The 55,047-nt window shown below is 67.3% G+C and carries 51 protein-coding genes and 8 pseudogenes (1 of these 59 only partly in view); 29 read left to right on the top strand and 30 right to left on the bottom strand.

Going from position 1 to position 55,047, the window contains the following annotated elements:
* The 4 genes from EBE87_RS21275 to EBE87_RS21260 all read left to right on the top strand — a co-directional run.
* Nucleotides 1-1,243, top strand: the 3' portion of a protein-coding gene (locus EBE87_RS21275; RefSeq protein ID WP_120638340.1) for a methanol/ethanol family PQQ-dependent dehydrogenase. It extends 542 nt beyond the left edge of the window; only the last 1,243 of its 1,785 coding nucleotides appear in the window; its start codon lies beyond the left edge, outside the window; it ends in the stop codon at nucleotides 1,241-1,243.
* Between the two features lie 75 nt (nucleotides 1,244-1,318).
* Entirely contained in the window at nucleotides 1,319-1,762 is a 444-nt protein-coding gene (locus EBE87_RS21270) for a c-type cytochrome (protein WP_199707357.1), read from the top strand.
* Nucleotides 1,759-2,589 (top strand): substrate-binding domain-containing protein, encoded by an 831-nt coding sequence (locus EBE87_RS29845; protein WP_147426055.1) that lies wholly within the window; start codon nucleotides 1,759-1,761, stop codon nucleotides 2,587-2,589. Before EBE87_RS21270 ends, EBE87_RS29845 begins: the two co-directional genes overlap by 4 nt.
* Nucleotides 2,586-3,131 carry a rhodanese-like domain-containing protein gene (locus EBE87_RS21260; protein ID WP_233553196.1) on the top strand — a complete coding sequence of 182 codons (546 nt, stop codon included), beginning with the start codon at nucleotides 2,586-2,588 and terminating at the stop codon, nucleotides 3,129-3,131. Before EBE87_RS29845 ends, EBE87_RS21260 begins: the two co-directional genes overlap by 4 nt.
* A 6-nt stretch (nucleotides 3,132-3,137) precedes the next feature.
* Here EBE87_RS21260 and EBE87_RS21255 read toward each other — a convergent pair whose 3' ends face one another.
* From EBE87_RS21255 to EBE87_RS21235, 5 genes are all read right to left on the bottom strand, one after another.
* Complete coding sequence (locus EBE87_RS21255; protein ID WP_147426054.1) at nucleotides 3,138-3,803, bottom strand: hypothetical protein; 666 nt, start codon at nucleotides 3,801-3,803, stop codon at nucleotides 3,138-3,140.
* Nucleotides 3,800-4,621: an ABC transporter permease gene (locus EBE87_RS21250; protein WP_120638335.1), complete on the bottom strand. Its 822-nt coding sequence runs from the start codon at nucleotides 4,619-4,621 to the stop codon at nucleotides 3,800-3,802. The genes EBE87_RS21255 and EBE87_RS21250 overlap by 4 nt, the downstream gene beginning before the upstream one ends.
* Nucleotides 4,618-5,358, bottom strand: coding sequence for an ABC transporter ATP-binding protein (locus EBE87_RS21245; protein WP_120638348.1), 741 nt, complete (start codon nucleotides 5,356-5,358; stop codon nucleotides 4,618-4,620). The genes EBE87_RS21250 and EBE87_RS21245 overlap by 4 nt, the downstream gene beginning before the upstream one ends.
* A gap of 62 nt (nucleotides 5,359-5,420) precedes the next feature.
* Nucleotides 5,421-6,398 carry a PQQ-dependent catabolism-associated beta-propeller protein gene (locus EBE87_RS21240; RefSeq protein WP_120638334.1) on the bottom strand — a complete coding sequence of 326 codons (978 nt, stop codon included), beginning with the start codon at nucleotides 6,396-6,398 and terminating at the stop codon, nucleotides 5,421-5,423.
* Nucleotides 6,383-7,573, bottom strand: coding sequence for an ABC transporter substrate-binding protein (locus EBE87_RS21235; RefSeq protein ID WP_233553195.1), 1,191 nt, complete (start codon nucleotides 7,571-7,573; stop codon nucleotides 6,383-6,385). Before EBE87_RS21235 ends, EBE87_RS21240 begins: the two co-directional genes overlap by 16 nt.
* Nucleotides 7,574-7,706: 133 nt before the next feature.
* On the opposite strand from EBE87_RS21235, the gene EBE87_RS21230 reads away from it, so the two are divergent.
* Nucleotides 7,707-8,186, top strand: a complete 480-nt coding sequence (locus EBE87_RS21230) for a DUF3280 domain-containing protein (protein ID WP_120638332.1) — start codon at nucleotides 7,707-7,709, stop codon at nucleotides 8,184-8,186.
* Nucleotides 8,187-8,201: 15 nt separating this feature from the next.
* Here the strand turns inward: EBE87_RS21230 and EBE87_RS21225 are convergent, their stop codons facing one another.
* The 6 genes and pseudogenes from EBE87_RS21225 to EBE87_RS21200 all read right to left on the bottom strand — a co-directional run bounded on the left by EBE87_RS21225 (nucleotide 8,202) and on the right by EBE87_RS21200 (nucleotide 13,169).
* Nucleotides 8,202-9,020 (bottom strand): quinoprotein dehydrogenase-associated SoxYZ-like carrier, encoded by an 819-nt coding sequence (locus tag EBE87_RS21225; protein WP_158600875.1) that lies wholly within the window; start codon nucleotides 9,018-9,020, stop codon nucleotides 8,202-8,204.
* A 5-nt stretch (nucleotides 9,021-9,025) separates the two neighbouring features.
* Entirely contained in the window at nucleotides 9,026-9,940 is a 915-nt protein-coding gene (locus EBE87_RS21220) for a quinoprotein relay system zinc metallohydrolase 2 (protein WP_158600874.1), read from the bottom strand.
* A 27-nt stretch (nucleotides 9,941-9,967) separates the two neighbouring features.
* A complete protein-coding gene (pqqE, locus tag EBE87_RS21215) occupies nucleotides 9,968-11,074 on the bottom strand; it encodes a pyrroloquinoline quinone biosynthesis protein PqqE (RefSeq protein ID WP_199707351.1) in 1,107 nt (368 codons plus the stop codon).
* Between the two features lie 106 nt (nucleotides 11,075-11,180).
* Nucleotides 11,181-11,258 (bottom strand): pyrroloquinoline quinone precursor peptide PqqA, encoded by a 78-nt coding sequence (gene pqqA / locus EBE87_RS30500; RefSeq protein ID WP_120638347.1) that lies wholly within the window; start codon nucleotides 11,256-11,258, stop codon nucleotides 11,181-11,183.
* A gap of 275 nt (nucleotides 11,259-11,533) precedes the next feature.
* Nucleotides 11,534-12,278: pseudogene (locus EBE87_RS21205) on the bottom strand (IS5 family transposase).
* Nucleotides 12,279-12,464: 186 nt separating this feature from the next.
* Nucleotides 12,465-13,169 carry a CBS domain-containing protein gene (locus EBE87_RS21200; RefSeq protein WP_158600873.1) on the bottom strand — a complete coding sequence of 235 codons (705 nt, stop codon included), beginning with the start codon at nucleotides 13,167-13,169 and terminating at the stop codon, nucleotides 12,465-12,467.
* 477 nt (nucleotides 13,170-13,646) lie between these two features.
* Between EBE87_RS21200 and EBE87_RS21195 the strand changes: the two are divergent.
* Both EBE87_RS21195 and EBE87_RS21190 read left to right on the top strand, forming a co-directional pair.
* Nucleotides 13,647-13,967, top strand: a pseudogene (locus EBE87_RS21195) (transposase); the annotation flags it as partial.
* 116 nt (nucleotides 13,968-14,083) lie between these two features.
* Nucleotides 14,084-15,658, top strand: coding sequence for an alpha-L-arabinofuranosidase (locus EBE87_RS21190; RefSeq protein ID WP_147426053.1), 1,575 nt, complete (start codon nucleotides 14,084-14,086; stop codon nucleotides 15,656-15,658).
* 125 nt (nucleotides 15,659-15,783) lie between these two features.
* Here the strand turns inward: EBE87_RS21190 and EBE87_RS29110 are convergent, their stop codons facing one another.
* Nucleotides 15,784-16,236, bottom strand: coding sequence for a beta-propeller fold lactonase family protein (locus EBE87_RS29110; RefSeq protein ID WP_158600871.1), 453 nt, complete (start codon nucleotides 16,234-16,236; stop codon nucleotides 15,784-15,786).
* Nucleotides 16,237-16,797: 561 nt separating this feature from the next.
* Nucleotides 16,798-17,853 (bottom strand): hypothetical protein, encoded by a 1,056-nt coding sequence (locus tag EBE87_RS21175; protein WP_120638324.1) that lies wholly within the window; start codon nucleotides 17,851-17,853, stop codon nucleotides 16,798-16,800.
* Between the two features lie 644 nt (nucleotides 17,854-18,497).
* On the opposite strand from EBE87_RS21175, the gene EBE87_RS21170 reads away from it, so the two are divergent.
* Nucleotides 18,498-19,298, top strand: coding sequence for an SDR family NAD(P)-dependent oxidoreductase (locus EBE87_RS21170; RefSeq protein WP_120638323.1), 801 nt, complete (start codon nucleotides 18,498-18,500; stop codon nucleotides 19,296-19,298).
* A 223-nt stretch (nucleotides 19,299-19,521) separates the two neighbouring features.
* Here EBE87_RS21170 and EBE87_RS21165 read toward each other — a convergent pair whose 3' ends face one another.
* The 4 genes and pseudogenes from EBE87_RS21165 to EBE87_RS21150 all read right to left on the bottom strand — a co-directional run bounded on the left by EBE87_RS21165 (nucleotide 19,522) and on the right by EBE87_RS21150 (nucleotide 24,851).
* Nucleotides 19,522-20,517 (bottom strand): Bug family tripartite tricarboxylate transporter substrate binding protein, encoded by a 996-nt coding sequence (locus EBE87_RS21165; RefSeq protein WP_120638322.1) that lies wholly within the window; start codon nucleotides 20,515-20,517, stop codon nucleotides 19,522-19,524.
* 281 nt (nucleotides 20,518-20,798) lie between these two features.
* Entirely contained in the window at nucleotides 20,799-21,701 is a 903-nt protein-coding gene (locus tag EBE87_RS21160; RefSeq protein WP_122140113.1) for a hydroxymethylglutaryl-CoA lyase, read from the bottom strand.
* Nucleotides 21,698-22,945: a CaiB/BaiF CoA transferase family protein gene (locus tag EBE87_RS21155; RefSeq protein ID WP_120638294.1), complete on the bottom strand. Its 1,248-nt coding sequence runs from the start codon at nucleotides 22,943-22,945 to the stop codon at nucleotides 21,698-21,700. Before EBE87_RS21155 ends, EBE87_RS21160 begins: the two co-directional genes overlap by 4 nt.
* A gap of 513 nt (nucleotides 22,946-23,458) precedes the next feature.
* Nucleotides 23,459-24,851 (bottom strand): annotated as a pseudogene (locus EBE87_RS21150) (IS1182 family transposase).
* 161 nt (nucleotides 24,852-25,012) lie between these two features.
* On the opposite strand from EBE87_RS21150, the gene EBE87_RS30495 reads away from it, so the two are divergent.
* Nucleotides 25,013-25,441, top strand: a complete 429-nt coding sequence (locus EBE87_RS30495) for a GNAT family N-acetyltransferase (RefSeq protein WP_120638293.1) — start codon at nucleotides 25,013-25,015, stop codon at nucleotides 25,439-25,441.
* Nucleotides 25,442-25,541: 100 nt separating this feature from the next.
* Complete coding sequence (locus EBE87_RS21140) at nucleotides 25,542-26,711, top strand: glycosyltransferase (protein WP_120638292.1); 1,170 nt, start codon at nucleotides 25,542-25,544, stop codon at nucleotides 26,709-26,711.
* A 2-nt stretch (nucleotides 26,712-26,713) separates the two neighbouring features.
* On the opposite strand, the gene asnB is transcribed toward EBE87_RS21140, so the two are convergent.
* Nucleotides 26,714-28,672 (bottom strand): asparagine synthase (glutamine-hydrolyzing), encoded by a 1,959-nt coding sequence (asnB, locus tag EBE87_RS21135; RefSeq protein ID WP_120638291.1) that lies wholly within the window; start codon nucleotides 28,670-28,672, stop codon nucleotides 26,714-26,716.
* Nucleotides 28,673-28,842: 170 nt separating this feature from the next.
* A complete protein-coding gene (locus tag EBE87_RS28740; RefSeq protein WP_147426049.1) occupies nucleotides 28,843-29,178 on the bottom strand; it encodes a hypothetical protein in 336 nt (111 codons plus the stop codon).
* Here EBE87_RS28740 and EBE87_RS21130 point away from each other — a divergent pair.
* Nucleotides 29,147-29,710 (top strand): PEP-CTERM sorting domain-containing protein, encoded by a 564-nt coding sequence (locus EBE87_RS21130; protein WP_147426048.1) that lies wholly within the window; start codon nucleotides 29,147-29,149, stop codon nucleotides 29,708-29,710. The genes EBE87_RS28740 and EBE87_RS21130 overlap by 32 nt on opposite strands.
* A 146-nt stretch (nucleotides 29,711-29,856) precedes the next feature.
* The gene (locus EBE87_RS21125; RefSeq protein WP_120638289.1) at nucleotides 29,857-30,750 is read left to right on the top strand and encodes a type 1 glutamine amidotransferase; all 894 of its coding nucleotides are present in this window, start codon (nucleotides 29,857-29,859) and stop codon (nucleotides 30,748-30,750) included.
* Between the two features lie 105 nt (nucleotides 30,751-30,855).
* Here EBE87_RS21125 and EBE87_RS21120 read toward each other — a convergent pair whose 3' ends face one another.
* Nucleotides 30,856-31,182, bottom strand: a complete 327-nt coding sequence (locus tag EBE87_RS21120) for a GAF domain-containing protein (protein WP_367605172.1) — start codon at nucleotides 31,180-31,182, stop codon at nucleotides 30,856-30,858.
* Between the two features lie 564 nt (nucleotides 31,183-31,746).
* On the opposite strand from EBE87_RS21120, the gene EBE87_RS21115 reads away from it, so the two are divergent.
* The 5 genes from EBE87_RS21115 to EBE87_RS21095 all read left to right on the top strand — a co-directional run bounded on the left by EBE87_RS21115 (nucleotide 31,747) and on the right by EBE87_RS21095 (nucleotide 36,475).
* Nucleotides 31,747-32,538: an SDR family NAD(P)-dependent oxidoreductase gene (locus EBE87_RS21115; RefSeq protein WP_120638297.1), complete on the top strand. Its 792-nt coding sequence runs from the start codon at nucleotides 31,747-31,749 to the stop codon at nucleotides 32,536-32,538.
* A 13-nt stretch (nucleotides 32,539-32,551) separates the two neighbouring features.
* Complete coding sequence (locus tag EBE87_RS21110; protein WP_120638287.1) at nucleotides 32,552-33,445, top strand: polysaccharide deacetylase family protein; 894 nt, start codon at nucleotides 32,552-32,554, stop codon at nucleotides 33,443-33,445.
* 110 nt (nucleotides 33,446-33,555) lie between these two features.
* Nucleotides 33,556-34,752 carry a YncE family protein gene (locus EBE87_RS21105; RefSeq protein ID WP_120638286.1) on the top strand — a complete coding sequence of 399 codons (1,197 nt, stop codon included), beginning with the start codon at nucleotides 33,556-33,558 and terminating at the stop codon, nucleotides 34,750-34,752.
* Between the two features lie 7 nt (nucleotides 34,753-34,759).
* Entirely contained in the window at nucleotides 34,760-35,533 is a 774-nt protein-coding gene (locus EBE87_RS21100) for a polysaccharide deacetylase family protein (protein WP_120638285.1), read from the top strand.
* Between the two features lie 3 nt (nucleotides 35,534-35,536).
* Complete coding sequence (locus EBE87_RS21095; RefSeq protein WP_120638284.1) at nucleotides 35,537-36,475, top strand: sterol desaturase family protein; 939 nt, start codon at nucleotides 35,537-35,539, stop codon at nucleotides 36,473-36,475.
* Nucleotides 36,476-36,577: 102 nt separating this feature from the next.
* On the opposite strand, the gene EBE87_RS21090 is transcribed toward EBE87_RS21095, so the two are convergent.
* The 4 genes from EBE87_RS21090 to EBE87_RS21075 are packed head-to-tail and all read right to left on the bottom strand — an operon-like array spanning nucleotide 36,578 to nucleotide 39,971.
* Nucleotides 36,578-37,465 (bottom strand): glycoside hydrolase 5 family protein, encoded by an 888-nt coding sequence (locus EBE87_RS21090; RefSeq protein ID WP_120638283.1) that lies wholly within the window; start codon nucleotides 37,463-37,465, stop codon nucleotides 36,578-36,580.
* 22 nt (nucleotides 37,466-37,487) lie between these two features.
* Nucleotides 37,488-38,255 (bottom strand): TIGR04290 family methyltransferase, encoded by a 768-nt coding sequence (locus EBE87_RS21085; protein ID WP_120638282.1) that lies wholly within the window; start codon nucleotides 38,253-38,255, stop codon nucleotides 37,488-37,490.
* A complete protein-coding gene (locus EBE87_RS21080; RefSeq protein ID WP_120638281.1) occupies nucleotides 38,252-38,878 on the bottom strand; it encodes a histidine phosphatase family protein in 627 nt (208 codons plus the stop codon). The genes EBE87_RS21085 and EBE87_RS21080 overlap by 4 nt, the downstream gene beginning before the upstream one ends.
* Nucleotides 38,879-38,888: 10 nt before the next feature.
* Nucleotides 38,889-39,971: an inositol-3-phosphate synthase gene (locus EBE87_RS21075; protein ID WP_120638296.1), complete on the bottom strand. Its 1,083-nt coding sequence runs from the start codon at nucleotides 39,969-39,971 to the stop codon at nucleotides 38,889-38,891.
* Nucleotides 39,972-40,361: 390 nt separating this feature from the next.
* On the opposite strand from EBE87_RS21075, the gene EBE87_RS21070 reads away from it, so the two are divergent.
* The 8 genes from EBE87_RS21070 to EBE87_RS21035 are packed head-to-tail and all read left to right on the top strand — an operon-like array spanning nucleotide 40,362 to nucleotide 48,744.
* On the top strand, nucleotides 40,362-41,516 hold the full coding sequence (locus EBE87_RS21070; protein ID WP_233553193.1) for an NAD-dependent epimerase/dehydratase family protein: 1,155 nt from the start codon (nucleotides 40,362-40,364) through the stop codon (nucleotides 41,514-41,516).
* On the top strand, nucleotides 41,513-42,607 hold the full coding sequence (locus EBE87_RS21065) for an SDR family NAD(P)-dependent oxidoreductase (RefSeq protein ID WP_120638280.1): 1,095 nt from the start codon (nucleotides 41,513-41,515) through the stop codon (nucleotides 42,605-42,607). Before EBE87_RS21070 ends, EBE87_RS21065 begins: the two co-directional genes overlap by 4 nt.
* Nucleotides 42,608-42,641: 34 nt before the next feature.
* Complete coding sequence (locus EBE87_RS21060) at nucleotides 42,642-43,763, top strand: glycosyltransferase family 4 protein (protein WP_120638279.1); 1,122 nt, start codon at nucleotides 42,642-42,644, stop codon at nucleotides 43,761-43,763.
* The gene (locus EBE87_RS21055; RefSeq protein WP_120638278.1) at nucleotides 43,760-44,872 is read left to right on the top strand and encodes a CgeB family protein; all 1,113 of its coding nucleotides are present in this window, start codon (nucleotides 43,760-43,762) and stop codon (nucleotides 44,870-44,872) included. Before EBE87_RS21060 ends, EBE87_RS21055 begins: the two co-directional genes overlap by 4 nt.
* The gene (locus EBE87_RS21050) at nucleotides 44,869-45,963 is read left to right on the top strand and encodes a CgeB family protein (protein ID WP_120638277.1); all 1,095 of its coding nucleotides are present in this window, start codon (nucleotides 44,869-44,871) and stop codon (nucleotides 45,961-45,963) included. The genes EBE87_RS21055 and EBE87_RS21050 overlap by 4 nt, the downstream gene beginning before the upstream one ends.
* A complete protein-coding gene (locus EBE87_RS21045) occupies nucleotides 45,960-47,111 on the top strand; it encodes a CgeB family protein (protein ID WP_120638276.1) in 1,152 nt (383 codons plus the stop codon). Before EBE87_RS21050 ends, EBE87_RS21045 begins: the two co-directional genes overlap by 4 nt.
* Complete coding sequence (locus tag EBE87_RS21040) at nucleotides 47,108-48,124, top strand: UDP-glucuronic acid decarboxylase family protein (RefSeq protein ID WP_120638275.1); 1,017 nt, start codon at nucleotides 47,108-47,110, stop codon at nucleotides 48,122-48,124. Before EBE87_RS21045 ends, EBE87_RS21040 begins: the two co-directional genes overlap by 4 nt.
* 56 nt (nucleotides 48,125-48,180) lie before the next feature.
* Complete coding sequence (locus EBE87_RS21035) at nucleotides 48,181-48,744, top strand: NUDIX domain-containing protein (protein WP_120638274.1); 564 nt, start codon at nucleotides 48,181-48,183, stop codon at nucleotides 48,742-48,744.
* On the opposite strand, the pseudogene EBE87_RS21030 reads toward EBE87_RS21035, so the two are convergent.
* Nucleotides 48,741-49,499 (bottom strand): annotated as a pseudogene (locus tag EBE87_RS21030) (IS5 family transposase). The gene EBE87_RS21035 and the pseudogene EBE87_RS21030 sit on opposite strands and share 4 nt — an antisense overlap.
* 131 nt (nucleotides 49,500-49,630) lie before the next feature.
* Here EBE87_RS21030 and EBE87_RS21025 point away from each other — a divergent pair.
* A pseudogene (locus EBE87_RS21025) lies at nucleotides 49,631-50,941 on the top strand (IS701 family transposase).
* A 53-nt stretch (nucleotides 50,942-50,994) separates the two neighbouring features.
* Here EBE87_RS21025 and EBE87_RS21020 read toward each other — a convergent pair.
* A pseudogene (locus tag EBE87_RS21020) lies at nucleotides 50,995-51,738 on the bottom strand (IS5 family transposase).
* A 146-nt stretch (nucleotides 51,739-51,884) separates the two neighbouring features.
* Between EBE87_RS21020 and EBE87_RS28735 the strand changes: the two are divergent.
* The 3 genes and pseudogenes from EBE87_RS28735 (at nucleotide 51,885) to EBE87_RS29440 (ending at nucleotide 52,603) form a co-directional block, all read left to right on the top strand.
* The gene (locus EBE87_RS28735) at nucleotides 51,885-52,085 is read left to right on the top strand and encodes a hypothetical protein (RefSeq protein WP_147426251.1); all 201 of its coding nucleotides are present in this window, start codon (nucleotides 51,885-51,887) and stop codon (nucleotides 52,083-52,085) included.
* 15 nt (nucleotides 52,086-52,100) lie between these two features.
* A pseudogene (locus tag EBE87_RS30490) lies at nucleotides 52,101-52,265 on the top strand (helix-turn-helix domain-containing protein); the annotation flags it as partial.
* A 92-nt stretch (nucleotides 52,266-52,357) separates the two neighbouring features.
* Nucleotides 52,358-52,603 (top strand): hypothetical protein, encoded by a 246-nt coding sequence (locus EBE87_RS29440; RefSeq protein WP_147426252.1) that lies wholly within the window; start codon nucleotides 52,358-52,360, stop codon nucleotides 52,601-52,603.
* Here EBE87_RS29440 and EBE87_RS21010 read toward each other — a convergent pair.
* The 4 genes and pseudogenes from EBE87_RS21010 to EBE87_RS29840 form a co-directional block, all read right to left on the bottom strand.
* A pseudogene (locus EBE87_RS21010) lies at nucleotides 52,507-53,049 on the bottom strand (transposase); the annotation flags it as partial. The gene EBE87_RS29440 and the pseudogene EBE87_RS21010 overlap by 97 nt on opposite strands.
* 125 nt (nucleotides 53,050-53,174) lie before the next feature.
* The gene (locus tag EBE87_RS21005; protein ID WP_120641020.1) at nucleotides 53,175-53,897 is read right to left on the bottom strand and encodes a hypothetical protein; all 723 of its coding nucleotides are present in this window, start codon (nucleotides 53,895-53,897) and stop codon (nucleotides 53,175-53,177) included.
* Entirely contained in the window at nucleotides 53,894-54,559 is a 666-nt protein-coding gene (locus EBE87_RS21000; protein WP_120641022.1) for a ParA family protein, read from the bottom strand. The genes EBE87_RS21005 and EBE87_RS21000 overlap by 4 nt, the downstream gene beginning before the upstream one ends.
* Before the next feature lie 96 nt (nucleotides 54,560-54,655).
* Nucleotides 54,656-54,826, bottom strand: a complete 171-nt coding sequence (locus tag EBE87_RS29840; RefSeq protein WP_408887751.1) for a transposase — start codon at nucleotides 54,824-54,826, stop codon at nucleotides 54,656-54,658.
* Nucleotides 54,827-55,047 lie beyond the last annotated feature (221 nt).

Genomic DNA, 55,047 nt, shown 5'->3' with positions numbered 1-55,047 from the left:
CGACAAGGTCCTGGTGGGGATCAGCGGCGGCGAGTTCGGCGTACGCGGCCACATCACGGCCTACAACCTCCGCGACGGCTCCATGGCCTGGCGCGGCTACTCGGTGGGCCCGGACAATGAAATCCTGGTCGACCCGCAGAAGACCACGCATCTGGGCAAGCCCGTCGGCCCCAACAGCTCGCTGCAAACCTGGGAAGGCGACCAGTGGAAGATCGGCGGCGGCACGACCTGGGGCTGGTTTTCCTATGATCCCGAGCTGAACCTTGTCTACTACGGCACCGGCAACCCCGGCACCTGGAACCCTGTGCAGCGGCCCGGCGACAACCGCTGGTCGATGACCATCTTCGCCCGTGATGCCAATACCGGGCAGGCCCGCTGGGTCTATCAGATGACCCCGCATGACGAATGGGACTATGACGGCGTCAATGAGATGATCCTTGCGGACATCACGGTCCGTGGCCGCCCGGTCAAGGCGCTGGTGCATTTCGACCGCAACGGCTTCGCCTATACCCTGAACCGTGAGAACGGCGAGCTGCTGGTGGCCGAGAAATTCGACCCCGCGGTGAACTGGGCAACCAAGGTCGACATGGAGACGGGCCGGCCGCAGGTGGTGCGGGAATTCTCGACCCGGCAGGGCGGCGAGGATCAGAACACGCAGAACATCTGCCCGGCCGCGCTCGGCACCAAGGACCAGCAGCCTGCGGCCTTCTCGCCGCGCACCAACATGTTCTATGTGCCGACCAATCACGTCTGCATGGATTACGAGCCGTTCCGCGTGTCCTATACCGCGGGCCAGCCCTTCATCGGCGCGACCCTGTCGATGTTCCCGCCGAAGGGCTCGGACAACATGGGCAACTTCATTGCCTGGGACGCCAGCGCCGGCAAGATCGCCTGGTCCAAGCCGGAGCGCTTCTCCGTCTGGTCGGGTGCCCTGGCGACCGCCGGCGATGTCGTCTTCTATGGCACGCTGGACGGCTACCTGAAGGCCGTGGACCCGCGTGACGGGAAGGAGTTGTTCAGCTACCGCACCCCGTCCGGCATCATCGGCAACATCAACACCTATACCCACAATGGCAAGCAATACATCGCCGTGCTGTCCGGGGTCGGTGGCTGGGCCGGCATCGGCATGGCGGCGGGCCTGCAGGGCGATACGGAAGGCCTCGGCGCGGTCGGTGCCTACAAGTCCCTGGCCAACTACACGCAGCTTGGCGGGGTGCTGACAGTCTTCGCGCTGCCGAACTGACACACAGGCCCCCAGGCGCCTGAGAACTGCACGGGCCGGCTGCCCCAGAGCCGGCCCTTTCTGCTCTGGAACCGGATGGAGACGTCACGCATGAGGATCTTACGAGCGGTCGTCGCAGCAGGTTGCTGCGCCGTCAGCCTGTCCGCTGCCGCACAGCAACCCGCCGCAGCGCCTCAGGAGGCGCCCTACAAGATCGAGGGCGGCCGCGTGGATCAAGGCACCTATAATGGCTACCGCCGCTACGGCAATTCCTGCGAACGGTGCCACGGCCAGGACGGCGCCGGCAGCAGCTTCGCACCCAGCCTCGTCGAGTCACTGAAGCACCTGACGCATGAGCAGTTCACTGAAGTGGTCATCAACGGCCGGCAGAACGTGACCACGTCGCAGCAGAACGTCATGCCTCCCTTCGGGCAGGTCGAGGACGTGGTCCTTTATATCGAAGATATCTATGGCTACCTCAAGGCACGCTCCGATGGCGCCCTCGGCCGGGGCCGGCCGCAGCGGGTGGCCAATCAGTGACACGGACTGGCCTCTGGCTCAGCCTGTGCGCGCTGGTCGGCGGGCTCCAGTCCATGGCGGCCCTTGCCCAGACAGGGGAACTCGTGCCGCAGGAGGAACTCCGCGTCTGCGCCGATCCCGCGAACCTGCCCTTCTCCAATGAAAAGGGCGAGGGGTTCGAGAACCGCATCGCCCAGATCATGGGCGATACGCTGGGCCTGCCCGTGCGCACCATCTTCTTTCCGCAGGTGCAGGGTTTCGTCCGCAACACCCTGGGGCTGCGCCGCTGCGACCTTGTGATGGGCACGGTGGCCAGCGACGAGGTGATGCAGAACACCAACCCTTATTACCACACCACCTACGTCGCCGTGTTCCGCAACGACAGCCCTGCCCCGCCGGAGGATTTCGCGGACCCGGCGCAACGTGCCCTGCGCTTCGGGGTCGTTGCGCGCACACCGCCGGTCGACCTCCTGGCGAGGGCCGGGCTGCTGGATCGCACCCGCTCCTATGCCCTGGTTGTCGATACGCGCGTGGAGGCACCGGCGGCGCAGATGCTACGCGACCTGGCCGCGGGCGAGATCGATGTGGCGCTGGTCTGGGGTCCGATCGCCGGCTACCAGATCCACGTGCAGCATCTGCCGCTGACCATGCGGGCCCTGCCCAGCGCCCCGGGCGCCGCGCGTATGGACTACCGCATCACAATGGGGGTGCGTGCGAACGAGCCGCAATGGCGCCGCCGCGTCAATGCCGCCATCCGGGACCGGCAGGCCGAGATCACAGCGGTGTTGCGCGACTTCGGCGTGCCGCTGCTCGATGCCAGCGGGCGCATCAGCACGACCACGCCGTGAGATACACGGCCTGTGCCCTGCTGCTCGCCCTGGCCGTGCCGGCGGCAGCGGCGGCCGAGGTCGTGGTGCCCGATGGCTACCGCATGGGCGATTACCGCGCGCCAACGCCGCCTGCGGCCCCCGGCGCCACTACGCTGGATACCGCGGCGGCGGCGGCCTTGTGGCGCAGCGGCCGGGCGCATTGGTTCGATGTGCTGCCGGCCGCGCGCCGCCCGGAGGGCCTGCCGGCCGGGAGTCTGTGGCGACCGGCGCCGAGGCTCGGCATACCCGGCAGCATCTGGCTGCCAGAGGTGGGCCGGGGCCAGCTCTCGGCGGCGCAGGAAGCCTGGCTACGCGACACGGTCATGGCGGCGACCGGCGGTGACCGAGACAGCCCCCTCGTCTTCTACTGCCTGTCGGAATGCTGGATGAGCTGGAACGCCGCCCGCCGGCTGGCGGCATGGGGCTGGCGCGCCGTGTACTGGTACGCGGAGGGCAGCGATGGCTGGGAGGCCGCGGGCCTGCCCACGCAAGAGCTCCATCCGGCCCCTGGCGCGCCCTGACAGGCGTCAGGGCGGCGCGGGCAAGGCGGCTTCCAGCGCCCGCGCATAGGCGCCGAAGCGTGCCTCCAGCCGCACCGGCACCTCGCACATATAGCGCAGGGTGCGCTCGGCATCCTGGAAGGTCTTGGTGGCGAAGAAGACGCGCTGCTGCAGCTCGGCCTGCCGGGCCTTGGCATCGCCGGCCGTGTCCGGCTTCTCTGCTTCCGGGCCGGAGGCGTCGAGCTGCTCGGTCAGGTGCTGCACCGTGTCCGCCAATCCGCGCTGGCGGCGGGCGAAGGCGCCGATCCGCTCGATGATCTGCCCGCGCACCTGGTTGGTTTCCGCCAGGGTGCCGGACAGGACCAGCGGCAGCAACCGCCGACGCGCCTCGGCATCCAGCGGCGCCGCAAAGTCGCCGATCATCCGCAGGCCGGCCTCCTCCCGCACCGCGCTGGGCGTAATGCGGGTCACCAGGGCGGCGACATCGGGCACCTGCCGCCAGGCATCGCCCGGGGGCGGCACGGGCCCGGACCACACGCCGGCGGCGGTCAGGTTCGGCACCAGCCGCTGCACGCAGGGCCAGTCCGGGTCCGCCGCGTTCGCGGCGCGGGCGCCGGCGGCGGCCGATAGGGCCATGCCCAGCGCCAGCAGGGCCGGCAGGACGGTGGATCTCAGGCCAGGGAAGGTCATCATGCCACTGCCGGCGCGCCGCGGCGCGCAATGGCGCCATGCGCCGGGTCATAGGCCAGAACCGCCAGGCTCCCGAACAGCAGCAGCGCCCCGCCGACAACCGCAGCCGCGGTGACATCGAGGCGGCCATAGAGGGCGAAGCGGATCAGCTCCACCGCATGCGTGAAGGGATTGGCCTGGCAGATATACCAGAGGGTCAGGTTGGCTTCCTTGACGCGCCACAGCGGGTACAGCGCGGAAGAAGCGAAGAACATCGGAAAGATCACGAAGTTCATCACCCCGGCGAAGTTCTCCAGCTGCCGGATGCGCGCCGAGAGCAGCAGCCCCAGCGCGCCCAGCATCATACCGGACAGGATGAGCGCCGGCAGCACGGAGAGATAGCCCAGCGGCGGCGGCCGCACTTCCCAGAACCAGGCGATGGCGAGGAAGACATAGACTTGCAGCACGCCGACCAGCACGGCGGCCAGCAACCTGCAGCCCAGCAGCCACCAGCGCGGCAGCGGGCTGGTCAGCAGCATGCGCATGCTGCCCATCTCGCGGTCATAGACCATGGAGAGGCTGCTCTGCATGGACTGGAACAGCAGCACCATGGCGCAGAGCCCGGGCACCACATATTCCTCGTACATGACATAGGTCTCGTAGGGCGGGACGATCGAGACACCGAGCACGAAGCGGAAGCCCGAGGCAAAGATCATCAGCCAGACCAGCGGCCGCACCAGCGCCGAGAAGAAACGGCCGCGCTGCTGCACGAAGCGCAGGGCCTCGCGCCGCACGATGCCTTCCAGGCAGCGCAGGTAGCGCAGCATGCCGTGGCGGGTCATGGCCCGGCCTCCCTGGTCTCGCCGGTCAGGCGGGCAAAGGCCTCGCGCAATGTCCCGGCGCCGCCCGCCGCCAGGATCTCCGCCACCGTTCCGGCGGCACGCACGTGACCCTGATGCAGCACGACCACCCGCGCCGCCGCATCCACCTCGTCGATCAGATGCGTGGCCCAGAGCACCGCCAGTCCCTCCTCCTGGCATAATCGCCTGACATGGTCGAGCACGAAGGCGCGGCTGGCGGCATCCAGGCCCACGGTCGGCTCGTCCAGCAGCAGCAGGCGCGGCCGGGGCAGCAGGGCGCGGGCGATCTCCACCCGGCGCCGCTGCCCGCCCGAGAGGCCGCGTACCACCTCTTCCGCGCGGTGTGCGAGCTCGACCCGCGCCAGTTCCTCGCTGGTCCGCGCCCTGGCCTCCGCGCGGCCGAGGCCATGCAGCGCCGCACTATAGGCGAGGTTCTGGCGCAGGCTGAGGTCGGGGTCGAGCGTCGGCTGCTGGAACACCACGCCCAGTTGCGCGAGCGCGAGGCCCGGCTGGCGCCGCAGCTCAGCCCCGAAAATGCGGATGCTGCCCTGACGCGCGTCGAAAAGCCGCGTCAGCAGCGCGAAGAGCGTGCTCTTGCCGGCACCATTCGGGCCGAGCAGGACCGTGAACTCGCCCGGCATGACGCGCAGCGACACCTCATGCAGCACGCGCCGGGCGCCATAAGCATGCGACAGGCCGGAGACTTCCAGCGCCGGCATGGCCAGGGCGCTGCTGGAACTGGCATCCGGCTCCGGCCGGGTGGGCGGAGGCGTGGCGATGGTCATCGCCGCGCCACGATGCCCCAGGGCGAGCGGCCCACCGGCACCGAGCGCACCACCCGGCTGGAGGCGACATCGATCACCGAGATGTCGTTGCTGACGCCGTTGGTGGTGTAGATCCGCGAGCCGTCGGGGGAGAGGGCCAGGTTCCAGACCCGCTGCCCGACCAGCAGGTAGCGCTGCACCTGCAGGCTGCGCGCATCGACCATGGCGACGCGGTTGGCGGGGCCCAAGGCGACGTAAAGGGTGGCGCCATCCGCCGAGAAGACCATGCCCACCGGCTGCACCGCTTCCCGCGGCACGCCCGGCACCTGGAATTCCACCGTGCCGGCGATGGCATGGTTCGCCGCGTCGATCACGCTGATGGTGCCGCCGATCTCGGCCGAGACCCAGACCCGCTTCCCATCCGCCTGCCAGACCGCCGCGCGCGGGCGCGAGCCCACCATGACATTGGCGATGATCTCCAGGCTCTCGGTATCGATGAAATGCGCCATGTTGGTGGTTTCGGAGGTATTGACCAGGAAGCGGCCATCGGGGCTCAGCCCCATTCCCTCCGGCTCGACGCCCACCGGGATCTCGGTCAGCACGGCGCGCTGCTCCACATCGACCACGGTGACGAGGTTGTCGTCCTCATTGGCGACATACAGGCGGCGGCCATCGGGATGCACCGCCAGCAGCTCCGGGTCGGAACCGCTCGGCAGATGCTGCACCACGCGCCAGGAGTTCAGGTCGAGCACATCGATGCGGTCACTGTCGCCGACACAGACAAACAGGTAGCGGCCATCGGTCGAGAGGGCGATGCCGCGCGGCCTTTCGCCCACTGCTACCGTCCGCGTCACCTCCAACGTGGCGCCATCCAGCACCGTGATGCTGTTGTCCTTCTCGTTGGAGACCAGGATGGTTTCGGCGTGCAGGGGGAAGGCTAGCAGCAGCGGCAGGGCCAGGATGGCGCTGCGCCAGGAGGTCAGCGGAATCGGCATTTCGTCTCCGGCCTGTCTGTTCCGAGGGTGTCCAGTTCCGAGAACTGGTGCTGGAAGCCTGGCTGGGGCGAGACCGTAACCAGCGCATGCTCCTGCGCCAGCAGCACCGGCTGGCGCAGCTGTCCGTCCCAGTCCCGGAAGGACAGCGGCACGCCCTTGAAGCCGGCCAGCTCGAAGCCCGGCTCGCGGATGCGCGCCATCACGGCCTCCGGATCGGTGGAGCGGCTGCGCGTGGCGGCCTCACCAATGGTGCGCAGCGCCAGCCAGGAGGCATAGTCGTCCGGCAGCATCCAGCGCTGCGCGCGGGCGCGGAAGCGGCGCTGCAACTGCGTCGCGCCCCATTGCTCATGCGGGCGTGCCCAGCTCGTCGGCACCAGGCCCTGCGTCCCGGCCACCGGCCGGGGCTCCGTGGTGCGGTAGGCGATCTCGTCACCCCAGTCGCCGGCCTCGTCCGCCACCACGACCATGTCATGCGCGGGCATGCCCTGGGTGAAGCGCGCGACCTCGGCGGCGGCGCCGTAATGGCCGGTATCGACACGCCGCGCGCCGGGGTCAAAGGTCCAGGGCTTGTCGGCCACGATCCGCAGCTGGAACTTGCGCGCCGCGTTGCGGATGGCCTCGGCATAAAGCTTGTCATCCTCGGAAGGGCCGACCACCAGCACGATGTTGCGCCAGCGACGCGCTACCAGGAACTGCGCCAGCGCATCGGCCAGCATGGCGCGCGACGGCAGCATGTGCAGCACGCCGCGTCGGCAGCTTTCATTGCGCAGGGCGTCATCTGGCGCCCGCGTGTTGAACAGGGTCATGCCGCGCGCTTCCGGCATGTCGGCGACTTCCAGCAACTGTGCCGCCGGCAGATCGGCGACAACGAGCCGGATGCCGGCAGCCGCCAGCTCGCGCAGCGCCGGGGCAACGGCCTCCGGGTCGTTGACGCGCTTCTCCTGCAACTCGAAACGCTGCCCGGTGAAGCGGCCGGTGGTGGCGTTGTCGGCGATGCCGAGCCGCGCCCCCTGCACGCCCTCATCATCGGGCGGCGGGTCCAGGAAGCTATTGGGCATCTGATGCTTGATGGAGAGGCCAAGATAGCCGATCTGCAACGTGGCTTCCGCACCTGCCGCCGGCTGGGCGGCAAGCAGGGAGAGAAGCACCGCCGCGAGGGCGCGGACTGCCGGCAAGCCAGATCCTCCCCGTCCTTTGACCGTATGCCGCGTTCTGCGGCCCGGCTTCTTGCAATCGATCTTGCGCGCCTCGTTCCGAATCATCAATGCTTCCTTGATGGGAGGACGCACGATGTGGCGAAGAACCACGATGCTGCTGCTGGCCGGACTGGCGGCCGCGCAGCCGGCATGGGCGGCCGATCCGCCAAGCCTGGCTGTCTTCGACCTCGAACTCTACGACACCTCGGGCGAACCGGCGCAGCCGGAGCAGGATGCACGGCTGCAGAAGGTGACGGCGGAATTGCGCGACCGCATCTCGGCTTCCGGCCGCTACAAGGTGGTCTCCCTGCCCGCGCCGGCCAGCGCCGAGCTGCAGCGTTGCGACGATTGCGCCATCACCAAGGCGACGCAAAGCGGCGCCGATCTGGCCTTGGTCGGGCTCGTGCACAAGGTCAGCACCTTGATCCTGAAGATGACGCTGATCCTGCGCGAGGTACCGTCGGGCGCGGTGCGCGGCACCTGGACCGCGGATTTCCGTGGCAATACCGATGAAAGCTGGCAAAGGGCCGCGCGCTGGCTGCTGCGCAACCGGGTGCTGGCCACACCCAGCCAGGACGCGGCACCCGGATGAGGCAGGCCGCCGGCATCAGCCGGCGGATTGCAGCTTCCAGCGGCCGGAGAAATGGCGGTCGCGGTTGTCCTCGGCCTCCAGCAGCAATTCGCCATTCGGGTCGCCAGCCAGCATGAAGCCGAAGGTCGGGTTCTCCGCGATGGAGATATCGCTCTCAATATCCAGGGCGACGGCGCCGCCATAGCTGATGCGCAGATGCCTGACGAACTCGGCCGGGATCGAGAGGCGGCTGACCTGGTCGATCTGCAGCCCGGAGGTATTCGGATGGCTGAGCGCCACCTGCACCGGCACGGGCCGGCCTTCCGCCGGCGGCCCTTCCGGCAGGGTCAGGCGGGCACGGCCCATCCGCTCGCGCGCAGCCCGGAGGTCGCTGCTCATGGGTGCCGAGCAGCCGCCGGCGGCCTTGATGAACTGCTGCGCCAGGAGCAGCCGGCCGTCCGTGGTTTCCGCCACCGCATGGAGGAAGGTATAGGCGTCGACCCGGATGCGCGTGCTGATCAGCCGCAGATCGGCCGCCGGCCCGGCACGGAACACCGCCGCCAGCGGCGACGGATTGTCGTCAATGATCAGGCTGACGCTGCGGACCAGCGGCGCCAGGGGAGGTGCCAGGGCGATGGAGACCGGCACCGCGCCGGCATCGAGCGCGCGGTAAGGCGCCGTCAGCGTGACGGCCTCGCCCGCCTCCTCCAGCAACCGGTCGCCGAAGAGCAGGCCGCGCAGATCCGCCCAGCGTTCGGCGCGCCGGGGCTCGCCCTGTGCCCAGGCGGGCCCGGCGCCCGACAGCGCGACTGCGGCCCCAAGGGCCAGCACGGGGCGGCGGGATAGCGATGACATCGACTTCACTCCCATTCCAGTTGGCGATAGGCGGCGATGACATTGCGGCCATGGTACTGCTCGGCGAGGCGCCACTGCGCCGCGGCCTCCACGGCGACGCGGGCCGGCGCCTCGGCCAGCCCGATGCCGGCGGCGATGGCGGCGCGGATGCCATCGCGCAGCGCGGCCAGATAGCCCACGAGAGGCTCGGCAGCCTGTGGCCAGGGCACCACGGGCGGGCCATGGCCGGGCACGGCCCCTGGCGCAGTTTCCCGCCGCAGCCCGTCGAGAAGGCGCAGCCAGCCCAGCAGGTCGCCATCCAGCGCCGGCATGCGGTCCACGAACAGGAGATCAGATAGCCAGAGCATGCCGCTGGCACTGTCCCGCAGGCTGAGGTCGTGGTCGGTATGGGCCGGCGGATGGGCCTGCAGCTCCAGCCGGCGCCCGCCCAGGTCGATCTCGGCATGGTCCTCGACCAGCCTGGTCGGCACCAGGGCGTGGCTGCCGGCCGCGGCGCTGCCCATCTCCCGCTCCAGCACCGCGGCATAATAGGCGCTCCGCTGCGCCAGGGCTTCGGGGAGGCGGGCATGGCCGATCACCTCCGGCGCGAGATCCGCGAAGGCCGCGGCCCCCATGCTGTGGTCAGGATGCACATGGGTCAGAACCAGATAGCGCACCGGCGGCGCGCCACAGGCCTCGATGGCCCGGCGGAGCAGCCGCCCATGCGCCAGGCTGCCGCCGGGGTCGATCACCGCCGTTGCCTCCGCGCCGCAGATAAAGCCGATATTGGCAATGGCATCCAGATTGGCGGGGGTGGCCTCTTCCATCCGGCCCGGCATCACCCACAGGCCCGGCGCCACCTCCAGGGGAGTAGAGGCCGTGTCAGGCACCCCGCCCGCCGGCCGGCATGGCAGCAGCGGGCTTGCCAGACCGAGGAGCATGGCCCGTCGGTCCCGCCGCATGGCGCGCTACCCGGCAGCAGCTGGCTGCCGGCGCATCTCGCGGTACTGGAATGCGCCGTCGCTGGCCGCGGCTTCCTCCAGCGCGGATTGCAGCAGCGCGTGATGGGGCGACAGGGCACAGGCCGGGTCGGTGGCCGCGGCATCGCCGGTCAGCGCGAAGGCCTGGCAGCGGCAGCCGCCCCAGTCTTTCTCCCGCCGTTCGCAGCCGCGGCAGGGTTCCGGCATCCAGCTGGTGCCGCGGAAGCGGTTGAAGGCGTCGGAATGCTGCCAGATCTCGCGCAGCGAAGTGGTGCGCACATCGGGAAAGTCGAAGCCAGGAAGGCCGGCGGCGGCATGGCAGGGCAGAACCTTCCCTGACGGCGTCACCACGAGAATAGAACTTCCCCAGCCGCCCATGCAGGCCTTCGGGCGCTGTGCGTGATAGTCGGGCGCCACGTCATCGATCACCAGCCGGCCCCGCAGCGCCGGCCGTGCCGCCGCGATGGTGGTTGTGGCGGCGTCCAACTGGGCCCGGCTTGGCAGCAGCGCCGCGCGGTTCCGATAGGCCCAGCCATGGTATTGCACATGCGCGAGTTCCAGCCGGCCGGCGCCAAGCGCCAGCGCAAGCTCGATCATCTCCGGCAAGGCATCCAGATTCTGCCGGTGCAGCACGGCGTTGACCGTCAGCGGCAGGCCGGCTTCCCGCACGAGCTGTGCGAAGGCCAGCTTGCGGTTGTGCCCGCCGGGCATGCCGCCGATACGGTCGCCAGTGGCGGCATCGGCGGCCTGTATCGAGAGCTGCACGTGATCCAGGCCAGCCTCCGCAAGGGCCGCCAGCCGGCGCGCATCGAGCGACACGCCGGATGTGATCAGGTTGGTATAGAGCCCAGCTTCACTGGCATGGGCGATGATGGCTTCCAGATCGCGCCGGGCCGCCGGCTCGCCACCCGACACATGCAGTTGCAGCACGCCAAGCGCGGCGGCTTCTCGGAAAACACGGCCCCACTCTGCCGTGGAAAGCTCCTGCGCGGCCTGCTCAAGCTCGGTCGGGTTGGAACAATAGGGGCAGCGCAGTGGGCAGCGGTGCGTCAGCTCCGCCAAAAGCCCGAGCGGAGGATTGGCCGCCGAGGTCATGGCCATTCACCTTCACCGGTCACCCGGACAGCAGTGTGCGGCCGCTCAGCCCGTGTCGCCCCGGATCACAGCGGAGCAGCACGGGCCGTCGCCGCGGCAAGAGGCTTCAGACTTCGGCGCTCTCGTAGCAGTTGATTTCCATTCCCAGGCAAACTTCAACAATGCGAGGCTTGTTCCAGGCCATTTCATGTCCTCCTTGCTTGCCAAGTTCGTTTTCCTGGCATGATGAATTTCGGCTCGGTTCCAGCGGAAGTCAACGACATCCTATGGCATCTCTCTGGCCGAGATGGCTGAGGCTGGGCATCGGTCCATGGAACAGCTTTTTGTGGCCATCATTGGAAATGGCGGGGCCAGAAGATCATTGCGAAGAAGCATTGCTATCAAAGCTCTGTGAACTTGGCGCAAGCGACCAACCGCTTACGGCCGGCCATGCATGCCATGCCTAGGTAGCGGCCTCGTTCAGATCCAGTCTGTGACGGCGGCGATCAGCGCGAGTGCGGCAAGATAGTTCTGGGCGAGCGGTCGTAGCGGGTGGCGAGGCGCCGCCAGTTCTTCAGGCGGCAGAACAGGCGCTCGATCTGGTTGCGGCCCCGATAGGCCTGGCGGTGGAGTGGGGAGGGCTTGGTGCGGGTCGCTGTGGAAGGGATGACGGCTTTGATGCGGCGCTCTTTGAGCCAGCGGCGCAGGCTCTGCGCGTCGTAGGCCTGGTCGGCGATGAGGCGCTTCGGTGCGGTGACGGCCCGGAGCCGCGGCAGGGCCATGCTGATGTCGGCGATGTTGCCTGGCGTCAGCGCGCAGGCGACTGGTCGGCCGTGCTCATCGGCCAGGCAATGGATCTTTGCGGTACGGCCGCCGCGCGAGCGCCCGACCGCCTGCATCCACGCCCTCCTTTTCCGCCTGCAGCCGAGCGATGCGCCGTCACATGCAAGCTGTCGAGGCTGAGTTCCCGTGGGACATCGCCGGAGGCCGCCATCCTGGCGAACCGCCGCTGCCAGAGACCGCCTCCGGACCATCTGTTGAAGTGGTGGCGATGGTGGTCGGCGGGCCATGGGCTGCTGGCACATCGCGCCAGCGACAGCCGGTCTTGAGCACGTGCAGGATGCCGCTGATGACCCGCCGGTCATCCGCCCGCGGCTTGCCCGCTCTGCCGCGCGGCAGGTGCGGCTTGATGGCGGCCCCAAGCCTCATCCGACAGCCAGAACAACCCACGCCATGAGAGCCTCCTGAACCGTTCAAACCCGTTCGGGAGGCATAAACCCCAAGCAACAATATGTTGCATGGGTCCCCTATCCAGAGTCAGGACCTGTAAATGTGATTGCGGTACGGGGGTCGGGTCACAACCCCGTCGCAGCGCGAGATCGCCGCGGATCCGACGCCTGCCGCGGCGGCCTTAGATCGTCCCGCGCAGTAGGAGCGGCATGGGATCCAAACGGTCCTCCACTCGCCTCACGCCAGGAATCTCCTGGGCCATGACCTTAAGGCCCTCGCGCACGAGGTCGGAGCGCGTGAACCCGTAGAACGTCACGACCCCGTCCCGGACGCTGGGATAGATCCAGAACGTGTCCGCCCATGCTTGCCTGTGCATGGCCGCACGGACCGCTTGCAGGATGGCGTCGTCATTTGCCACATCGGCTGACCGCTCCGGTCCCTGCGGGCGCAAGACTGCCCGCAGCAGGTCCGCTCGGCTCACGATGCCGACAATCTTGCCGTCCCGAAGGACCGGCACTCGCTTGATCCTGCGCTTCTCCATGAGTCGGGCAATCTGTTCGACCGGAGTGTCCTCGTTCACCGAGGCAATCTCAGTGGTCATCACGTCTCGTGCTGTTGCGCCATGCGCCTTGAGAAAGCGGCCGGCGAGCCTGCCCGTGTTCTGAAACTGCTCCAGGAACCAGACCAGCGGGCCAGGCTCCTCATCGGCAAGGCGGCGGATAAGATCGCCTTCGGTGATGATCCCAAGAGGCGCTCCGCTTTCATCGACCACCGGCACGCCTGAGATGCCGTAGGACGAGAGCAACTCCGCAACTGCGGTCACCGGCATGTCCGGAGGCACGACCCGAAGCGTAGTGGACATCAAATCCTTGGCCAGCATGGCCATGGCGCCCTCCTCTGGATTTTCCTGCGACTCTGCTGCGCTCGTCGGCAGCCAAGCATTAGCCGCATATTGTAACATATACGCAATTATTTGGGCAGAATCCGCGCTTTGCCAAGGTCGGAGCCGGCTTTGTCGCCAGCTTCACTGACACGCCGGTGCCATTGAGGGTGCCGCCGATGAGCTTGGGCGGGGGGCGCTTTTCACCCAAGAAGGAGCCATGCCAGCGCTCGAACTTCCTGCAACAGGAACGTCAGGTGACGGAGGACAGACCTGCTGTGATCCATTGCCCGAGGCAGAGTCTCGCCTGTTAAGTTACGTCCAGTGCCAGGAAGTTACCGCATTGGAGAATCAGCAGCTATGGGCGCAGAGCGGCCGACCAAGGAAACTCCCGGACAGCCAGCCAGCGGGCACACTGACCAGGCATTATTCTGCTGACTTGACGTCGCGATGACGAAGCCTGGACGGTGCCGTTGAAGGCGAGGCCAAGCCAATGAACTGCCGTTCGCACTGGGCCTGTTGAACAGCCTGCCGGATGTGCCAGGTTGGATCATCGGCGACCGCGGCTATGCTTCTGATGCCTTCCGCGAGCGGATCTGCAACATGGGCGCACGCCTTGCCATCCCACCCAAGCGCACGGATGCGCCGGTCGCCTGTCCTTCCTGGATCTACAACAACCGCTCGCGGGTGGAGAACCTCTGGGCGCGCCTGAAAGAATGGCGCGCCATGGCCACCCGTTACGAGAAGACCGCCAGATCCTTCCTCGGCATCCTCTGCCTGGCAGCAGCCGCTGACTGGATAAGATTTAACAGGCCCTGGGCCCCTCAGCTATCCTGGCATTCTGACGGTATCGTTCTCGCCAGGATAAGCAGCTTACGGCAGCAACATGCTTCCGGCTTAGTCATGAAAGGGGAAGGCGGATGAAGCTCACACGCCGACAGCTTCCAGCAACCTTTTCAAGAATGGCCGGCAGCTCCAGCTTGGCGGCTGGCATGGCACCGCCTGCTGCCCTGACGCAGTCCATGCCTGGCCTTGTCCGCATCGATCCTACCCCACTCTTCCCCATCTCGCCCTATCTCCACATGCAGTTCATGGAACCGCTCGGGGTGACGGACGGCTCGGTCGAAGCATGCTGGGATTACGATGCCGGCAATTGGCGAAGCGACTTCATCGAGGCTGTTCAGGACTTGGCACCGGGTGCGATCCGCTGGGGCGGGCTCCTGAGCCGTTACTATCGTTGGCGAGAGGCCGTAGGGCCAGTGGCGGGGCGGCGGCCGATGCGGAACTACGCATGGGGCGGCTGGGAAACCAATCGTGTGGGCACGGCCGAGTTCGTGGAACTCTGCCGCCGCACGAATGCCGCACCCATTCTCTGTGTCAATTTCCTGAGCGACGGCCACCGGTATTTCGCGCGGACCCGCGAAGGCAATCGCACGGGCGATGCACGCGAAGCAGCCGACTGGGTATCCTATTGCAACGACCCCGATGATACGGCCCGCCGCCGGGATGGCGCGACGGCGCCCTATGGCGTCAAGCTCTGGCAGATCGGCAACGAGACATCATACGGCGATGCCGGCTTCACGAGAAGTGAGGCCATTGCCCATACCATTGCCTTCGCCCGGGAGATGCGCGGCCGCGACCCGTCTATCCGGCTGATTGGCTGGGGCGACCGCGGCCGCAGCGACGATCCCGCGATATGGGCGGCAGACATGCTGCGCCAGGCCGGGGAGTACCTCGACTATATTGCCATCCACATGATGCAGCAGATCCCCCAGCGTCAGGACACGGTGCTCCGCGGGCGGGCCTACCAGGACGACCCGGCGCGGGCCTGGGCGGAACTGCTTGAAATGTCCCATGGGATCGAGGCCAGGCTTCTGGAACTTGAGGAGGTTGTCGCGGCGCAGGGCTCGCAGGCCGGAATCGCCGTGACTGAAGGGCACCTGAGCCTTGCCCCGCATAATGCCAATCCGATCCTCGAGGAATGGCTGACCGGCGCCTATCATGCCCGGGCGCTGAACACCTACCAGCGGCATGGCGCCCGGGTCAGGATAGCCACCGCAGCCGATTTCAACTGCACCCGCTGGACTGTTGCGGCGGTGCGGATGCAGGTGCCGCGCGGGGTGAGCTATCTGACGCCTGCCGGCTCCGTCATGCGGCTCTTTGGGCGGCACAACGGGGAGCATGCGGTTGCGGTGACCGGCGGCCCCTCAGACCTCGACATGGCAGCCAGCCGGAGGGGCAACAGGATCTTCCTGCATGTCGCCAACCTCAGCTACGACGTAGCGGCCGAAGCGCGTTTCGCGATTGACGGATGCGCCATCACTGGCGGCCGTGTTCTTGAAATCGCGCCGGAGCGCCCGCGCCAGGTGGTAACCCAGGACCAACCGAACGTCTTTGCACCCAGGGAAAAGCCCATAGGGCCGGGCCAGGCGGTCACATGGCGTTTTCCGCCCACGGCCGTCAGCGTTGTTGAACTGGACTTCAAGCAGAGCTGAGTCTCTGCCCGCATACATCCCCTTCAGCCGCATGTCCTCCATCCAGCCCAGGAGTGGCCGGACGGCGCCGGCTTCGTGCTCCTTGAAGGCGGCGCCGGCTTGGGGCGGGTAGTCCTTCTTTCTCCTTACTCGTCCGTCAGCACCGTATGCGGCGTGCGGCCGAGCTTGGCGCTGCGCAACACCCGGCCCGTCGCGGCATCCAGCGCCAGCACGGCATCGTCCTGCGCATCGGTGACGTAGAGGGTGCCGCCCGCCGAAACCACATCCATGGGCCGCCGCCCCGCTGGCCAGTATCCCGCCACCCGGCGCGCGGCGGTGTCCACCACCGCCACCACGCCCGCGCGGCTGAGCGCCACGAAGGCACAGCTTCCGTCACGCGAAAGGATGATGCCGACGGGGCGTATATCCTCACGGCGGACATTCGGCGGCGTGAAGCGCACCTCGTCCGTCACGGCGCCCTTAATCGGGTCCAGCAACTGCACCGAACCGGCCGCCTCGGCGGTCAGCCATACCGCGCTGCCATCGGTGGAGATGGCGAAGCGGCGCGGCTTCAGCCCCACCGGAGCCTGCGTGACCACGCGGTTGCTGGCGGCATCCAGGATGGCAACGGCATTGGCCCCTCGCAGGCGATGTAGGCGCGGGCGCCATCGGGGCTCACCGCGGCACCTTCCGGCTCGGCACAGGTCCGCACCTGGGCGCGGATGCCGCCTCTGGCCAGGTCAGTAACGGATACCGCCGCATTCTCCTCATTCGCCGCACGGGCCATGCGACCGGAAGGATGCACCGCCGCCATCTCCGGATACTCGCCCGCCAGCGCCGTGCCCTAACCTTCAGCGAGGCGACATCGATGACATCCAGCCGGTCATTACATCCGGAGGTGACGTACAGGCGTGTCCGGTCGGGGCTGAAGGCCATGCCCTGCGGCCGCTTGCTGGGTCGGAATCACTTTCACCGGCGCGAAGCTCCCCGCCTCCAGCACCGTGACCACATCGGCACGTTCACTGCTGACGAAGAGGTAACCGGCCCCGCGCGCCCCCGCCTCACCAGGAATGGCGGCCGCGCAGGCCAGGACCCAGGCGGCACCGGCCAGGCGCCGCCGCATTGCTCGTCCCATCACTGCCTTCTCCCCGCGAGGCTGATCAGAAGTTCTTCTGCAGCCCGAACAGTACGCGGACATCCGTTTCGCTATCCCCGACCCCGATGCCGACGCCGCCAGCGAGGATGAAGTCGGCCGGCAGAAGCTGCCGCACCCCGAGTTCGATGAACTGGTCGGCGCGCCGGTGCTCGGAATCCTGCTCCCGCGAATATCCGACGAACAGGCCCGTACGGCGCGCGACCGGCACGGCCAGCGCGACGGAAGCGGCATAGCGATCGCTCCGCTCCCCTTCGCCGCGATCCAGTGCATGGAACCAGAGGATGTTCGCATACAGCACCGGCGCGTTCGCCCCGGGTGACAGCGGCTGGCTGGCCAGGAGGCCCAGCAGCGTCTCCGATGACTCGTGACGCGGGCCAAAGGGAGCCGAGATGCCGCCGATCACCGTCAGTGCCGGACGAAGCCCCTGCGCCGGCAGAAGATTCCATTTGAGCGTGAACTCGGCCTCGCCGGTCTTGGCCTCCTCGGCATTGCCGAAGGCATAAGCCAGCCCGACGCTTGCGGAGAGGTTATGGCCGAGCCCGACTTCCGCTTCGATGCTGGGCGTCATCAGGTCACGGCCGGAGCGCCTGCCGGGTGGCTCGTCGTCGTCATCCCCGCCCGAGGACATGCCGCGCAGCGAACGCAGCCGGCTGTAGCCGGCGAGCACCCGCACCTCCACCTCGCCACGGTCCGGCACACCGGCAGCCTCGGTGCTGACGGGGAAGTCCCGGTCCCCCTGTACCCGCTCATCCTCTTCCAAAGCCGGCCCGGCCCGGTGAAAGGCAGCAGCCCCGCCGGAGCCGAGAATCGTCCGCGCATCCTCGACCGCCTCTAGGCATTCAGCGTATTCACCCTCACCCAGCTCACGCTGAGCATCGCGCAATGCCTTGCCGAGTTCGGCGCGCGTGGCGGGATCTTGCGGTCGTGACTGCGCATCACGGATGAAGCCGATGCCCGCTTCGCAATCGCCGCGGCTTTGCGCATGTGCAAGGCCGCAGGAGATGGTGGTGGCCAGCGTGGCGTAGGATGCTGCGGCGAGTACACGGACCAGTCTGGTCACGGGCGTTTCCACATATCATTTTCTTATTGAAACAATGTTGAGCTGTCGCTTGTCAATGATTCTTGGCGAAGACGCACGGAGCGATCGAGAAGCGGGCTGGGGCAGCCGCTGATTGAGAGGCCAACCTGGCTCGTCAGGCCCGAGGTCCTTTCAGGCGGCCGCCAGATCACCGCTTCCCATGCTTGGCTGTGTCGCCATTCATCGGCGCTTCGTTTGTGCACCGCACTGTGAAGTCCCAGAAGCTCACTTCGTCGAGAGTACATAAAATGAGACTTTTGTTGCGATATGGACACGGTACAAAGACTCCCAAGAAGGGGAGGCATATGATGCCGGACGGTATGTCATTCGGGCAGCTGGTTGTGCATCTGTGGGAAGAGTGTGTCAGATGGCACCGGAGGCGCCGACGGACATCAAAGAGCGCCTACTATCCAAACTGACAGGCCGAGCGTAGCGATCCACGGATGAAGGGCGCTCCGGCAGCATACGGTTATCTTCCGCAAAGCTGCTCACCGGATGCCATTAACAGTGCCTGTGATCCGGAGCAGGCGCCTGATGCGGCCTTTGTCGGGCATTGCACTTCGCCCGCCCAGGCTGCATCACCGATGGTGTAAGCTCCTTGCTGCGAACAGCAGGGAATGCGACGCATGGATCTGGAACTTGAGAGCAAGGTGGCGGTGGTCACCGGCGGGACGCGTGGCATCGGTCTGGCAACCGCGCGGCTGCTCGCGCAGGAGGGCGCCGGCGTGGTCCTGGTGTCCCGCCACGCGGATGAGGCGGCGCGAGTAGCGGATGACCTGGCTCGCGCAAAAGGCCGCCGCATCCTGGGCCTGGCTGCGGACACCACGGACGATGCGGCGGTGGCCGCCATGGCAGCCGCCGTGGAGCGCGAAATGGGCGGTGCCCAGATCCTGGTGAACTGCGCCGCCGAGCCGGCCGGGCAGAAAGCGGTGCCCGTGCCTTCCGAGGCAGAGTGGGCCTCGCTGGCGTCGCATATGGACACCAAGGTCATGGGCTACCTGCGCTGTGCCCGTGCGCTGCTGCCCATGATGCGGCGTGCCGGGTGGGGCCGCATCGTCAATGTCAGCGGGCTGGGCGCGCGGCGGACCGGCGACGTGGTGGGCACCATCCGCAATGTCGCCGTGGTCGCCCTGGCGAAGAACCTGGCCGACGAACTGGCGGGCACCGGGATCGCGGTCACCACCGTCCATCCCGGCCTCACCCGCACGGAGAAAGTGGATGCTATGCTCGAGGCCCGCGCCCAGGCGGAAGGCCGTAGCCTGGGCGAAGTGGAGGCGTCCCTCGCGGCAAACGTGCTGATGGGCCGCCTCCCCACAGCGGAAGACGTGGCCCAGGTGATCGCCTTCCTGACTTCTCCTCGTTCTGTCGCGGTCAATGGTGTCGCGATTGACGTGGGTGGCGGTGTGCGCGGGGCCATCAATTACTGACCTCCGCGCTGGCTGGAGCAAGTCCGCTCCCAAGGCGGGCAGGCATCTAAAAGGTGCCCTCTCGCCAGCGCGCACCGGGCGACTGACCTGCCGTTGCCGTGATCGGCAGCCCTGTATCAGTTAAGGGCATCCGCTCGCCGCGGCAGCAGGCTGAGGGGAACACAGCATGATCTTCCCATAAAAAATTCCTGACACCGCCCGCCCCGCCGAGGGATGCCCCTCCCTATTCCGCCCGGATATTGGCCGAGCGGATGATGGGAATCCAACGGTCCGCCTCGCGCCGGATGAAGGCCGCGAAATCCGCAGGCGTGCCGCCGACAAACTCGGCGCCCTGCGTGCGGACCAAGTTCTCCCGCACCTCCGGCCGCGCGATGATTCCGTTGAATACCCCGGCAATCCTCACCGACAGGTCCGGCGCCATGCCGGCCGGGCCAGCGATGCCGTGCCAGGTGGTGGCCTCGAAATCCGGCAGGGTGGCGGCGATGGTCGGCACGCCCGGCAGCGCCGCGATGGGCTCCTTCTCCGCCACCGCAAGGGTCTTCACCTTCCCTTCCTGGATGAACGGCATGGCGGAGGAGAGTGAGATGATGGCCCAGTCTGTTTCCTTGGCGACGAGGGCGCGCAGCACCTCGGCCCCACTGCGGTACTGGATCGCCTCCGAACGCGCCCCGGCGCGCTTGAGGAACAGTTCGTCTGCCAAATGCGTCGGATGCCCGACCGAGGGCGCCGCATAGGTCAGCGGCTGTGGCCGCGACTTCGCCAGGGCGATCAGTCCGGCGACATCGTTGGCGCCGAGGTCCTGGCGCGTGATCAATACCAGCGGCAGATTCACCAGGTGCACGATCGGCGTGAAGGCACGCACCGGATCGAAGGACAGCGCGGGGATCAGCTCCTTGCCCACCGCGTTCGGCCCCATGTCGGCGATCATCAGCGTATAGCCGTCCGGCCGCGAGGTCGCGACCGCGCCGCCGCCGATGGTGCCGCCGCCGCCTGAGCGGTTCTCCACCACCAGCGAGCCGCCATTGGTGACCTGGGCAAAGGGCTGGGCAATGACGCGGGCCAGCGTGTCCGCCGCGCCGCCCGGGCCGAAAGGAACGATCAGCCGTACCGGGCGGCTGGGCCAGGCCTCCTGCGCGCGTGCCTTGGCCGGCACAAAGGCATTGGCGGCACCGAGGCCAAGCAGGCCGCCGAGGCCGCGGCGGGACAGGTTGATGGTCATCTTAATTATCTTCCCTGGACATTTTGAATCGTTTTCAGGCACGGACGGGCGGCGCAGCCAGTCGATGACCCACCAGTAGCAGTTCGACCTGCCGTAGCGGCAGAACGTGGCGCAGCTTTTACCGATGTGCCATCCGCGCGAGTCGGCGTCACCTCAGGACGGGCGTGCGGCAGACTCGCGACAGGCAGGACCTTACCGTGCGAGCCGGTCGTGGCCGGCAGGGTCAGCAAAGCTCGGTTGCCCGCGCGGGTGCGACCCTGATGTGCGAGGCAGCAGGCCGCTCAGGCCGCCGCGCAGCGGTCGGCCAGCGCCGCGCGCACCCGCCCGCCGGGGGAAGCGCCAGGCAGCGCCGCCGCCCGGGTCGCCAAGCGCAGCAGCGCGTCGAGGTCCACGCCCGTCTCAACCCCCATGCGGCGGAACATCCAGGCCACATCCTCCGTCGCCACATTGCCCGTGGCGCCCGGCGCGAAGGGGCAGCCACCCAGGCCGCCGAAGGCCGCATCGAAGCCGGTGATCCCGGCCCGCCACGCCGCCGCGACATTGGCCAGCCCCAGACCATAGGTGTCATGCCCGTGGAACACCCAGCGCGTGCGCGCCCCGAAGCGCGCGAGGCATTTCGCGGCCAGGGAGAAGACGTGGTCCGGGTCCGCGCGGCCCGTGGTGTCGCAGAGCCCGACCTCGACATCCTCCCGATGCGCCAGCAGCGCGTCCAGGCGGGACAGCACGAGATCCTCCTCCATCCGTCCGTCGAAAGGACAGTCGAAGGAGGTCGCCAGGTTCAGCCGCAGGCGCAGGCCGGCCGGCAGGCCGGCGACGATCTCGCCGTAGTCACGGATGGAGGTGGCAACGTCGCGCCGCACGTTGGAGCGGTTATGCGCCTCGGAGGCCGAGACCACATAGGCCAAGTGCTGCGCGCCCGCTTCCAGGGCCAGCGCCACGCCGCGCGCATTGGGCACCAGCACCTGCGCGTCCAGCCCCTCCAGATGCGCGGTGCGGCGCAGCACCTCGGCCGTGTCGCGCAGCTGCGGCACGGCGGCCGGGTTCACGAAGGAGCCGATCTCGATCCGCCGCAGCCCGGCGGCATGCGCGGCCTCGACAAAGGAAACCTTGTCGTCGGTGGGAATGAAGGGGCCGATGGGCTGGAAGCCGTCGCGCGGCGCGACCTCGATCAAGGTGGCCCTCACAGCACGCCCTCCTCGCGCAGCGCCGCGATGCGGGCGGCATCGTAGCCCGGCAGCGCGCCCAGCACGGCGTCGTTGTCGGCGCCCACCGCCGGGCCGGTGCTGCGGGGCGCATTGGGGGTGCCGTCCACGCGGGGCACCACGCCGGGATGCAGGATGGGGCCGAGCATGCCATCCTGCACCTGCTGCACCATGCCGCGGGCCCGCATCTGCGGGTCGGCGGCGATGTCGGCCACGGTGTAGACGCGGGTGTGCGGGATGTCGGCGCCGCGCAGCGCGGCTTCCAGCGCCGCCGCGTCCAGCGTCACGGTCCAGGCATTGATCAGCCCGTCCAGCTCGCGCACATGGGCCACGCGCTGCTGGTTGCCGCTGAAGCGCGGGTCAGCGGCCAGCTCCGGCTGCCCCATCAGCGCCGCCAGCTTGCGCCAGAGCGGTTCGGAATTGGCCGCGATCAGCACCCAGACCCCATCGCGGGAGCGATAGGCATTGGACGGCGCCGCCGTGGCGATGCCGCCGCCCGAGGGCTGCCGTACCGCGCCCAGGGCGCCGTATTCCGGCAACGCACCTTCCAGCAGGGAAAAGATGGACTCGCTCAGCGCGACATCCACCTCGCCGCCCTGCCCCGTCCGCTCCCGCCGCAGCAGCGCCGCGACGACGCCCAGCGCGGCATAGATGCCGGCCACCGAATCCCCGATGGAGACGCCGACGCGCACCGGCGGCAGGTCCGTGGTGCCCGGCGCATGGTTGGTCAGGTGGCGCAACCCGCCAATGGCTTCCCCGATGACCCCGAAGGCCGCCTTGTCGCGGTCCGGTCCGTCCTGGCCGTAGCCGGAGACGCGGGCGATGACGAGATCCGGCTTGGCGGCGCGCAGCACCTCCTCGCCCAGGCCCATCTTCGCGAGCTGGCCGGGGCGGTGGTTCTCCACCAGCGCATCGCAGGTCCGCACGAGGTCGAGCACCACCTCCCGCGCGCCGGGCTTCTTCAGGTCCAGGGTGATGCAGCGCTTGTTGCGGGCATGGACGCTCCACCAGGGCGCGGAGCCCTTGTAGCGCGCGCCCCATTGCCGCACCGGGTCACCCCCCGGCGGCTCCACCTTGATCACTTCGGCGCCGAGGTCGCCTAGCAGGCGTGTGGCGAAGGGCGCGGCGACATAGTGGCCAAGCTCCAGGATGCGGAACCCTGCGAGGGGGCCACGCGCCTCGGTCCCGGGCGCGACCGCCGCGGTCTGGTTAGGGGCAAGGTCCATGATGGGGGTTTCTCCAGCTTTCTCGTCCCGAATCTTGCGCTGCCTTGTCGCCGTTGCGCCATGCCCTTTCCAGCAAGGCAGGTTTCGCGGCCCTCAACCCGGCGGCCGGGTCAGATAGGCGATCATGGACCCTGGCGGCTGCGGAGAGCGTGTCCGGCGTGCGGCGAAGATCACCAGCGGGCGTACCGCCCAGGGCTTGTTCAGAGGCCGCAGGCCGATCCGCAGGGCCGCAGCAAGGCTGGGCGGCCGTGGCGGACGGGTGACAGGGTCGGTGCGGACATGGCCTCTCCGGAATGGCGGAGAGCATGATGGCCCGCCAAGCCGGCGGTGGCACACCGCCCGAAAGGGTCGTCAACCTTAACCAGTCTGCTTACGCCATCGCCGGCAGGCTGTTGCTGCGATCAGCCGCTATGTCGAGGTTCGACCGAGGTTATGGGAAAACATGTTAGCGATCGAAGGTCTGCGGAACCATGTCCGACGTGTGCTGAGATTTAGGTGATCTGGCGTGACGCCTCAGGTCCTCATGGCTTGCATCAGCGGCCCGGCGCCCAGGATCGCGATCACCTGCTTCATGTTGTAAGCTAGCACATGCAGGCTCATCTCGGTGCCAACTCGCTTCAGCGTCCTGGTCAGGAAGTGGGTGGATCCCATCCAGGCTTTCAGCGTGCCAAATGGGTGCTCAGCAGTCTGCCTGCGGATACACATGCTGTTCGGCGCCTGGTCGAGCCGCTCCTGCATGGCATCCAGCACGCCCTCGTGCTCCCAACGCGGGATGCGGCGCATCTTGGCGGTGGGGCACTTGGTCGTCCAGTAGTGGCGCAGGATTTTCCCGTGTTCATCGACACGGTTGAACCACCACTTCATGGTCTCGCCCGCTGGGCACCGGTAAGCGTCCTGCTCCGGTACATAGACAAAGTCCTGCTTGCCGAACCGTCCGTCGGCTTTCGCGCCTGAGGTCAGGGTCTTCGGCACGAGCGGCATCATGCCGTCTTGCTCGCAGAGCAGGATGTCCTCGCCCTTGTAGTAGCCGCGGTCGGCAATGGCGGTGAGCGCCTCATGGCCCATCGCCTCCCGTGCCTGCCGGGCCATGCCGGAGAGAGCTGGCCGCGGTCGTAGCCCAGATTGGTGACCTCGTGCGCCACGATGAGGTGGTGCCTGGTATCGACGGCGGCCTGCACGTTGTAGCCGACAATGCCGCTGCCCTTGCCGCTGGTCGCCATGGAGCGCGCGTCCGGATCGGTCAAAGAGACCTGCTGGTCTGGCGCATCCTTGATGGTCTTCTCCATGGCGCGGAACTGCCTGAGCTGCTCGCGCAAGGCGGCAACCTTGTCCTGCAACCGGCCCGATTTGGCCTGCGCGATCTCGCCCTCCTGCCGGTCGGCTGCATCCATGGCGGCCATGTAGCGGGCGATGCTTTCCTCGACCTGCTCGATCCGGCGCTGCAGCTTGGCAGGCGTGTAGTTCTTGTCGCGGTTGTTCACCGCTTTGAACTTGCTGCCGTCGATCACGACCACGGCGTCCGTGAACAGATCCAACTTGCGGCACAGCGGGACGAACTGGCGGCAAGCAGCGCGGATCGCTGCGCCGTTGTCGCGGCGGAAATCGGTGATCGTCTTGAAGTCCGGCACAAGCCGGCCGGTCAGCCACATCAGTTCGAGGTTGCCCGGCCTCGCGCTCCAGCCTGCGACTGCACTGGATGAGATCGAGGTAACCGTAGAGGTAGAGTTTGAGCAGCGTCGCCGGGTGGTAGCCGAGACGGCGCGCGTGAAGCCGAGTTCGGCCATGTCTAACTCGTCGATGAACGCCTCGACGCCCGTACCGGGTTTTCCTCGGTCACGTAGTCATCGACACATTCGGGCAGCAGGCTTGATTGACGACGGTCTCGGCCATTAATGAAGCGTTTCATGTCGCCTCCCGTCAGCGTTCCGCAAGGGAGAATCAATCCTCCTCCTCATGTAGGACAAGGGTTTATCGTGTCGTCCATGACGTCGGCCCAAGACGTGCACATCCGCCACATCCTCGCCCCGACTGACCTTCCAAAGGTGGCGCAGCTCGGATGGGGACAGGATGACGCGGAGGGGCAGGAACGCGCCGAACGGGCTCTTACGGGTTCCGCTTGGATTGCCCTGGCAGAGGTGCATGGAGAGTTCGCGGGCTACGCGCGCGCTGAGCGATGGGGTGCTGGTGACCTACCTCGTCGAGGTGGCGGTCGTACCGGCATACCGGCGCAGAGGCGTGGGTGGTGCGCTCATCCGATCCTGTTTTGATGCTTTCCGGCACACAGCCATCTATGCGGATGCGGCTCCGGACATCATCGGGCTCAACACCCGCTACGGCCTTCTTCCCCCCCCCGTCACACCTGACAGCCTGCTCACGCGGTCCACAGAAGGTCAAAGCAACCTGACGGTCCGCCTCTCCACCCATCTGCGACAGCCCAGTAGTCTCAATGGCACGATAACCCCCACTTATCGTGTTTTTTTCCCTGCTGAGGAATAATGCCATTTTCCTTGGGCCTCCGCACTGGCTGGACTTAGTGCTTGTACGTGACGCCACATCCCCCCATGCCGGCGCCATCCAACCGTGCTAAGCCCTGACCATGCTGCGAGTCGCGACCCTGTCCACCCTGTTCCCCAACCAAGAACAGCCGAATTTTGGCGTCTTCGTCGAAGGCCAGACGCTACGCCTGGCCGCCTGCGAGGATGTGGAACTGCGCGTGGTGAACCCGGTCGCCATGCCGCTTTTTCCACTTAACCAATTGTCCCGCTACCGCCAGTTACGCGGCTTGCCAGAAGATGAGGTCTGGAAAGGGGTCCGTGTCAGCAGGCCGCGGCTGCGGGTGCTGCCGGGGCTCAGTGGCCCGTTCAATCCTTCCCTGCTGGTGCAGGCAGCGCGGCCGGTGCTGCAGCGCTGGCGGGAGGAGGGCTTCGCCTTCGATGTGATCGATGCGCAGTTCTTTTACCCGGACGGCCCTGCGGCGGCGCGGCTGGCAGCCGAGTTTGGTGTGCCTTATTCCATCAAGGCCCGGGGGGCTGATATCCATTACTGGGGGCGCGTGCCCGGCTGCCGGCCGCAGATCCTGCGCGCTGCCAGCAAGGCCAAGGGCATGCTGGCCGTGGCACAATCATTGCGGCGGGACATGGTTTCCATGGGCATGGACCCGGCGCGGATCGCCGTCCACTACACCGGCGTGGACCTGGAGCGCTTCCGCCCCCATGACCGCGCCGCCGCCAAGGCGCGTCTTGGTATCCAGGGCCCCTTGATCATCAGCCTCGGTGCTCTGATCCCGCGTAAGGGGCATGACATCGTCATCAAGGCTCTCACCGAGATCGATGGCGCGATGCTGATGGTGGCGGGTGAAGGGCCGGAAGAGGCCAGGCTGGCCAGCCTGGCGCGGCATAGCGGCCTGGAAGACCGGGTGCGGCTGCTGGGCAGCGTGCCTCATAAGGAACTGCCGGCGCTGCTCTCGGCGGCCGATGTCATGGCCCTGGCCTCGGAAAGCGAGGGTTTGGCCAATGCCTGGATCGAGGCCATGGCCTGCGGCACGCCGGTGGTAACGCCGGAGGTGGATGGCGCGGCGGAGGCCGTGGACCGCCCGGCCGCCGGCCGCCTGCTGCGGGAGCGCACCCCGGCCGCATTCGCCGCTGCCATCCGCGCCATCCTGGCCGACCCGCCCCCGCAAGAGGCGGTACGCGCCAGCGCCGAGCGCTTCGCCTGGGAGCGCAACACACGGCAGCTGCACCAGCACCTGACGGCGCTGGTGCGCTAGGCTCAGGCTGCCATCAGCGGCGAGCGGGTGGCCTCCACCGACCGCATCGCCTCATGCCAAGCCTGGAACATCAGGATGTTCCAGATCACCCGGTTCCAGCCGCGATTGTGGTGGGCGAAGTCCTCCCACAGCCGCCGGCAGGCCGTGACATTCAGCAGGCCATGGCGGCCCAGCGCCTCACGGCTCATCAGTGCCTCCGCCCATTCCCGCAGCTCGTTGCGCAGCCAGACTTCCACCGGGGCGCCGAAGCCCATCTTCGGCCGGTCCACCAGCTCGCGTGGCACATGACGGTAGAGCAAGGCGCGCAGCGGCAGCTTGCCAGTGCCGTCATGGCACTTGGCTCCCGTCGGAAAGCGCCAGGACATCTCGATGATGCGGTAATCCAGCAGCGGGCAACGCACCTCCAGCGAGGTGGACATGCTGGCACGGTCCACCTTCGCCAGGATGTCGTCGATCAGATAGGAGGCCGTGTCGATGAAGGTCATCCGGTCGATGGCGGAGGAACGACCGAGATTGAAGGTTCCATCCGTCAGCGGCCGGTTGGCATCGCCCCCTTCCGCCAGCAGGGCGCCGGGGTTGAGCGACTGCGACACCAGCATCTCATGCACCCGGTCCGGGTCGCCATGGTCGAGCAGGCTGCCGAGCAGCAGGAAGCGGCGCTCCATGCGCGTGCCGCTGACGCGGCCGACCGGGCGGGCGAGGCTGTTGACCAGGGTGCTGGCCAGGCTGCGCCCGAAGCCGGGCAGCTTGGCGCGGTGCGACAGCCAGCGGTCGATGGCGGCGTAGCGGGCATAGCCGGCGAAAAGCTCGTCGCCGCCATCGCCGGAAAGGGCCACCGTCACGCTCCGCCGCGCCATCCGGCAAAGCAGCGTGGTGGGGATCATGGAATCGTCGGCGAAAGGCTCGTCGAGGATGCCAGGCAGGTCCTTCACCACGCCGATCAGGTCGGCGGGGGTGACGTAGAGCTCCTCATGCTGGGTGCCGAGATGGGTGGCGACGCTCTGGGCGTGCTCGGCCTCGTTCCATTCCTTGACGGCGAAGCCGATGGAGAAGCTGCGCACCTGATTGGTGGAGCCCGCCGCCATGACCCCGGTCACCAGCGAGGAATCGATGCCGCCGGACAGAAAGGCGCCTACCGGCACATCGGCCACCATGCGGCGCGCCACGGCATCGCGCAGCACCGTGTCGAGTTCTTCCTCCGTCGCGGTCTGGCCGCTAGCCTGGGCGTCCAGGCCCGCCAGGGCGACCTGCCGCAGGTCCCAGTAAGGCTGCGGCCGCGGCATCTGCCGCCGGCGCAGCGCCTGCTGGTCCATCCGCAGCAGCGTGCCGCCCGGCAGCTTGAAGGTGGAGGCGAAGATGGTCCGCTCGCCCGGCACATAACCCAGCTGCAGGAACTCGTTCAGCGCCTCGGACGAAATGCCGAAATCGAATTGCGGGAAAGGCCAGAGCGCCTTCAGCTCCGAGCCGAAGACAAAGGCCTCTCCTGCCCAACCATAGTAGAGCGGCTTCTTGCCGATGCGGTCGCGGGCCAGGGTCAGCACCTGTTCCTCGCGGTCCCAGACCGCGAAGGCGAACATGCCATTGGCGCGCCGGATCGCCGCTTCCACGCCCCAGAGGGCAATGGCCTCCGCCATCACCTCGGTATCCGAATGCCCGCGCCAGGCGAGCGGACCGCGCGCTGCCTCGATCTCGGCGCGGATATCGGCGAAGTTATAGATCTCGCCGTTCATCATGATCACGTACCGGCCATCGCCCGAGAGCATTGGCTGGTGACCGGCGGGCGAAAGATCGATGATCGAGAGCCGACGGAAGCCGAAGGCGATGCCGGTCCGGTCGATCCAGCTGCCGCCATCGTCGGGGCCGCGATGCACCAGCCGGTCCCGCATCCGGTCCACAAGCTCTTCCGCCTGTCGCCCATCGGCCATGCCGCCGGGAATGAAGAAGCCGACAATCCCGCACATGCAAGCATGCTCCTCTGCCAGACAGGACGGCCACGTAGCGCCACAGGAACTCCGGTGGCTGTCAATCCTGTCACAATATGGCTGGCTTCTACAGGCTCATGTCATGTCATGGCTATGCGCAGGCAGGCAACGAGATGACACTATAACAAAGCCGTTACTTCATGCGCCGTTTACATTCTAGGAAACAGCATTGTTATCGCAAGATCAGCCAGCAAAGTGAAACCGTGGCGATAACGTAACTTGATTTTACAGTCAAGCTTGCGTCGCATGTCGAAATTCTTAACGACGGTGATTGCGCGGAACTTTAGATAGTTGAATTGCCAGCATTTTTTCTGCGGCACGGCATTTGCAGTCCTGCAGCGCGGAGGCTCACCACCATGGAGAGCCCGCATGCAAACAAAGGACGTCTCAATGCGGAACTTTAAGTCGCTGGTTCTCGGAACGGCTTTTGCGATCGCCACCAGCGCCTCGGCCATGGCAGCGCCCATTACCGGCAGCTTCGACATCACCGGCCTCTTCCAGGCCGAGAACAGCGCCGGTACCAATGTCGCCTTCACCCAGGCCACCGCCATTGATTTCTGCGCCAGCCCGACCGGCGCCTGCGTGACCGATGCCGGCGCCGGCACCGGGACCGGCACCTTCCAGGTCAACAACGCCTCCGCCGGCAACACCTTCGGCATCACCGACGGCGGGACCGGTGTGGTCAAGGACTTCAGCTTCAGCCCCTTCAGCAGCGTCAACGACTTCCTGAAGATCGGCGACCTGACCTTCGACCTGCAGGAGATCACCAACTCCTCCTTCAGCGCCGGCAACTTCGAGTTCCTGGTGCTGACCGGCACGGGCATGTTCAGCCGCGAAGGTTATGACGACACCGCCGGCACCTTCAGCTTCACCGGCCAGACCAATGGCCTGGACACCACCGGCACCTTCACCTTCAGCGGCGCCGCCGCCGCGGTGCCGGTGCCCGAGCCCGCCTCGCTGGCGCTGTTCAGCGCCGGCCTGCTGGGCCTCGGCCTGGTGCGCCGCCGCAAGGCCTGAGCGACAGCCTGTCGGGTTTCCTGACAGGGGGAGCGGCCTCCGGGCCGCTCCCGCTTCTGTGACAACACCGATCTTCCTGCCAAGCCCCTTTCGCACCAGGGATTCGGGACCACTTCCCTGACCTTCTTGCTTGGTCAGGAGCCTTGATGTCCCAACCCTTCCGCTTTCTGGTGGCTGAAAGCGAGGCGCCGGAAGCCCGTGATGCCCGCCGCGAGAGTGTCGGCCGCAGCTCCGGCGAAACCTATGTCCATACCCTCAGGCAACTGGCCCCTGGCGCCCTGTGCGACCAGCTGAAGCCTGCCGAGGAAGAGGCGCCGGAACAACAGCCGGAGGGCCTGCGCCGCTACGACGCCGTCTTCCTCTGCGGCTCGCCCATGCATGTCTATGACGACACGCCCAAGGTGCGGCGGCTGCTGCGCTTCATGCGGGCCGTTTTCGCCTCCGGCACGCCCGCCTTCGGCTCCTGCGCCGGACTGCAGGTCGCGGTGGCTGCGGCGGGGGGCAAGGTGCGGCCCCGGCGGCATGGGCAGGAAGCCGGCTTCGCGCGCCGCATCGTGCCGACGGAGACCGGGCGGCACCACCCGCTGCTGGCTGGCCGCGCCGCCAGCTTCGACGCCATTGCCATTCATTCCGATGAGGTGGAGGAACTGCCGCCCGGCGCCACCCTGCTGGCCAGCAGCAGCGAGACACAGGTGCAGGCGGCGGAGATCCGCAGCGGCAACGGCCTCTTCTGGGGTGTGCAATACCATCCGGAACTGGCACTGGACGAGGTCGGTCCGGCCCTGCGGCGCCAGGCAGGCTCACTGGTGGAGAGCGCCCTGGCCCTGGACGAGGTGGCGGTGGAAGCCTTCGCCACCCGGGTGGATGCCCTGGCGCGCGAGCCGGCGCGGCGCGACCTCGCCTGGCAACTGGGGCTGGACCGTCAGGTCACCGATGCAGGCCTGCGGCAGCTGGAGCTGCGGAACTTCATCCGCCATCAGGCCGAGCCGAGGCGGGCGGCACGCTGCCGGGCGGCCTCCGGCGTGCCCTCGCCCGCCTAGGGCTGGCCGCGCCTCAGGCGGATTGATAGGCGCAGTGCAGCACCTGGTTCTTGCCGCTCAGGCGGCGCACCTGCGCCATCACCCGCCGCAGCTCCAGCATGGTCATCACGGTATCGGCCAGCCGCGCCAGGATCTGCGGCTGGTCTCGGGGAATTCCCGCGGCTGGCGGCCTGGGACGCACAGCGTCCCCGGCGCGACGTCCCGGTTCACCAGCAGCGCACCGGCATAGATGCGCATGTCTGGCTCCCCCAACACCAGGGGATGATCCGCGAAGCGGGCGTCGGTGCGCGTATCCGGCGCCACCGTCACCTCGCCCGGCCGCGGGATGGCCCAGGCGCAGAAGGAATGCTCGCGCGGCACCTCCACCACCGGCAGGCCCTTGCGAGCCTTGAACCACTGCCGGTCGGCATCGGTGAGGGAGACAAGGGACAGCGGGCTGTCGGTCCGTTACGCGGCCAGCTCGGCGATGTTGTCGAAGGTGGCTTCGCAGGCGGTATCCAGACCCCGTGCGACCGCGGAGCGGCCAGGCGTTCAGCCTCAGTGACAGGAAGAGGGCATAGAGTACGGACAGGCTCCCGCATTCTGGCAGTCCTCCGCAGTCGGTTCCGCGGTTGTTTTTCGAAATGTGCAAATCATGAACCAACCCGGGGGGTAGGTTTGGCAACCTGTCAGGATGCAGGCCAAGGTATGCCAGACCGCCAGCGACATGCCCGGCCGGCTCCGGATGCTGCCGCCCTTCTGCCCATCGGCGCGGCCATGGCCAACACCGTCTCCGCGGCTCCTCCGGGGCCGCCGCGTTGTCCGCTGCCTGCCTCCCGCCCTATAGAGCGGCACCGCATCACGGACCACCGCCTTGCCGTCAGCCATTCCGCCGCGTGCTCCCGTCCCTCCCCTTCCGCCGGTGGCGGAGCGGGCATGGTGGGGGCCTGCCGCGCCAGGGCCGGCAGCAGGCGCGGCCTTCCGGCGCGGCGGCTGTTGCTGAACAAGGGGAAAGTCATGGATTACGCGCAGGAAATGGTCGGCAAGCGGGTGGTGATCACCGGCGCCTGCGGCATCATCGGCGGCTGGCTGGCCGAGGCCTTCGGCCGGGCCGGCGCCAAGCTCTGCCTGACCGATGCGCGTGCCGAGCCGCTGCAGGCGCTGACCTCCGCGCCCTGGTTCACCGAGAGCAGCTTCGTCCTCACCACCGATCTCCGCGATGCCGAGGCCATCGAGGCGATGGCGGCCGAGGTCGGCAAGCGCTGGGGCGCTGCAGATGTGCTGGTGAACAATGCCGGGATCTATCCCAGCGGCTTCCTGCTGGACGTCGATGCCGCGGAATGGGACCGCATCTTCGACATCAACCTGCGCGCGCCCTTCCTGCTCAGCCGCGCCTTCGCCAAGCTGATGATCGCCCAGGGCGTGAAGGGCAATATCATCAACATCTCCTCCGGCGCCGCGCGCAAGATGCGCCGCACCGCCTGCCCCTACAGCACCTCCAAGACCGCGCTGGACCGGCTGACCAAGGGCTTCGCCATCGAGCTGGCCGAATACGGCATCCGCGCCAATGCGCTGGAGCCCGGCTTCGCCGCCGGCAGCGATGTCAGCCAGCTCACTCAGGCGCATGTCGACAATGTCATCGCCAATATCCCCGCCGGGCGCCCGACCTCGCCGCAGGACGTGGGCAATGCCGCGCTGTTTCTGGCCAGTTCCGCCAGCGCCTATATCACCGGCGCCTCCCTGCCCGTGGATGGCGGCAATTCCATCGGCTCCCTCGCCGTCTACCAGGACAAGAAGCACGCGCTGTAAGGAAGCCCGACCCATGGTGCAGCCCTGGCCCCGCTACCAATGGCCCGACGGCAAGCAGGCTGCCTTCTGCTTCACCGTCGATGTCGATGCCACCGCCCCTTACCTCTGGGTGCAGCGGGCGCCGGGGGCGGCCCGCACCCTGGGGCAGCTCGAACAGCGGCATTTCGGCCAGCGCCTCGGCGTCTGGCGGATCATGGACCTGATCGAGCGCTTCGGCATCAAGGGCTCCTTCTTTGTGCCCGGCACCATCGCCGAGGAGCACCCGAACCTGCTGCCGGCCATCCTGCAGCGCGGCCACGAGGTGGGGCTGCACGGCTGGTTTCATGAGCTGGTGGCCGAAAGCTCGGATGCCGAATTCACCGCGGCGCTGGAGGCTTCGGTGGAGCTGTTCCGCCGCCAGACCGGCGCGGCGCCCAAGGGCTTCCGTTCCCCGGCCTGGGAAATGACGCCGCACATGGTGCGCGAGGTCCGTCGCCTCGGCCTCTGGGACAGTTCCCTGATGGGCGCCGACCACCCCTACGAGATCGAGGGGCTGGTGGAGGTGCCGGTGCAATGGGCCATCGACGACGCCATCCTCTACAAATACAGCGGCCTGCCCGGCGACCGGACGCCCGCCACTCCTGGCGTCGTGCTGGAAAGCTGGCGGGAGGAATGGGAAGGCCAGCACCAGTATGGCGGCATGCTGATGCTGACGGTGCATGACTGGATCTCCGGCCGGGTGCAGCGGCTGCGGATGCTGGAGAAACTGCTGGCGCAGGTCACCGCCACGCCGGGCGCCTGGGTGGCCAAGGTGGGCGAAGTAGCGGCCTGGCATGCCGCCTCGGCCAATGCCGGGCGCTTCCTGGCGGAGGCCAGGATCCCGGAGCCGGTGGAGCCGCGCCGCTTCGGCCGGGGTCTCGTGGGTTAAGCTCCGGAAACGTCACGCGAAGTTTCTGGCCTGTTACGGGCGGAAGCTGCTACAGGCGCGGGGCGCAGCTTCTGCCTCCCGCGCCTCCTAACGCCCGAAAGCGCCTTACCATGCGGCTTCCTCGCGGTCTCGTTCTGCCCCTCCTGCTCGCCACGCTGGCGCCGGGTCTGGCCCTGGGACAGACCACCCCCGCAGCCACACCGGACACGGCGGCACCCGCTCCGGCGGCCCTGGCCCCCGCGCCGAATGGCCTGGTTTATGTGCTGAATTCGGGCGAGGCCAATATCCTGGTGCTGGATGCCGCGACACGGGAGGAGGTGCGCCGCATCCCCGTGCTGCGGGAAGTGCACCACCTGGCCCTGACGCCGGATGGCGGCACGCTGATGATCGGCGATTCCGGCGCCAATGAAATGCTCTTCATCAATCCCGGCACCGGCGAGATGGTGAAGCGAGAGCCGCTCTCGAACCCCTATCACCTTGGTTTCAGCCCGGATGGCAAGCACCTGGTCATCACCAGCCTGCGGCGGGACCAGGTGGATCTCTATGGCTGGGACGGCCAGGCGCTGGCGCTGGAAGCGCGGCTGCGCCTGCCGGACATGCCCAGCCACATCGCCTTCAGCCCGGACAGCAAGCTGGCTTACGTCACCCTGCAGGGCAACAACCTGCTGACGGCCATCGACCTGCAGACGCGCGAGCCGGTCTGGAAGCTCGACGTCGGGCCGCAGCCGGCGGGCGTGATCTGGCACGAGGGCAAGCTGCTGGTGGGCATCATGGGCCGCGACTACGTGGCCGTGGTGAACCCGGAGACACGGCAGGTGGACCGCCGCATCAAGGTCGGCCGCGGCGCCCATGCCATCTTCCCGGCGCCAACGAGGGACGGCAAGCCGGGGCTGCTGTATGTCACCAGCCGGGTGGACAGCCGCATCACCGTGCTGGACCCCGCGACCCTGGACATCGTCAAGGTGCTGGACGTGCCGGGCGGGCCGGATTGCGTCTCCTTTGACCCGCAGGGCCGGCTCTGGGTGACGCAGCGCTGGATCGGCCGCGTCGCGGTGGTGGACCCGGAGACCGGCACGCTGGAGAACCAGCCGGTCGGCCGCTCCCCGCACGGTGTCCTTTTTCAGCCCACTGCCGCACCGGTGCCGGTGGCCGCCGGCGCTTCCGCCAGCCCGGCCCTCGTCCCGGCGCCTGCCGCTGGCGGCGTTGGTCTGGTGGCACCCGCCGCTGCCGCCGAGACCCCGCCAGCCCCAGTCACCGAAGCCGCGCCGGCGCCCAGCCGGCGCCTTTTCGCCCCCCGGACGCACTGAGCCCGCCGTGCCTGCTTTCCTGCCCCGCCGTGCCCTGCTGGCGGCGGCTGCCGCCGCATCCGCGACCCACGCCCTGGCTGCGCCCGCCCTGCCGCAATGCCGCGCCGGCACGCTGTACCTGACCATCGACACCGGCTGGGGGCGGGAGGCCGAGGCCATTGCCGCCGCCATGCAGCGCCGCGAGATCCGCGCCACGCTGTTCCTGGCCAATGAGCCGGATTTCCGCGGCGGCGAGACCCTGGGCCCTGCCTGGGCCGATTTCTGGCGCGCCCGCGCCGCCGAGGGACATGCCTTCGGCAGCCATACCTGGCGCCACTGGTATCTGGCCGCCGACCCTGCCCCGGCCCAGGTGCGCTATGTCTCCCGCCGCCGCGGCGAGGGCGCGGAAACCCTGGATGGCCCCGGCTTCTGCGCCGAGCTGCGGAAGCCCGTCGAGGCCCTGCAAAGCATCGCGCCCGATGCGAAGCTCCTGCCGCTGTGGCGCGCGCCGGGCGGGCGCACCACGCCCAATGCGCTGAAGCTGGCCACCGCCTGCGGCCTGCGCCACCAGGGCTGGAGCGCGCGCGGCTTCCTGGGCGATGAGCTGGACAGCGCCAAATACCCCAACAAGGCGCTGCTGGCCCAGGCGCTCTCCCGCACCCAGGATGGCGAGGTGCTGCTGATGCACTGGGGCGTGCGGAGCCGGCGCGAGCCTTTTGGGTTGATCTTCGAGGATCTGATTGCAGGCCTGCAGGCGCGCGGCTTCTGCTTCGCCACCCTGCCGGCCTCCGGAGTGGCATGAGCGATGATGGACGCGATCCAGGATGCCTGGAACGGGTTGAACGGCTGGCTCTTTGAGGCGGCCGTGCAGCCCGCCCTCTATGCCCTCGGCCTGATGGCCTGGGCGGAGGATGCCTTCGACTGGATGGACTTCTTCATGTTCGGCCTGCTGCAGGTGGCCATCGTCTATGCCATCTGCCGCCCGCTGGAAGCCTGGAAGCCGGTGGAGCGCTGGGGCGACCGCCGCCGGGTGCGCGTGGATATCCTCTACACGATGCTGGCGCGGCTCGGCATCCTGCCGCTGATCGCCTTCATCGCCTTCTCCGCCATGGAATCGCGGCTGGCGGGGCTGGTGGCCGATAGCGGCTGGGTGCCGCCGACGCTGGAGACGCTGGTGCCCGCGCTCCGGGAATACCCGCTGCTGGCGCTGCTGACCTACATCGTAGTGATGGATTTCGGCGAATACTGGCGGCACCGCTTCCAGCACACCTTCGGCTGGTGGTGGGCGCTGCATTCTATCCACCATGCCCAGACCCAGATGACCTTCTGGACCGATGACCGCAACCACGTGCTGGACGATGTCATCGGCGCCCTGTGGTTCGGTGGCCTGGCGCTGCTGATCGGCGTGCCGCCGGGGCAGTTCCCGCTGGTGGTCATCGTGCTGCGCCTGGCCGAGAGCCTCAGCCACGCCAATATCCGCCTTTCCTTCGGCGCGGTCGGGGAAAGGCTGCTCGTCTCCCCCCGCTTCCACCGGCTGCACCATGGCCAGGGGCGGGACCTGGCCAACAAGAACTTCGCCGTGCTGCTGCCCATCTGGGACTGGATCTTCGGCACAGCCGATTTCCGCCGCGATTATTTCCCGCCGACCGGCGATGGCTCCCCGGCCGATGCGCCCGTGCATGGCGGCTGGCTGCGGCAGCAGATGGTGGGGCTGCGGCGGCTTGGGGCGGCGCTGACGCGCTGAAAAGGCCAGGGGAATGGATTCCCCTGGACCCCTCCTTTTCTCTTCGAGTTGAGTTCAGGCGGCCGGTAACGGCCGCCTTTGTTTTTTTCAGAAGGCTTTTTGTCAGTCCGCGTAGCGCCGCGTCATGCTGGCGCAGAAGGAGGCGAATTCCTCCACCACCTGCGGCGCGCTGGTGTGGTGCGGCGCGATGCCCCGGTGCTCCGGCGTGAAGCAGAAGGTGACGGTGACATCGAAATCCGCCAGCGCCTCCATCTGCCGGTCGAACCAGGCCAGGGCATTGGGGCGGTAGCTGTCGGCCCAGGAGATGCCGGTGCGCAGGTGCTTCACGCCCAGGCGCTTCAGCCAGGTCACAGCATCATCCAGCCGGTGATCCTCGAAATGGAACCACTGGCAGATGCCCATATCGGGTGCGTGCTGGGCGAACTGCTCCAGCGAGGGCTTGGGCGTGCCGTCTTCCCGCACGAGGCCCATGTAGAAGTGGCGGTAGTAGGAGGAACCCTCGGCCTCCCGGTGCCGCGTGGTGGCTTCCCAGGCGCTGGGCAGGTCGAAGAGGCTGTACCAGAGGATGCGCGGCGCCAGGCCTTTCAGCAGCCCGGCGGTTTTGTTGACGCCCCAGGCCTGCACCTCCTCCGACCCGAAGGAGGAGACGCCGACCTCGGAAACCCAGACCGGCAGGTCGGTGACGGCCTTGATCTCGTCCAGCTTGGCCGGCCAGTGGTCGATGGGCCAGAGGTTCCAGTCCAGCGGGAAACCATGCACGGCCACCGCGTCCATCTGCGCCAGCACGCCGCGCTGCTGCATCTTCATGATGAAGACCGGATCGATCGGCGACATGCCGCCCAGCACGCGGGTGATCCGGCTGCTCTCCGCCCGCACCGCCTCGCCGGCCATCCGCGCCGTTTCCGCGAAGATCACCCAGTCCGGGTCCACCTCCGGGTCCCAGTGGGACTTGTTGTTGGGCTCGTTCCAGATCATCGCCGAAGTCATCATCGGGGCGGAATGTCCTTGTCGGTCAGACGGCGCCAGCGCCGCGGGCAGGATAGACAGCGGCAGCGCCGTAGGCGGGGGCAGTGCGGCGGCAGAGATAGACCTCGGGGTCCGGGTTCTGCAGGATCTCGAAGCCGGTGTTACGCAGCATGGCCTCGGCGCAGGCACGGTTGGGCACCCACCAGTTGGTTAGGTCGCCGGCATAGCGGTGCTCGATGAACTGCAGGCGCGGGAAGCCCGGCGCCTCGAAGGGCGCGGCGTCGGTGAAGGGATAATCCTCTGCCACAGGCGCCACTTCGGTGGTGCCGCGCTGCATGCACTGGAACAACAGCAGGTCCTTGGCGACATGCTCGTGGATCAGATCCAACGCCAGCAGCGGGTGGCGCAGGTGGTAGAGCACGCCGAGAAAGATCACGAGGTCGAAGCGCTCGCCCAGCGCACCGACGTCATAGACCTCCATGCGGCGGAACTCGATCTCCTGCCCGAGTGTGCGGGCGGCGAAGCGGGCCTGTTCCAGATAGGTCTCGTCATGGTCGATGCCGAGCACCCGCGCGGCGCCGCGCCGCTTCATCTCGAGGGCATAGAAGCCGCCGTTGCAGCCGATATCGAGCACGCTCATGCCGGTCATGTCAGCCGGCAGAACATGGGAAAAATGCTGCCAGAACTGGCCTGGATGATTGCCCAGCGGATGGTCCGGCGCGGTCCAGACGCCATGCAGGTCGATATTATGGAACCAATCGCCCAGCGCCGTGGCGCCGGCGCGGATCGCATCCTGTGACGGCCGCTGGCTCATGCCGCTTCCCCTTCTTCCACATTGGCGAGATGCGCCACGTCGTTCAGCCCCAGCACCCGCCCGCCGCCGGGCCAGAGCGCCAGGGCGCTGATGGAGGCCGGGCTGACCTCCAGCCGCTCATAGGCCTGCAAGGGCAGGCCGAGGACCTCCAGAATGGCGGTGCGGATGATCTCGGCGTGGCTGACCAGGGCAACGCGCCCTTCAGGATGCCGCGCCCGCAGCGCCTCCAGCAGCGCCTGCACCCGCGCCCGCACCGCCGCCATGCTCTCGCCGCCTGGGGCGGCGGCGGTGTCGCGGCTGTGGTTCCACGTCTGCCAGCGCGGGTCTTCCTCCAGCGCGGCGAAGCGGCTGCCGGTCCAGGCGCCGAAATCCACTTCCTCGGCCTCGGGCAGGATGCCAGGCTCCAGGCCACAACAGGCGCTCAGCGGCACTGCTGTCTCGCGGCAACGCTGCACCGGGCTGGTATAGAGCGCGTCGAGCATCCCTGGTCCGAAGCGCCGGGCCAGCCTCGCCGCCTGCCAGCGCCCGGTTTCGCCGAGCGCCACCTCGGGCATCCGGCCGCAGAGCAGGTCCCCCACACGGTCATGTGCCGCGTGCCGCAGCAGGAACAGGGTCAGGGCCATGGAGCCGGCGTCAGTCCAGTCCCTGGATGAAGCGCATGGTGCGCTCGCGCGCCTCGCTGTCGGTGAACTGCTGCGGCGGCGACTTCATGAAATAGGAGGAAGGCGCCGTCAGCGCACCGCTGATACCACGATCCAGCGCCAGCTTGGCGCAGCGTACGGCGTCGATCACGATGCCGGCGGAATTGGGCGAATCCCAGACCTCCAGCTTCAACTCCAAGTTCAGCGGCATGCCGCCGAAGCTGGTGCCCTCGATGCGGATCTGCGCCCATTTCCGGTCGGTCAGCCAGGGTACGAAGTCGCTGGGCCCGACATGAACATTATTGGCATCCAGCGGCACGTCGAACTGGCTGGTCACCGCCTGTGTCTTGGAGATCTTCTTGGATTCCAGCCGTTCGCGCTCCAGCATGTTCTTGAAATCGGCATTGCCACCGAAATTCAACTGATAGGTGCGGTCGATACGCACGCCGCGCTCGCGGAACAGGTTGGCCAACACGCGGTGCACGATGGTGGCGCCGACCTGGCTCTTGATGTCATCGCCGATGATCGGCAGCCCGCGCTCCTCGAAACGCTTCCGCCAATCGGGATTGGAAGCGATGAAGACAGGGATGCAGTTCACGAAGGCGCAGCCGGCCTTCAGCGCCTGCTCGGCATAATATTCGGAGGCCTGCTGCGAGCCGACCGGCAGATAGGACACCAGCACATCGGTCCGGCTCTCGCGCAGCACCTCGGCCACATCGGCCACGGGCGCCTCGGCTTCCTCCAGCTCCCGCCGCAGATAGGTGCCCAGGCCATCCAGCGTCGGGCCGCGATGCACCTGCACGCCGCTGAGGGCCAGCGGGGCGAATTGCTGGGTGTTGTTGGGCTGCGCGGTCAGCGCCTCCGACAGGTCGCGCCCCACCTTGCCGGCGGTGACATCGAAGGCCGAGGCGATCTCGATGTCGCGCACATGGTAGCCCCCGAGATCGACATGCATCAGCCCCGGCGGTGGCTCATTGGCGCCGGCATCCCGATAATAGGCCAGGCCCTGGACAAAGGAGGAGGCGCAATTTCCGGCTCCGACCAAGCCGACGCGGAGCGATGCTGAACCCGACACGACACCTCCATCCCCAATGATTTGCCGCAGAAAACGGTCCCGGCCTTCGCCGCGCGAGGCCCCGGATGCGGTGGCTGGCAGCCACAGACCATCACGCAGCACCGCCTTTCCGGAGTAGCTGGCGTAGGCGTGGCTATCAACACGGGGCGCAGCTTCTAAGTTGATCCTTGCTGCACATAATTTTTTGATCGCGCGATCATGCAGCGCCGCACAAGCATTTTCACGGCTATGTGAGCACTGATGTGGCGTGGCTCTCTTGCCACAGCAGGCAAAGAGGTCCTGAAATTTGCCAAGCTCTCGCGCAACTGCCGAGTTCGGCGCGCATTCAGCTTCTTGTTCATCTTCTACTTACCTGACCTTTCGCGCGCGCGCGAGGGCAGCGTTTCCTCCATGCCCGCAATCGCGGGCGCCTGCGACAAGGGCCACGGCATGAACGAGACCATCCTGATCACCGGTGGCGCGGGCTTCATCGGCAGCCATGTGGCAAGGGCCCTGCTGGAGCGAGGCTACCGGGTCCGGGTGCTCGACAGCCTGATCGACCAGGTGCATGGCGGCCGCGGCCCGACCCTGCTGGCGCCGGAGGTCGAGTTCATGCGCGGCGATGTGCGGGATGAAGCCGCCGTCACCCGCGCCCTGGAAGGGGTTGGCAGCGTCATCCACCTCGCCGCCGAGGTGGGCGTCGGCCAGAGCATGTATGCGATCGACCGTTATGTCTCGGTGAATGAGCTGGGCACCGCGGTGCTGTTCCAGCAGCTCATCCACAAGCCGGTGCGGCGCGTGGTGGTCGCTTCCTCCATGAGCATCTATGGCGAGGGCCTCTACCGCGACGCCGATGGCAGGCTGCATGACGACGTGCTGCGCAGCCCGCGCCGCGACGGCGCCGCCAACTGGGACCCGCTGGACGCCCAGGGGCGGCCGCTGGTGCCGGTGCCGACTCCGGAAAGCAAGCGGCCGCAGCTCGCCTCCGTCTATGCCATCAACAAGTACACGCAGGAGCGGCTGACGCTCACCCTGGCGCCGGCCTATGGCATGGAAGGCGTGGCGCTGCGGCTCTGGAATGCCTATGGGCCGGGCCAGGCCCTCTCCAACCCCTATACCGGCGTGCTGGCCATCTTCGCCGCCCGCATCCAGAACCGGCAGCGCCCGATGGTCTTCGAGGACGGCCAGCAGCGCCGCGACTTCGTTCATGTCGGCGACGTGGCCAAGGCCTTCGTCCTGGCACTGGAGCACCCCAAGGCGGCGGGGCAGGTTTTCAACGTCGCCAGCGGCCAGGACCGCACGGTGGAGGAAGTGGCGCTGGCGCTCGCCGCCGCCATGGGCCGACCGGAACTGGGGCCGGAGATGACCGGCAAGGCCCGCAGCGGCGACATCCGCCACAACATCCCCGATATCACCCGCATCCAGCAGGAACTCGGCTTCAGCGTCGACCGGGACTTCCAGCAGGACCTGGCGGAACTGGCCGAATGGGTAGCTTCGCAGCAGCAGGCCGAGGACCGCGTGCTGCAGGCGCGCAAGGAACTGGAGATGCGGGGACTGGTGGCATGAGCGGGGCCGAGATCGCCGGCCCGGCGCTCGGCGGCCGCAAGCCCGTCCTGGTCACCGGCGGCGCCGGCTTCATCGGTTGCAACCTGGCCGACCGGCTGGCGCAGCAGGGCCATGACGTCATTGTCTTCGACGCCCTGGCGCGGCCCGGCGTGGAGCGCAACCTGGCCTGGCTGCAGGCCCGACACCCCGCCCGCATCACCACCATGGTAGCCGATGTGCGCGACGCCAGCGCGGTGGATACAGCGCTGCGCGATGCGCAGGCGGTGTTCCACCTCGCCGGGCAGGTGGCGGTGACCACCAGCCTCGTCTCGCCGCAGGAGGATTTCGACATCAACCTGCGTGGCACCTTCCTGATCCTGGAAGGGCTGCGGCAGCGCGGCGGCGGCAAGGTGCCGCTGGTCTTCGCCAGCACCAACAAGGTTTATGGCGACCTGGGCGACGTGGCACTGGAGCAGGTGCAGGACAGCTACCTGCCCGCCGATCCGGCGCTGCGCGCCAGCGGCATCGGCGAGTCCCGGCCGCTGGATTTCCACACGCCCTATGGCTGCTCCAAGGGCGCCGCCGACCAGTATGTGCTGGATTACGACGGCTCCTTCGGCGTGCCCACCACCGTGCTGCGCATGAGCTGCATCTACGGCCAGCGGCAGATGGGCACGGAGGACCAGGGCTGGGTCGCCCATTTCCTGATCCGCGCCTTGCGCGGCGAGCCCATCAGCATCTTCGGCGATGGCCGGCAGGTGCGCGACGTGCTGCAGGTGGACAATGCCGTCGAGGCCTATCTGAACGCCTGGAGCCGCATGGGCACCACCCATGGCCGCGCCTTCAACCTCGGCGGCGGCCCGGGCAATGCGATCAGCCTGCGCCAGCTGCTCGCCGCCATGCAGGACATGCTGGGCCGGCGGGTGGAGCTGCAATTCGCCGACTGGCGCGCCGGGGACCAGCGCTACTACGTCTCCGACACCCGCGCCATCCGGCAGGAGCTGGGCCTGAGCGAGCCGCGCCCCTGGCGGGAAGGCATCGCCGCCCTGGCCCGCTGGCTGGAGCAGGAAAGCGGCCTGCAGGCCGCCAGCAGCCTGGAAACGCTGACATGACGGCCCGGCGGCCGCAGCGGCCGGGGACAGCCGCATGCCGGCGCCCCTGACCGCCGCTCCGCCTCGCATCCTGCTGACCACGGATGCGGTGGGCGGTGTCTGGACCCATGCGCTGGACCTGACACGCGGCCTGGCGGCGCGGGGGCTGTCCATCACCCTGGCGGTGCTGGGCCCCCGCCCCCCCCCCGCGCAGGCCGCGGCGGCCGAGGCCATTCCCGGCGCCCGCCTCTGCCTGACCGACCTGCCGCTGGACTGGACCGGCGCGGATGCCGCCACGCTGCTGGAAGCCGGCCGCGCCCTGGCCGCGCTGGCGGCCGAGGAACAGGCGGAGCTGGTGCATCTGAACAGCCCGGCCCTGGCCGCGGGCGGTGCCTTCGCGGTGCCGCTGCTGATCGGCTGCCATTCCTGCGTGGCCAGCTGGTGGGCGGTGATGCGCGGCACGTCCCTGCCCCCGGACCTCGACTGGCAGCGCGACATGGTGGCCCAGGGCTACCGCGCCGCCGATGCGCTGGTGGCCCCCAGCGCCGCCTTCGCCGCCACGACGGCGCAGCTCTACGGGCTGACGCAGCCGCCGCGCGTCGTCCATAACGGCCGCCGGGCCGAGCCGGCGCCGCCCCCCACGCAGCGCCAGGGCATCCTGGCCGCCGGACGGCTGTGGGACGAAGCCAAGAACATCGCCCTGCTGGACCGTATCGCGCCTGCCCTCGACCAGCCCATCCAGGTCGCAGGCCCGCTGGCGGCGCCCGGCGGCGGCACGATCGGCCTGCCCAACCTGCGGCACCTGGGCTTGCTCAGCGCCGGTGAGATGGCCCAGGCCTTCGCCCAGGCCGGCATCTTCGTCTCGCCCGCCCGCTACGAGCCTTTCGGGCTGACGGTGCTGGAGGCAGCCCAGGCTGGCTGCGCGCTGCTGCTGGCCGATATCCCCTCCTTCCGCGAGATCTGGGGCGAGGCCGCCGATTACGCCGTGCCGGAGGACGAGGGCGGCTTCCTGCACGGGTTGCGCCGCCTTTCCGCCGATCCTGCCCTGCGCGCCCGGCGCGGCGCCGAGGCTCAGGCGCGTGCCGCCCGTTACTCCGAGGCCGCCATGGCGGAGGGCATGCTCGCGCTCTACCGCGACATGCTGCCGCATCGCATCCGACTGGAGGCCGCCGCGTGAAGCTGGTGTATTTTACGCATTCCCTTGAATCCTGCTGGAACCATGGCAACGCGCATTTCCTGCGCGGCGTGCTGCGGGAATTCGTCGCGCGCGGCGACGAGGTGCTGGCCATGGAACCCACCGGCGCCTGGAGCCTGCAGAACCTGCTGGCCGACCATGGCCCGGCCGGGTTGCAGGCCTATCGCAGCGCCTATCCGGAACTGGTCTCTCGCCGCTTCGACCATTTCCCGCAATGCGAGGCGGCGGTGGCCGATGCCGACCTCGTCATCGTGCATGAATGGAACGAGCCTGCGCTTGTCGCGGCGCTAGGCCGGCTGCGCCGGAATGGCGGCCGCTTCACCTTGCTGTTCCACGACACCCATCACCGCGCCGTCTCGGACCCGGAAGCGATCCGCGCCTTCGACCTCGACGGCTATGACGGCGTCCTGGCCTTTGGCGAAACCCTCTCGGAAGTCTACCGCCGCTGGGGCTGGGGCAACCGTGTCTGGACCTGGCACGAAGCCGCCGATACCCGCCACTTCCATCCGCCCGCCGTCGAAGGCCGGCGCGAAGGGCTGGTCTGGATCGGCAACTGGGGCGATGGCGAGCGCAGCACGGAAATCGAATCCATGCTGCTGCGCCCGGCGCGCGAGGCCGGCCTGCCGCTGACCATCCATGGCGTGCGCTACCCGGACGAGGCCTTGCAGACATTGCGGCGTCATGGCGTGACATTCCGCGGCTGGCTGCCCAATGCCAGCGCGCCGGAGGTTTTCGCGCGGCATCTGGCGACCGTGCATGTGCCACGCCGCTTCTATGTCACGACCCTGCCCGGCATTCCGACCATCCGCGTCTTCGAGGCGCTGGCCTGCGGCATTCCGCTGGTCTCGGCGCCCTGGCAAGACAGCGAGACTCTCTTCCGCCCCGGCCAGGATTTTCTGGTCGGCCGCGACACGGCGGAAATGACGGCGCATCTGCGCGCCCTGCAACACGATCCGGACCTGCGCGCCGCCCTGGTGGCCAGCGGGCTGGAGAGCATCCGCGCCCGCCACAGTTGCGCGCACCGGATGCAGGAACTCTTGTCCATTCTGGCCGAGATCCGGCCCCAGACGCTGGTGGAGACCGCCGCATGAAGATCGCCTTTTACGGCTCCAGCCTTCTCTCCTCCTACTGGAACGGAGCGGCCACCTATTACCGCGGGCTGCTGCGCGACCTCGCCGGCCGCGGCTACGACATCACCTTCTACGAGCCCGATGCCTTTGACCGTCAGAAGCACCGCGACATCGAGCCGCCGGAATGGGCGCGCGTGGTGGTCTATGACGCCAATGACACGGCGCTGCGCGATGTGATCGCCCGCGCGGCGGATGCGGATGTCGTGGTCAAGGCCAGCGGCGTTGGCGTTTACGACGAAGAATTGCTGGAAGGTGTGATGCGCGCTGCCAGGCCCGATGCCATCCGCATCTTCTGGGATGTCGATGCCCCGGCGACGCTGGCGGAGATCGGCATGTCACCCGACCATGTTTTGCGGCGTGTGCTGCCGCAGCTCGACTTCGTGCTGACCTATGGCGGCGGCCAGCCGGTGATCGATGCCTATACCGGCTTCGGCGCCCGCCGTTGCGTGCCGGTCTACAACGCGCTTGATTCTTCCACGCATCATCCGGTGCCGCGCGAGAAGCGCTTCGCCTCCGACCTCTCCTTTCTCGGCAACCGCCTGCCGGATCGCGAGGCGCGCGTCGAGACCTTCTTCCTTGATGCTGCAACCCGGCTGCCCGGCCGCGATTTCCTCATCGGTGGGAATGGTTGGGAGAGCAAGGCGATGCCGCCGAATGTGCGCCACCTCGGCCATGTCTATACGCGGGACCACAATGCCTTCAATTGCTCTCCGCTCGCGGTGCTGAACATCGCCCGCGACAGCATGGCCAGCACCGGCTTCTCCCCCGCCACACGCGTCTTCGAGGCCTGCGGCGCCGGCGCCTGCCTGATCACCGACGCCTGGGTCGGGCTGGAGATGTTCCTGAAGGAAGGCGAGGAAGTACTGGTGGCCCGCGATGGCCAGGATGTGGCCGACCAGCTCGCCGCACTGACGCCCATGCGCGCCCGCGCCATCGGCGAGGCAGGACGCCAGCGCATCCTGGCCGGCCATACCTATTCCATCCGTGGTGCCGAGGTGGATAGCCTGCTGCGGCGGCAGAAGGCCATCCTGCGCGACGGCGTCGCGGCATGAGGGAGAAGCCGCTCGACATCGTCGTTCTGGGCCTCAGCCTCTCCTCCTCCTGGGGCAATGGGCATGCGACGACGTTCCGGGCGCTGCTGCGATCCCTGGCGGCCCGTGGCCACCGCATCCTGTTCCTGGAGCGCGACGTGCCCTGGTATGCCGCGCATCGCGACATGCCGGCGCCGGGCTTCTGCCGCCTGGAGCTTTACCCGGATCTGCCGACGCTGCAGGACCGCTGGGCCGGGGCGGTGGAGAGCGCCGATGCGGTGATCGTCGGTTCCTACGTGCCGCAGGGCGTGGCGGTGGGCGAATGGGTGCAGCGCACCGCACGCGGCGCCACCGCATTCTATGACATCGATACCCCGGTGACGCTCGCCAAGCTGCGGCAGGGCGACACGGAATACCTCTCGCCGGAGCTGATCCCCGGCTACGATGCCTATCTCTCCTTCACCGGCGGGCCAACGCTGGAGCTGCTGATGCAGCACTATGGTTCACCGGCGGCGCGTCCTCTCTACTGCTCGGTGGATGCCGAGGCCTATCGCCCGCAGGATGTGCCGAAGCGCTGGGATCTTTCCTATCTCGGCACCTATAGTCCGGACCGCCAGCCGGTGCTGGAACGCCTGCTGCTGGAGCCGGCCCGCCGCGCGCCGGACCTGCGCTTCGTGGTCGCCGGGCCGCAATACCCAGCCGATATCGCCTGGCCGGCGAATGTGGAGCGGCTGGACCATGTTCCGCCCGCGGAGCATCCCGCCTTCTACAGCGCCAGCCGCTACACGCTGAATGTCACCCGCGCCGATATGGTGGCGGCTGGCTATAGTCCCAGCGTGCGGCTCTTCGAAGCCGCTGCCTGCGGCGCCCCGGTGATTTCCGATATCTGGGACGGCATCGAGACCGTGCTGCGCCCAGAGGAAGAAATCGTCCTGGCCGCCGATACCGAGGCGGTTCTCTCCGTTCTGCGGGATCCTGACTCAGGAAGACAGGAACGCATCGCTCAGGCCGCGCGAAAGCGCATCCTGAGCGAACATACCGCCGAGCATCGCGCCGCCGAGTTGGAGGCGCACCTGCGTGAGGCTCTGCATCGTAAGGCTCCTGCCCGGGCGCTCGCCTGGGCCCAGCCCTTCCCCGCCGTCACAGCAACGCAAAGGGAGCTTCCATGAAGCAGGCTAAGACAAAGCAGGTTCTCGTGGCCGGTGGCGCGGGCTTTCTGGGGTCGCATCTCTGCGAGGCACTTCTGGCGGAGGGCGCCAAGGTCTGGTGCCTCGACAACCTCCAGACCGGCCAGCGCCGGACCTTGCGTAAGCTGGAGCAGGATCCGAATTTCACCTTCATCGAAGGCGATGTTATCGACCCGCTCCCGGCCCGTGCGCTGCCGCGGCACCTGGACCAGATCTATAACCTGGCCTGCGCCGCCTCACCGCCGCAGTACCAGGCCGATCCCGAGCACACCATGCTGACCAGCGTGCTCGGCACCCGGAACCTGTTGCGCCTGGCCGAGAAACATGGCGCCCGTTTCCTTCTGACCTCCACGAGCGAGGTCTATGGCGACCCGGAGGCGCATCCGCAGACGGAAAGCTACCGCGGCAATGTCAATTGCACAGGCCCCCGCGCCTGTTACGACGAAGGCAAGCGCGCCGCCGAGGCCCTTGCCTTCGATTTTCAGCGTGCTGGCCGTGCCGAGGTACGCGTGGCCCGCATCTTCAATACCTATGGCCCGCGTATGCGGGCCGATGACGGCCGTGTTGTCTCCAATGTCATCACCCAGGCCTTGGAGGGTCTCGATATCACCGTCTATGGCGAGGGCAGCCAGACCCGCTCATTCTGTTATGTCAGTGACCTGATCGATGGGCTGATGCGGCTGATGCAGTACGAGGGCCCGCAGCCAGGCCCGGTGAATATTGGCAATCCGGTGGAACTGACGGTCTCGGACTTGGTACAGCAGGTGCTGGCCATGACCGGCTCCCGCTCGGCCGTTGTGAACATGCCTCTGCCGGAGGACGATCCGCAGCGGCGGCGCCCGGACATCGCCAAGGCCGAGCAATTGCTCGGTTGGGCGCCCAGAACACCGCTGACAGACGGACTACGCGCCACTGTGGCTTGGTTCGCCGCGCTGCAGGCGGAGCCGGAGCCGGCCCGCTCGACTCTGAACGAAACACGCCTCTCCGCAGGTTGAGGCTTGCTCCCCTTCCGGTCGCCTGCTTCCCTGCGCGGCCGGAAAGGGAGCGGAACTTGGCCGAGATCGTATCCACTGAAGTAACGCACAACCGCTGGTCAAAGCTGACGGTGGCCACGATCCGTCTACCGGATGGGCAATTGACCAAGCGAGACATTGAAGATCATGGCGAGGCCGCAGTAGTGCTGCCTTACGATCCTGCCCGCCGCATGGCGACGCTGGTGCGCCAGTTCCGCACCCCCCCTTTTCATGTTTCCGGAGACGGCATGATGCTGGAGCCGGCTGCCGGCCGGTTGGATGAAGCCGATCCTGAAGCCTGCGCCCGCCGCGAGGCACTGGAAGAAACAGGCCTCCGGCTGACGCAGTTGGAACCCGTTGCCTGCGTCTGGACCATGCCCGCGCTGTCGACAGAACGCGCCTGGATGTATCTGGCTCCCTATGCCGAGGCAGACCGTGTCGCGGCAGGCGGCGGCCTCGCTGAAGAGCATGAAGAGATTGAGGTGCTGGAGCTGCCTTTGGCGGAACTGGCCGCCATGGCCGATGCAGGTACGCTCACGGAGCTCAAGCTGCTTCTGTTGGTGCAGACACTCCGGCTACGTAAGCCTGAGCTCTTCCCTTAAGAGATTCCGTTCCGCCTTTGGCCGCCAGGCTCGGGACTCATTGATGAGAAGAGGGCGGTGGCTGCGAGGCAGTTGGCGGGCCTGAAGGTGTAGGCGCAGCGGCCATAGCGCATGGCGATGCGGCGGTCCGAGGCAGTGCCTCGAACCCTTGAGCCTGCCGAACGTGTTCGCGATGCGGTGCCGCTGGCGGTAGGGCTTCCTGTCATGCGGGATGCGCCGTGCGGCCACGGCGTGACGGCATGCAGGGTTCGATGCCGCGGGCGGTCAGGGCCCGACGGAAGCGGTCGCTGTCATGGCCTTTGTCGCCGATCAGGATGCGGGCGGACGACAGGGCGTCGCGCATCAGGGCTGCGCCCTCGTGGTCGCTCATCTGACCTTCGGAGAGCAACATGACAAGGAGGACGACCCTGCCTATCCGGGACCACGTGCGGCTTGGAGTTCAGGCCGCCCCTGGTGCGCCCGCTACGGCGGGGATCAGCCCCTTCTCGAGCAGGCTGGCCGCCGTGCGGCGGGCCTGGATCTGCGTGGCGTCGATCATCAGCCGCTCCGGCTGCCCCTTGCGCCGGGCCAGCCCCGCGAAGATGCCCATGCGGCTCCAGCGGATGAAGCGGTTGCAGAGGGTCTTGTGCGGCCCGTATTCGGATGATGCCGCTAACAACGCGTCGGTCGTCCACCCGCGGCGCGCCATACGAGAGCGGGAAGGAGCGCGGGATCCGCTCGATCTGCGCCTTCGCCAGCCAGAACAGGTCAGCCATGGCAGCGCCTCCGGCCACCATGGCATGACAGCGCAAGAGGATCGTTAATAGTCCTGAGCCTAACACTACTTGGGCACTTTGAGGCTGGGTGACGGTTAGCTCCCTGCTGAACGATGCCGCGGGAGGCGAGGATGGCGACCGTTCATGGTGGTGGCGCTGAGCTGGATCGCTGGCTGGTGCCGTTCCTGGAGGTGCTCGGCCGCAGAACGCGCCGGACCTGAACGCCGCTCTATCTGCGAGGCTTGCTCGGCTCTGGTGAGCGCAAGAGCCTGCAGCCGATGGTAGCTCGTCTGGGCCTGGGCGGCCACGATCAGCTGCAGCATTTCATCGCCAGCCCAGCCTGGGATGATGGCCCTCTGTGGTCTGTGCTGGCGCCCGAGGCGGATCGGCTGGTTGGCGGTTCAGCAGCCTGGCTGGTGATCGACGACACGGCACTGCCCAAGACGGGCGCCATGTCCGTCGGCGGAGCACCCCAGTACTGCGGCCAGCTTGGTAAAAAGGCCAACTGCCAGTCGCTGGTGTCGCTCACCCTGGCCCAAGGCGAGGTGCCGGTTCCGGTGGGCTTGCGGCTGTTCCTGCCCAAAGAGTGGACTGATGATCCGGGGCGCTGCGCCCGGGCAGGTGTGCCCGAGGCAGCGATGGCGCCGCAGAGCAAGGGCAAGATCGCGCTGGAGGAGATCGACCGGCTGTGTGCCGCGGGTGCGCGGTTCGGCACCGTGCTGGCAGATACTGGCTACGGCGCCAGTGCCGCGTTCCGCCAGGGCCTCGATGCGCGGGGGCTGCTCTGGGCCGTCGGCATTCCGCACAACCAGAAGGTCTACAGCGCCGCCGTGCAACTGGTGGCGCCACAGGGACGTGGACGCAAGCCCGTGCCTGACGAGGAACCATTGGAGGCGGAGAAGGTGCTGGCTGGTCTGTCCTGGCGCCGCATCATCTGGCGGCAGGGCACCAGGGGTGCGCTGGCCGCCAAGTTCGCCGCAGCGCGTATCCGAGTAGGTGATGGCGCCATGTGGGCCAACAACCGGCACCTGCCGGGTGACGAGGTCTGGCTGGTGGGCGAATGGCGCACGAGCGGCGAGCGAAAGTACTATCTCAGCAATCTCGATCCCGGCGCGTCGCTGCGCGCCCTGGCCGCGGCCATCAAGGCACGCTGGATCTGTGAACAGGCGCACCAGCAGCTCAAGCAAGAACTCGGCCTTGGGCACTTCGAGGGCCGGTCCTGGACCGGCCTACACCGGCATGCGCTGATGGCCTGCATCGCCTGCGCCTACCTGCAGCACCTCCGCCTCGCCGAGCATCGCCGGATGAGCCGGGGAAAAAATGCCGACCCGAATGCCGGGTCCGCCACCCTCACCAAGTCTGCCCACCGTCCGGCTTGCCATCCTCGACCGGCTGCTCGCCCACCTCGCGACACCTCTCCAATGCCCGCACCGTCGACGTAGGTTCCTGCCACCACCCACTAAACCGCCCAAGTAGTGTTAGGCTGCCGCTTCAATCAGGTGAGCCGGAAGCAACTGGTTGCGACGAGTGCGATGGCAGACAGGAAGTTCCTGGCGAGACGGTCATAGCGGGTGGCGATGCGACGCAGTCTTTCATGCGTCCGAACATGCGCTCGATGAGGTTTCGGCCGCGGTAGGCGCGGCGGTTCAGCGGATGGAGTCTACGGCAGGCGCGGGTGGATGGAATGACCGCCTCCAGGGGCTTGCGGAGGTGATCGGCATCAAAGGCTTTGGCGGCGAGTATGCGACGTGCCGGCGCGATGCCATCGAGCAGGTGGGCGGCGGCACTGATATCGACGATATTGCCGGGCTTCAGGACGAAGGCAAGCGGTCGGCCTTCAGCATTGGCCACAGCGTGGATCTTGCTGGTCCGCCCCCCATGTGACTGGCCGATCGCCTGCGCGGCTTCGCCCCCTTTTTAGCGCCTGCCGCTGAGCGGTGCGGCTTTACATGCCTGCTGTTGATCGAGATCTCATCCGGGATGTTCACGGCTGCCGCCAGGCGTTTGAAGATGCGCTTCCACATGCCTTAGGCGTTCCAGCGGTTGTAGCGGTTATAGATGGTGGTGGCTGGATCGTACTCGGGCGGGCAGTCGCGCCACCGGCAGCCCGAGCGTAGGACGTGCAGGATACCGCTGATCACCCGCCGATCGTCTACCCGATGTGCGCAGGGCGGCCTTTGGGCAGGTGCGGCTCGATCACCGCCCAGGCCTCGTCGCTCAACCACTCTGATCCGCTCATGCCGTTTCCTCTGAAGAAGCACAGAGAATCGGAAGACCTCCGCCAAATCAACATCTGATCAGGTTCTCAGCCTAGTGGACCGAGTTAGAAATTTATTTGCGGCCTGGGGCAGATTGGGATGAGGCTGACATGCCTGGAGGCGTGTCATGTCTCATGGTTCCAAAGCTGTTTTGCTGGAACTGACCGGCGCTGAGCAGGCCGAGTTGCGGCGCTTACTGCGCCGCTGTGGGATTGGCCAGGCAGTGGCGCAGCGCATCCCGATGGCGCTCGCCTGCGCCGAACCCGATGCGACCAATCTAGGTGTGTCCAGGATGCTGGGTGTCAGTCGAAAGACAGTAGCGGCCTAGCGCGGCCGTTTCTCCGAGCAGCGGCTGGAGGGGCTGGTGGACGCACCCCGCTCTGGCGCACCGCGCAGCATCGGTGACAAGACGGTCGAGCGTCTGGTTGCCCTGATGCTCGAGGAGGCGCCTAGCAACGCCACGCATTGGAGCACGCGCACGATGGAGCGCCAGGCTGGCATGAGCTAGACCGCTGTATCGCGCATCTGGTGTGCCTTCGGCTTGCGACCACACCGTCAGACACATTCAAACTGTCCTCCGATCCTACTTTCGTGGAGAAGATGCGCGATGTAGCTAGGCTCTATCTGGCAACACGTGACCGTGCGCTGGTGCTGTGCGTGGTCGAGAAGCCGCAGATTCAGGCAGCACAGGACAAGGCGCCAGCATTCCTGATGCAGCCGGGCCAAGCCGAGCGGCCGACATCCGCTCACCGCTGCCAAAGCACGCTCGACTTATTCGCAGCTCTTGATGGTACGGGCTTGCATGCGCGTCCTTGTGACGGCACCAGTTATACTGCGGCGCTGTAGACCTTCTGGTTGCGCGGAGTACCGACTGCCCAGAGCAGCCCCCGCGGATCGAGGCCCTGGCGGAACGCTGCACTCGCGCCATAGCCCGCATCTGCCAGCACGGTGCCGCCCCGCACACCCGCGGCACACAACTGGTCGATTTCTTCCAGCGCGATCTCGCCTTGCTCTGCGGCACCATCGCTGCCTCGGGCACACCTGCCCGGGCACAGCGTCCCGGATCATCAGTCCACTCCTTGGGCAGGAACAGCCGCAGTCCCACCGGAAGAGGCACCTCACCCAGCAGCCCAGGCGAGCCGCCATAGGCTGCAGGCTCTTGCGCTCACCAGGGCCCAGCAAGCCCCGCAGATAGAGCGGCGCCCGGGTCCGACGCACTTGCGGGCGAGTACATACAGGAACGGCACCAGCCAGTGATCCAGGTCAGCGCCGCCACCATGAACGGTCGCCATCCTCGCCTCCTGCTCTATCAGTCAGGAGAAAGAAACCGTCACCCGACCCGAAATGCCAAGTAGCGTTAGAACGCCGCAGTGGCATCCACAGCGGCATACCACATGTAAGATCACCTGCGGCTCGGCTATTCGCGGTCAGTGCTAAACAAATGATCAATCTGCTGCAAGCGTGTTTCGATCTTTGCTAAATCTGTTTTAAGCGTATTGCGCCGCTCCATAAGCCGGCGACGTTCATCTCGTAGAGCAGCCCGGTTGATCCTCCCTTTTGGCAGAACCTTGTCGGCCAAAGGACGAGTTTCACGCCTGAGAACCATTATCTCACGTCGTGTTACATCTGCGCGGATAAGCCCGCGTTGCTTTGCTGTCTGAAGCTGGGCGTCGGATAACAGTGTAATTTGATAAGCGGTGCCATAGCTCCCTGGGCATTGCTCTCGCGGCAAACGGCCTGAATCAACGGCTCGCGCAATCTGCCGGAGCTGCGTGGCCGTGGCCTCAGAGAAGGGAAAAAGGCGCGCACTACTTTGGCGCAGGCGCTGCCACTCAGCACGTGTCAGGTTCTCTTCCAAGCTTAGGAGAGCTCGGCCGATAGCAAGAAAACTATCCCGCGCGTCGGTCCATTCCTTTTGGACCTCTGCTCGGACTTGCAAGATGCGGGAGACCTTGGCTCGATCCTCCATTAGGCTCGTGCCGGTAAAGACTTCGCGAATAGTGGCTAGGGCTTCCTCTTCCACTTCGCCCAACTGCCGCATCGTGGTAGCGCGGGGATCAGGAACCGCTGTGACATTATTCTCCGGCACTTCTGCAAGTAAGAAGTTGCGAAGGGCATTTTTCGATCGCCTGCCGCTCACAGCCCAATCTCCCGTCTGACAAAGGCCCAGATTTCCTCGAAGGGTGCGATTCCACGGCTCTTTGAGTAATCCAGCAGTGTCAGTCCTTTGACTGCCGGAACATGAATATCTTCCAGCTGTGGGATCTCTGTGGGGCAGACTGGCCCCGCCTTGATCAACATGCCTCGCATGCGTGCAAAGGAAGATGTTCGGCGATTAGCGCGGTTCAGAACCACGACAGCTCGGAAGCCCTTGTCTGTTAACGTACGGATCCATGGCCCTACGGCTTCTACATCATCCTGTGTACAGACGGCAGGCACAAGAACAAGATGGGATGCCCGAGCTAGACCGTCGATTGCTGGAAGATGGTCCTCGACAGAGGGAGGCGTATCCATGATAGCCAATTCATACCCTTGCGCCTGACGTAGGCTGCTCCGCCAGTCCTGCAGAACTAACGGCTGGACTGGCACTTCAGCAAAGTCTGGGAAGGCTTTTCGCGTCTGTGCCCGGCGCGCGCTCCACTTCGTTAAGGTTTGCTGGCGATCAAAGTCCAGCCCGACACTGCGCAGTCCTGCCTGTGCAGCGCTAACGAGCAGATGGCGCGCTAAGACTGATTTACCGGAGCCTCCTTTTGGCGAGGAAATCAGGATAGTCCGCTGAACTGCTCCGCGGCTTCTACTCATGCTCGCCTTCTCCCTCAGCACTTGCTGAGGCTTTAATAGCTTGGCTGTCAGTATGTCTATCCCCGCAGAATGGATGAATTAGACATGTCTAATCCGCTAGGCCGCCGCCAGGCGTTCGAAGATGCGCTTCCAAATGCCTTGGGCGCTCCAGCGGCTGTAGCGGTTACAGATAGTGGTCGCTGGACCGTACTCGGGCGGGCAGTCGCGCCACCGGCAGCCCGAGCGTAGGACGTGCAGGATACCGCTGATCACCCGCCGATCATTCACCCGATGTACGCAGGGCGGCCTTTTGGCAGGTGCGGCTCGATCACCGCCCAGGCCTCGTTGCTCAACCACTCTGATCCGCTCATGCCGTCTCCTCTGAAGACGCACAGCGAATCAGAAGACCTCCGCCAAATCAACCATCTGGACACTTCGAAAAACCTCGCGGCTGAGGCGCGAAGCTGATTCACTGCCGCTGGTCAGCGGAGGCAGTGGCGATGGCAGAT

Origin of the sequence: Teichococcus wenyumeiae (assembly GCF_003696345.1) — a bacterium.
Classification (GTDB): domain Bacteria; phylum Pseudomonadota; class Alphaproteobacteria; order Acetobacterales; family Acetobacteraceae; genus Pseudoroseomonas; species Pseudoroseomonas wenyumeiae.
The sequence above is the reverse complement of the archived record's forward strand: the minus strand, read 5'-3'. Positions and strand labels throughout refer to the sequence as shown.

Excerpts from the sequence above, each read along its gene's own strand:
- EBE87_RS21270 (WP_199707357.1), top strand. The coding sequence starts at position 1,319 with ATGGAGACGTCACGCATGAGGATCTTACGAGCGGTCGTCGCAGCAGGT.
- EBE87_RS21255 (WP_147426054.1), bottom strand. The coding sequence starts at position 3,803 with ATGATGACCTTCCCTGGCCTGAGATCCACCGTCCTGCCGGCCCTGCTG.
- EBE87_RS21250 (WP_120638335.1), bottom strand. The coding sequence starts at position 4,621 with ATGACCCGCCACGGCATGCTGCGCTACCTGCGCTGCCTGGAAGGCATC.
- EBE87_RS21245 (WP_120638348.1), bottom strand. The coding sequence starts at position 5,358 with ATGCCGGCGCTGGAAGTCTCCGGCCTGTCGCATGCTTATGGCGCCCGG.
- EBE87_RS21240 (WP_120638334.1), bottom strand. The coding sequence starts at position 6,398 with ATGCCGATTCCGCTGACCTCCTGGCGCAGCGCCATCCTGGCCCTGCCG.
- EBE87_RS21230 (WP_120638332.1), top strand. The coding sequence starts at position 7,707 with ATGCTGCTGCTGGCCGGACTGGCGGCCGCGCAGCCGGCATGGGCGGCC.
- EBE87_RS21225 (WP_158600875.1), bottom strand. The coding sequence starts at position 9,020 with ATGTCATCGCTATCCCGCCGCCCCGTGCTGGCCCTTGGGGCCGCAGTC.
- EBE87_RS21220 (WP_158600874.1), bottom strand. The coding sequence starts at position 9,940 with ATGCTCCTCGGTCTGGCAAGCCCGCTGCTGCCATGCCGGCCGGCGGGC.
- pqqE (WP_199707351.1), bottom strand. The coding sequence starts at position 11,074 with ATGACCTCGGCGGCCAATCCTCCGCTCGGGCTTTTGGCGGAGCTGACG.
- pqqA (WP_120638347.1), bottom strand. The coding sequence starts at position 11,258 with ATGGCCTGGAACAAGCCTCGCATTGTTGAAGTTTGCCTGGGAATGGAA.
- EBE87_RS21200 (WP_158600873.1), bottom strand. The coding sequence starts at position 13,169 with ATGGCCATGCTGGCCAAGGATTTGATGTCCACTACGCTTCGGGTCGTG.
- EBE87_RS21190 (WP_147426053.1), top strand. The coding sequence starts at position 14,084 with ATGAAGCTCACACGCCGACAGCTTCCAGCAACCTTTTCAAGAATGGCC.
- EBE87_RS21170 (WP_120638323.1), top strand. The coding sequence starts at position 18,498 with ATGGATCTGGAACTTGAGAGCAAGGTGGCGGTGGTCACCGGCGGGACG.
- EBE87_RS21165 (WP_120638322.1), bottom strand. The coding sequence starts at position 20,517 with ATGACCATCAACCTGTCCCGCCGCGGCCTCGGCGGCCTGCTTGGCCTC.
- EBE87_RS21155 (WP_120638294.1), bottom strand. The coding sequence starts at position 22,945 with ATGGACCTTGCCCCTAACCAGACCGCGGCGGTCGCGCCCGGGACCGAG.
- EBE87_RS30495 (WP_120638293.1), top strand. The coding sequence starts at position 25,013 with ATGACGCGGAGGGGCAGGAACGCGCCGAACGGGCTCTTACGGGTTCCG.
- EBE87_RS21140 (WP_120638292.1), top strand. The coding sequence starts at position 25,542 with ATGCTGCGAGTCGCGACCCTGTCCACCCTGTTCCCCAACCAAGAACAG.
- asnB (WP_120638291.1), bottom strand. The coding sequence starts at position 28,672 with ATGTGCGGGATTGTCGGCTTCTTCATTCCCGGCGGCATGGCCGATGGG.
- EBE87_RS21130 (WP_147426048.1), top strand. The coding sequence starts at position 29,147 with ATGGCAGCGCCCATTACCGGCAGCTTCGACATCACCGGCCTCTTCCAG.
- EBE87_RS28740 (WP_147426049.1), bottom strand. The coding sequence starts at position 29,178 with ATGTCGAAGCTGCCGGTAATGGGCGCTGCCATGGCCGAGGCGCTGGTG.
- EBE87_RS21125 (WP_120638289.1), top strand. The coding sequence starts at position 29,857 with ATGTCCCAACCCTTCCGCTTTCTGGTGGCTGAAAGCGAGGCGCCGGAA.
- EBE87_RS21115 (WP_120638297.1), top strand. The coding sequence starts at position 31,747 with ATGGATTACGCGCAGGAAATGGTCGGCAAGCGGGTGGTGATCACCGGC.
- EBE87_RS21110 (WP_120638287.1), top strand. The coding sequence starts at position 32,552 with ATGGTGCAGCCCTGGCCCCGCTACCAATGGCCCGACGGCAAGCAGGCT.
- EBE87_RS21105 (WP_120638286.1), top strand. The coding sequence starts at position 33,556 with ATGCGGCTTCCTCGCGGTCTCGTTCTGCCCCTCCTGCTCGCCACGCTG.
- EBE87_RS21095 (WP_120638284.1), top strand. The coding sequence starts at position 35,537 with ATGATGGACGCGATCCAGGATGCCTGGAACGGGTTGAACGGCTGGCTC.
- EBE87_RS21090 (WP_120638283.1), bottom strand. The coding sequence starts at position 37,465 with ATGATGACTTCGGCGATGATCTGGAACGAGCCCAACAACAAGTCCCAC.
- EBE87_RS21085 (WP_120638282.1), bottom strand. The coding sequence starts at position 38,255 with ATGAGCCAGCGGCCGTCACAGGATGCGATCCGCGCCGGCGCCACGGCG.
- EBE87_RS21080 (WP_120638281.1), bottom strand. The coding sequence starts at position 38,878 with ATGGCCCTGACCCTGTTCCTGCTGCGGCACGCGGCACATGACCGTGTG.
- EBE87_RS21070 (WP_233553193.1), top strand. The coding sequence starts at position 40,362 with ATGCCCGCAATCGCGGGCGCCTGCGACAAGGGCCACGGCATGAACGAG.
- EBE87_RS21065 (WP_120638280.1), top strand. The coding sequence starts at position 41,513 with ATGAGCGGGGCCGAGATCGCCGGCCCGGCGCTCGGCGGCCGCAAGCCC.
- EBE87_RS21060 (WP_120638279.1), top strand. The coding sequence starts at position 42,642 with ATGCCGGCGCCCCTGACCGCCGCTCCGCCTCGCATCCTGCTGACCACG.
- EBE87_RS21050 (WP_120638277.1), top strand. The coding sequence starts at position 44,869 with ATGAAGATCGCCTTTTACGGCTCCAGCCTTCTCTCCTCCTACTGGAAC.
- EBE87_RS21045 (WP_120638276.1), top strand. The coding sequence starts at position 45,960 with ATGAGGGAGAAGCCGCTCGACATCGTCGTTCTGGGCCTCAGCCTCTCC.
- EBE87_RS21040 (WP_120638275.1), top strand. The coding sequence starts at position 47,108 with ATGAAGCAGGCTAAGACAAAGCAGGTTCTCGTGGCCGGTGGCGCGGGC.
- EBE87_RS28735 (WP_147426251.1), top strand. The coding sequence starts at position 51,885 with ATGTCTCATGGTTCCAAAGCTGTTTTGCTGGAACTGACCGGCGCTGAG.
- EBE87_RS29440 (WP_147426252.1), top strand. The coding sequence starts at position 52,358 with ATGCGCGATGTAGCTAGGCTCTATCTGGCAACACGTGACCGTGCGCTG.
- EBE87_RS21000 (WP_120641022.1), bottom strand. The coding sequence starts at position 54,559 with ATGAGTAGAAGCCGCGGAGCAGTTCAGCGGACTATCCTGATTTCCTCG.